This is a genomic window from Brevibacterium moorei, assembly GCF_024580735.1.
GTDB lineage: Bacteria > Actinomycetota > Actinomycetes > Actinomycetales > Brevibacteriaceae > Brevibacterium > Brevibacterium moorei.
Genome location: NZ_JANIJX010000014.1, coordinates 1 through 55,939 on the forward strand (window position 1 = coordinate 1; position 55,939 = coordinate 55,939).

The 55,939-nt window shown below is 66.2% G+C and carries 57 protein-coding genes (1 of these 57 cut by a window edge); 18 read left to right on the plus strand and 39 right to left on the minus strand.

Annotation, left to right across the window (positions count from 1 at the left end; translation table 11 throughout):
- Positions 1 to 121: 121 nt before the first annotated feature.
- From NQ034_RS10000 to NQ034_RS10020, 6 genes are all read right to left on the minus strand, one after another.
- The gene (locus NQ034_RS10000) at positions 122 to 628 is read right to left on the minus strand and encodes a GNAT family N-acetyltransferase (RefSeq protein ID WP_257048635.1); all 507 of its coding nucleotides are present in this window, start codon (positions 626 to 628) and stop codon (positions 122 to 124) included.
- Between the two features lie 86 nt (positions 629 to 714).
- Positions 715 to 1,677: a hypothetical protein gene (locus NQ034_RS10005; protein WP_257048636.1), complete on the minus strand. Its 963-nt coding sequence runs from the start codon at positions 1,675 to 1,677 to the stop codon at positions 715 to 717.
- A 262-nt stretch (positions 1,678 to 1,939) separates the two neighbouring features.
- The gene (locus NQ034_RS16440; RefSeq protein ID WP_373566600.1) at positions 1,940 to 2,149 is read right to left on the minus strand and encodes a putative quinol monooxygenase; all 210 of its coding nucleotides are present in this window, start codon (positions 2,147 to 2,149) and stop codon (positions 1,940 to 1,942) included.
- Entirely contained in the window at positions 2,146 to 2,445 is a 300-nt protein-coding gene (locus NQ034_RS10010; protein WP_257048752.1) for a HigA family addiction module antitoxin, read from the minus strand. The genes NQ034_RS16440 and NQ034_RS10010 overlap by 4 nt, the downstream gene beginning before the upstream one ends.
- A 9-nt stretch (positions 2,446 to 2,454) precedes the next feature.
- Positions 2,455 to 2,736: a type II toxin-antitoxin system RelE/ParE family toxin gene (locus tag NQ034_RS10015; protein ID WP_257048637.1), complete on the minus strand. Its 282-nt coding sequence runs from the start codon at positions 2,734 to 2,736 to the stop codon at positions 2,455 to 2,457.
- A gap of 433 nt (positions 2,737 to 3,169) precedes the next feature.
- Positions 3,170 to 3,733, minus strand: a complete 564-nt coding sequence (locus NQ034_RS10020) for a TetR/AcrR family transcriptional regulator (RefSeq protein ID WP_257048754.1) — start codon at positions 3,731 to 3,733, stop codon at positions 3,170 to 3,172.
- On the opposite strand from NQ034_RS10020, the gene NQ034_RS10025 reads away from it, so the two are divergent.
- Together NQ034_RS10025 and NQ034_RS10030 are read left to right on the plus strand one after the other, a co-directional pair.
- Complete coding sequence (locus NQ034_RS10025) at positions 3,654 to 3,863, plus strand: hypothetical protein (protein WP_257048758.1); 210 nt, start codon at positions 3,654 to 3,656, stop codon at positions 3,861 to 3,863. The two genes, NQ034_RS10020 and NQ034_RS10025, sit on opposite strands and share 80 nt — an antisense overlap.
- Positions 3,864 to 3,957: 94 nt before the next feature.
- On the plus strand, positions 3,958 to 5,715 hold the full coding sequence (locus tag NQ034_RS10030) for an oleate hydratase (RefSeq protein ID WP_257048638.1): 1,758 nt from the start codon (positions 3,958 to 3,960) through the stop codon (positions 5,713 to 5,715).
- A gap of 46 nt (positions 5,716 to 5,761) precedes the next feature.
- Here the strand turns inward: NQ034_RS10030 and NQ034_RS10035 are convergent, their stop codons facing one another.
- The 7 genes from NQ034_RS10035 to NQ034_RS10065 all read right to left on the minus strand — a co-directional run bounded on the left by NQ034_RS10035 (position 5,762) and on the right by NQ034_RS10065 (position 10,211).
- Positions 5,762 to 5,983: a DUF2254 domain-containing protein gene (locus tag NQ034_RS10035; RefSeq protein WP_257048639.1), complete on the minus strand. Its 222-nt coding sequence runs from the start codon at positions 5,981 to 5,983 to the stop codon at positions 5,762 to 5,764.
- 331 nt (positions 5,984 to 6,314) lie between these two features.
- Positions 6,315 to 7,175 carry a 3-hydroxyacyl-CoA dehydrogenase gene (locus tag NQ034_RS10040; RefSeq protein WP_257048641.1) on the minus strand — a complete coding sequence of 287 codons (861 nt, stop codon included), beginning with the start codon at positions 7,173 to 7,175 and terminating at the stop codon, positions 6,315 to 6,317.
- A gap of 67 nt (positions 7,176 to 7,242) precedes the next feature.
- Positions 7,243 to 7,569 carry a hypothetical protein gene (locus NQ034_RS10045; protein WP_257048643.1) on the minus strand — a complete coding sequence of 109 codons (327 nt, stop codon included), beginning with the start codon at positions 7,567 to 7,569 and terminating at the stop codon, positions 7,243 to 7,245.
- A gap of 270 nt (positions 7,570 to 7,839) precedes the next feature.
- Positions 7,840 to 8,163: a hypothetical protein gene (locus NQ034_RS10050; protein ID WP_257048645.1), complete on the minus strand. Its 324-nt coding sequence runs from the start codon at positions 8,161 to 8,163 to the stop codon at positions 7,840 to 7,842.
- Positions 8,164 to 8,212: 49 nt separating this feature from the next.
- Entirely contained in the window at positions 8,213 to 8,998 is a 786-nt protein-coding gene (locus NQ034_RS10055) for a low temperature requirement protein A (RefSeq protein WP_257048647.1), read from the minus strand.
- 83 nt (positions 8,999 to 9,081) lie between these two features.
- Positions 9,082 to 9,411 (minus strand): nuclear transport factor 2 family protein, encoded by a 330-nt coding sequence (locus NQ034_RS10060; protein ID WP_257048648.1) that lies wholly within the window; start codon positions 9,409 to 9,411, stop codon positions 9,082 to 9,084.
- Positions 9,412 to 9,455: 44 nt separating this feature from the next.
- Positions 9,456 to 10,211 (minus strand): SDR family oxidoreductase, encoded by a 756-nt coding sequence (locus tag NQ034_RS10065; RefSeq protein ID WP_257048649.1) that lies wholly within the window; start codon positions 10,209 to 10,211, stop codon positions 9,456 to 9,458.
- A 63-nt stretch (positions 10,212 to 10,274) separates the two neighbouring features.
- Here NQ034_RS10065 and NQ034_RS10070 point away from each other — a divergent pair, with 63 nt between their 5' ends.
- Entirely contained in the window at positions 10,275 to 10,958 is a 684-nt protein-coding gene (locus NQ034_RS10070; protein WP_257048650.1) for a TetR/AcrR family transcriptional regulator, read from the plus strand.
- 176 nt (positions 10,959 to 11,134) lie between these two features.
- Here NQ034_RS10070 and NQ034_RS10075 read toward each other — a convergent pair whose 3' ends face one another.
- The 6 genes from NQ034_RS10075 to NQ034_RS10100 all read right to left on the minus strand — a co-directional run bounded on the left by NQ034_RS10075 (position 11,135) and on the right by NQ034_RS10100 (position 17,464).
- The gene (locus tag NQ034_RS10075) at positions 11,135 to 11,545 is read right to left on the minus strand and encodes a hypothetical protein (protein WP_257048651.1); all 411 of its coding nucleotides are present in this window, start codon (positions 11,543 to 11,545) and stop codon (positions 11,135 to 11,137) included.
- An 89-nt stretch (positions 11,546 to 11,634) separates the two neighbouring features.
- The gene (gene ychF, locus NQ034_RS10080; RefSeq protein WP_257048652.1) at positions 11,635 to 12,720 is read right to left on the minus strand and encodes a redox-regulated ATPase YchF; all 1,086 of its coding nucleotides are present in this window, start codon (positions 12,718 to 12,720) and stop codon (positions 11,635 to 11,637) included.
- Between the two features lie 46 nt (positions 12,721 to 12,766).
- On the minus strand, positions 12,767 to 13,306 hold the full coding sequence (locus tag NQ034_RS10085) for a hypothetical protein (protein WP_257048654.1): 540 nt from the start codon (positions 13,304 to 13,306) through the stop codon (positions 12,767 to 12,769).
- A gap of 141 nt (positions 13,307 to 13,447) precedes the next feature.
- Entirely contained in the window at positions 13,448 to 14,476 is a 1,029-nt protein-coding gene (locus tag NQ034_RS10090; RefSeq protein ID WP_257048656.1) for an LLM class flavin-dependent oxidoreductase, read from the minus strand.
- A gap of 119 nt (positions 14,477 to 14,595) precedes the next feature.
- Positions 14,596 to 16,302, minus strand: a complete 1,707-nt coding sequence (locus tag NQ034_RS10095) for an APC family permease (protein ID WP_257048657.1) — start codon at positions 16,300 to 16,302, stop codon at positions 14,596 to 14,598.
- An 82-nt stretch (positions 16,303 to 16,384) separates the two neighbouring features.
- Positions 16,385 to 17,464 (minus strand): 4-hydroxy-3-methylbut-2-enyl diphosphate reductase, encoded by a 1,080-nt coding sequence (locus NQ034_RS10100; protein WP_257048658.1) that lies wholly within the window; start codon positions 17,462 to 17,464, stop codon positions 16,385 to 16,387.
- A 94-nt stretch (positions 17,465 to 17,558) separates the two neighbouring features.
- Between NQ034_RS10100 and xseA the strand changes: the two genes are divergently transcribed.
- Together xseA and NQ034_RS10110 are read left to right on the plus strand one after the other, a co-directional pair.
- Positions 17,559 to 18,866: an exodeoxyribonuclease VII large subunit gene (gene xseA, locus NQ034_RS10105; RefSeq protein ID WP_257048659.1), complete on the plus strand. Its 1,308-nt coding sequence runs from the start codon at positions 17,559 to 17,561 to the stop codon at positions 18,864 to 18,866.
- A 31-nt stretch (positions 18,867 to 18,897) separates the two neighbouring features.
- Positions 18,898 to 19,164, plus strand: coding sequence for an exodeoxyribonuclease VII small subunit (locus NQ034_RS10110; RefSeq protein WP_257048660.1), 267 nt, complete (start codon positions 18,898 to 18,900; stop codon positions 19,162 to 19,164).
- 26 nt (positions 19,165 to 19,190) lie between these two features.
- On the opposite strand, the gene NQ034_RS10115 is transcribed toward NQ034_RS10110, so the two are convergent.
- On the minus strand, positions 19,191 to 19,763 hold the full coding sequence (locus NQ034_RS10115; protein ID WP_257048661.1) for a DUF4245 domain-containing protein: 573 nt from the start codon (positions 19,761 to 19,763) through the stop codon (positions 19,191 to 19,193).
- Positions 19,764 to 19,866: 103 nt separating this feature from the next.
- Between NQ034_RS10115 and glpX the strand changes: the two genes are divergently transcribed.
- From glpX to NQ034_RS10130, 3 genes are read left to right on the plus strand one after another with little or no spacing between them, the layout of a single operon-like run.
- The gene (gene glpX / locus NQ034_RS10120) at positions 19,867 to 20,994 is read left to right on the plus strand and encodes a class II fructose-bisphosphatase (RefSeq protein ID WP_257048662.1); all 1,128 of its coding nucleotides are present in this window, start codon (positions 19,867 to 19,869) and stop codon (positions 20,992 to 20,994) included.
- A 10-nt stretch (positions 20,995 to 21,004) separates the two neighbouring features.
- Positions 21,005 to 21,652, plus strand: coding sequence for a carbonic anhydrase (locus tag NQ034_RS10125; protein WP_257048663.1), 648 nt, complete (start codon positions 21,005 to 21,007; stop codon positions 21,650 to 21,652).
- A 55-nt stretch (positions 21,653 to 21,707) separates the two neighbouring features.
- Positions 21,708 to 23,114 carry a class II fumarate hydratase gene (locus NQ034_RS10130; RefSeq protein ID WP_257048664.1) on the plus strand — a complete coding sequence of 469 codons (1,407 nt, stop codon included), beginning with the start codon at positions 21,708 to 21,710 and terminating at the stop codon, positions 23,112 to 23,114.
- Positions 23,115 to 23,207: 93 nt separating this feature from the next.
- Here the strand turns inward: NQ034_RS10130 and NQ034_RS10135 are convergent, their stop codons facing one another.
- Positions 23,208 to 23,978, minus strand: coding sequence for an isoprenyl transferase (locus NQ034_RS10135; protein WP_257048665.1), 771 nt, complete (start codon positions 23,976 to 23,978; stop codon positions 23,208 to 23,210).
- 128 nt (positions 23,979 to 24,106) lie between these two features.
- Between NQ034_RS10135 and trhA the strand changes: the two genes are divergently transcribed.
- Positions 24,107 to 24,883, plus strand: a complete 777-nt coding sequence (gene trhA / locus NQ034_RS10140) for a PAQR family membrane homeostasis protein TrhA (RefSeq protein ID WP_257048666.1) — start codon at positions 24,107 to 24,109, stop codon at positions 24,881 to 24,883.
- Positions 24,884 to 24,892: 9 nt separating this feature from the next.
- Here trhA and NQ034_RS10145 read toward each other — a convergent pair whose 3' ends face one another.
- Both NQ034_RS10145 and mca read right to left on the minus strand, forming a co-directional pair.
- Entirely contained in the window at positions 24,893 to 25,231 is a 339-nt protein-coding gene (locus tag NQ034_RS10145) for a hypothetical protein (protein ID WP_257048667.1), read from the minus strand.
- Positions 25,228 to 26,217, minus strand: coding sequence for a mycothiol conjugate amidase Mca (gene mca / locus NQ034_RS10150; protein ID WP_373456764.1), 990 nt, complete (start codon positions 26,215 to 26,217; stop codon positions 25,228 to 25,230). Before mca ends, NQ034_RS10145 begins: the two co-directional genes overlap by 4 nt.
- Before the next feature lie 213 nt (positions 26,218 to 26,430).
- Here mca and NQ034_RS10155 point away from each other — a divergent pair, with 213 nt between their 5' ends.
- Positions 26,431 to 26,778, plus strand: coding sequence for a DUF4307 domain-containing protein (locus tag NQ034_RS10155; protein WP_257048668.1), 348 nt, complete (start codon positions 26,431 to 26,433; stop codon positions 26,776 to 26,778).
- 105 nt (positions 26,779 to 26,883) lie between these two features.
- Positions 26,884 to 27,372 (plus strand): transcription elongation factor GreA, encoded by a 489-nt coding sequence (greA, locus tag NQ034_RS10160; protein WP_257048670.1) that lies wholly within the window; start codon positions 26,884 to 26,886, stop codon positions 27,370 to 27,372.
- A gap of 78 nt (positions 27,373 to 27,450) precedes the next feature.
- On the opposite strand, the gene NQ034_RS10165 is transcribed toward greA, so the two are convergent.
- Positions 27,451 to 28,638 (minus strand): AI-2E family transporter, encoded by a 1,188-nt coding sequence (locus NQ034_RS10165; RefSeq protein WP_257048672.1) that lies wholly within the window; start codon positions 28,636 to 28,638, stop codon positions 27,451 to 27,453.
- Between the two features lie 69 nt (positions 28,639 to 28,707).
- Here NQ034_RS10165 and NQ034_RS10170 point away from each other — a divergent pair, with 69 nt between their 5' ends.
- From NQ034_RS10170 to NQ034_RS10180, 3 genes are all read left to right on the plus strand, one after another.
- Positions 28,708 to 29,562 (plus strand): SGNH/GDSL hydrolase family protein, encoded by an 855-nt coding sequence (locus NQ034_RS10170; RefSeq protein WP_257048673.1) that lies wholly within the window; start codon positions 28,708 to 28,710, stop codon positions 29,560 to 29,562.
- On the plus strand, positions 29,559 to 30,227 hold the full coding sequence (locus tag NQ034_RS10175; protein ID WP_257048674.1) for a Maf family protein: 669 nt from the start codon (positions 29,559 to 29,561) through the stop codon (positions 30,225 to 30,227). The genes NQ034_RS10170 and NQ034_RS10175 overlap by 4 nt, the downstream gene beginning before the upstream one ends.
- 105 nt (positions 30,228 to 30,332) lie before the next feature.
- Positions 30,333 to 32,132 (plus strand): acetyl/propionyl/methylcrotonyl-CoA carboxylase subunit alpha, encoded by a 1,800-nt coding sequence (locus NQ034_RS10180; protein WP_257048675.1) that lies wholly within the window; start codon positions 30,333 to 30,335, stop codon positions 32,130 to 32,132.
- Positions 32,133 to 32,213: 81 nt separating this feature from the next.
- Here NQ034_RS10180 and NQ034_RS10185 read toward each other — a convergent pair whose 3' ends face one another.
- Complete coding sequence (locus NQ034_RS10185; protein ID WP_257048676.1) at positions 32,214 to 33,647, minus strand: NAD(P)H-quinone dehydrogenase; 1,434 nt, start codon at positions 33,645 to 33,647, stop codon at positions 32,214 to 32,216.
- Positions 33,648 to 33,684: 37 nt separating this feature from the next.
- Positions 33,685 to 34,254 carry a gamma carbonic anhydrase family protein gene (locus NQ034_RS10190; protein WP_257048677.1) on the minus strand — a complete coding sequence of 190 codons (570 nt, stop codon included), beginning with the start codon at positions 34,252 to 34,254 and terminating at the stop codon, positions 33,685 to 33,687.
- A gap of 203 nt (positions 34,255 to 34,457) precedes the next feature.
- Between NQ034_RS10190 and NQ034_RS10195 the strand changes: the two genes are divergently transcribed.
- On the plus strand, positions 34,458 to 34,706 hold the full coding sequence (locus NQ034_RS10195) for a WhiB family transcriptional regulator (RefSeq protein ID WP_257048678.1): 249 nt from the start codon (positions 34,458 to 34,460) through the stop codon (positions 34,704 to 34,706).
- A 110-nt stretch (positions 34,707 to 34,816) separates the two neighbouring features.
- Here the strand turns inward: NQ034_RS10195 and NQ034_RS10200 are convergent, their stop codons facing one another.
- Genes NQ034_RS10200 through NQ034_RS10220 form a run of 5 tightly spaced genes read right to left on the minus strand, consistent with a single transcriptional unit; the run spans position 34,817 to position 43,571 of the window.
- The gene (locus NQ034_RS10200) at positions 34,817 to 36,307 is read right to left on the minus strand and encodes a sensor histidine kinase (RefSeq protein WP_257048679.1); all 1,491 of its coding nucleotides are present in this window, start codon (positions 36,305 to 36,307) and stop codon (positions 34,817 to 34,819) included.
- The gene (locus NQ034_RS10205; protein WP_257048680.1) at positions 36,304 to 41,190 is read right to left on the minus strand and encodes an NAD-glutamate dehydrogenase; all 4,887 of its coding nucleotides are present in this window, start codon (positions 41,188 to 41,190) and stop codon (positions 36,304 to 36,306) included. Before NQ034_RS10205 ends, NQ034_RS10200 begins: the two co-directional genes overlap by 4 nt.
- 46 nt (positions 41,191 to 41,236) lie before the next feature.
- The gene (locus tag NQ034_RS10210; RefSeq protein ID WP_257048681.1) at positions 41,237 to 41,731 is read right to left on the minus strand and encodes a DUF6912 family protein; all 495 of its coding nucleotides are present in this window, start codon (positions 41,729 to 41,731) and stop codon (positions 41,237 to 41,239) included.
- 23 nt (positions 41,732 to 41,754) lie between these two features.
- On the minus strand, positions 41,755 to 42,990 hold the full coding sequence (locus NQ034_RS10215; protein ID WP_257048682.1) for a CpaE/TadZ family protein: 1,236 nt from the start codon (positions 42,988 to 42,990) through the stop codon (positions 41,755 to 41,757).
- A complete protein-coding gene (locus NQ034_RS10220; protein WP_257048684.1) occupies positions 42,987 to 43,571 on the minus strand; it encodes an SAF domain-containing protein in 585 nt (194 codons plus the stop codon). The genes NQ034_RS10215 and NQ034_RS10220 overlap by 4 nt, the downstream gene beginning before the upstream one ends.
- A gap of 180 nt (positions 43,572 to 43,751) precedes the next feature.
- Between NQ034_RS10220 and NQ034_RS10225 the strand changes: the two genes are divergently transcribed.
- The gene (locus NQ034_RS10225; RefSeq protein WP_257048685.1) at positions 43,752 to 43,973 is read left to right on the plus strand and encodes a helix-turn-helix domain-containing protein; all 222 of its coding nucleotides are present in this window, start codon (positions 43,752 to 43,754) and stop codon (positions 43,971 to 43,973) included.
- A gap of 2 nt (positions 43,974 to 43,975) precedes the next feature.
- On the opposite strand, the gene NQ034_RS10230 is transcribed toward NQ034_RS10225, so the two are convergent.
- Positions 43,976 to 44,491: a hypothetical protein gene (locus NQ034_RS10230; protein WP_257048686.1), complete on the minus strand. Its 516-nt coding sequence runs from the start codon at positions 44,489 to 44,491 to the stop codon at positions 43,976 to 43,978.
- Positions 44,492 to 44,613: 122 nt separating this feature from the next.
- Between NQ034_RS10230 and NQ034_RS10235 the strand changes: the two genes are divergently transcribed.
- Both NQ034_RS10235 and NQ034_RS10240 read left to right on the plus strand, forming a co-directional pair.
- Positions 44,614 to 45,402, plus strand: coding sequence for a LysM peptidoglycan-binding domain-containing protein (locus tag NQ034_RS10235; protein WP_257048687.1), 789 nt, complete (start codon positions 44,614 to 44,616; stop codon positions 45,400 to 45,402).
- Entirely contained in the window at positions 45,399 to 45,857 is a 459-nt protein-coding gene (locus tag NQ034_RS10240; protein ID WP_257048688.1) for an Rv3235 family protein, read from the plus strand. Before NQ034_RS10235 ends, NQ034_RS10240 begins: the two co-directional genes overlap by 4 nt.
- A 13-nt stretch (positions 45,858 to 45,870) precedes the next feature.
- On the opposite strand, the gene secA is transcribed toward NQ034_RS10240, so the two are convergent.
- From secA to NQ034_RS10275, 7 genes are all read right to left on the minus strand, one after another.
- Positions 45,871 to 48,561, minus strand: a complete 2,691-nt coding sequence (gene secA, locus NQ034_RS10245; protein WP_257048689.1) for a preprotein translocase subunit SecA — start codon at positions 48,559 to 48,561, stop codon at positions 45,871 to 45,873.
- Positions 48,562 to 48,749: 188 nt separating this feature from the next.
- The gene (hpf, locus tag NQ034_RS10250) at positions 48,750 to 49,400 is read right to left on the minus strand and encodes a ribosome hibernation-promoting factor, HPF/YfiA family (protein ID WP_257048690.1); all 651 of its coding nucleotides are present in this window, start codon (positions 49,398 to 49,400) and stop codon (positions 48,750 to 48,752) included.
- 91 nt (positions 49,401 to 49,491) lie between these two features.
- Entirely contained in the window at positions 49,492 to 50,190 is a 699-nt protein-coding gene (locus tag NQ034_RS10255; protein ID WP_257048691.1) for a ComF family protein, read from the minus strand.
- Between the two features lie 123 nt (positions 50,191 to 50,313).
- Entirely contained in the window at positions 50,314 to 52,029 is a 1,716-nt protein-coding gene (locus tag NQ034_RS10260; protein ID WP_257048692.1) for an LpqB family beta-propeller domain-containing protein, read from the minus strand.
- Entirely contained in the window at positions 52,026 to 53,780 is a 1,755-nt protein-coding gene (gene mtrB, locus NQ034_RS10265; RefSeq protein WP_257048693.1) for an MtrAB system histidine kinase MtrB, read from the minus strand. Before mtrB ends, NQ034_RS10260 begins: the two co-directional genes overlap by 4 nt.
- Complete coding sequence (gene mtrA / locus NQ034_RS10270) at positions 53,777 to 54,457, minus strand: MtrAB system response regulator MtrA (protein ID WP_257048695.1); 681 nt, start codon at positions 54,455 to 54,457, stop codon at positions 53,777 to 53,779. Before mtrA ends, mtrB begins: the two co-directional genes overlap by 4 nt.
- Before the next feature lie 73 nt (positions 54,458 to 54,530).
- On the minus strand, positions 54,531 to 55,939 hold the 3' portion of the coding sequence (locus NQ034_RS10275; RefSeq protein ID WP_257048696.1) for a phosphohexomutase domain-containing protein. 19 nt of this gene lie beyond the right edge of the window; only the last 1,409 of its 1,428 coding nucleotides appear in the window; its start codon lies off the right edge, out of view; its stop codon occupies positions 54,531 to 54,533.

The window sequence follows — 55,939 nt, forward strand, 5'->3', positions numbered from 1 at the left end:
CACTCGCGCTACGTCGCTGATGGACATGATGCAGTCCGCCGACGTGGACCCCGTGATTCTATAAGGGCTCATTGCAGATAGGACGAATGTCAGCCGCCGAGGAGCGCTTCGAAACTCAGTGTCAGACGTGGAAACGGAACCCCACCACATCACCGGTTACTTCTCCTCCCGACAACGCCATGTGCAGTAACGGATACGGAAGACCCTGCTGGTCCGCCTCGCTTCGACCAACGACCACGAACCCGTGCCGACGGTAGAACTCGGAGGCCTGCGTGTTCTGCTCGTTGACGTCAACGGTTGTCACACCGTTTCTGGCGACGACGGCCTCCAACAATGCAGAACCGATCCCGCTGGCTCGCTGACAGGCGTCAACAAAGAGCATCTCCAGTCGGCGCTCTCCGACACCTGCGAACCCCGAGACCACACCGCCACGCTCTGCCACGTACACGTCGACTTCTGGCAGGTAGTCCGACTCAAGTTGCGACTGAATCTGGTCACGATGCACCGGAGCCAAGAAGTCGTGCGTCGCATCTACAGCGCTCCGCCAGATCTCGACAAGCCTGGGATACTCCCTCGCGCCGTTCACCGGCCGAATACAGACTGCAGAATCACGGCTGCGCAAACTCACTTCTTTCCTCCTCCAGAGGGGTATTCCGCTATACGTTAAACCGGAACTCCACCGAGTTCCGACACGGAGCAACCTCTACAACGCGATTAATGCTCCCTACCATCAAGGGGATCAGTTTCTAACTCTCCCGCTTCGAACCCAATACTCCAAGGTAAATACGGACCCATACCAAAAAATGTCCATCCGACTCCATTGCGCCACACCAACGTCAGAACCGTCGCACCCCGCGCCCCACAGCGCGTATCTCGATCATCGAGGAGACGAACGTATGCTATGCGAGGCGTCGGATACCAGACGTGCAGCGCTAGGTTAGCAGTTCTAAGTATTTTTCGAATTTCTAACAACTCGTCTTCGGGTGTCTCGTTCCACCCAACTGCTTGGTCAACCAAATACTCGTGAAATTGTTGATCAGCAATACTCTCATCGTTCGCAACTGTAGTAAACGCAAAGACAATTGCAAGTGGATTATATGGATTCTCGACAGGACCGGCCTGAGCCAGAGAAAATTCATCCTCGGCCTCTACCATCGCTGCTGCGATTGGCCCTTTCACTTTTTCTAGCTTTCCATCGAATTCCCGTCTCCACCGACCACCTTCGTGATCGCTGAAAACCACCTCCGCTACGAGCCCTCGGAAAGCATCGTGAGCAAATTCACCAAAACCCAGCATCCCCATAGTCACGTCGTAGACAAATTCTCGCTTCGGTGGAAGGACCGGAATCACTCTCGGTGCGGATAGTGGTCCGAGTCGAATCACACCGTCACCAGTCTCGATCCCGCAAGTAACTTCAGCTTTAAAAACTGGCTCATCAGATTCATTTGCGAGATGCAGATAGACTGATCGCTGATAGTAATCTCCATCAGCACTTGGACTATAGCTGTGTTCAAGCCAAGCAGATACCAAGGAGGCGACTTTCCTCCGTGCAAAAATACGCCGGCGTACAGAAATAACAATGGCGACCGTCGCTTGGCAGAGAGCAACGACCAGAGCCACGACAACAGCGCCAACCGTCCCGATCGTAGTCCAATAGTCATAATTGACTTGGTCCATTGTCCCTCTTCACTGCTTCTCAGCGACGAACCCACGAACCCAGGTCGTCAGTGGCGTAGCTGTCATACAAGTATGCGGCCTCGGCTACTCGAAGACACCATACATCTCACTTCGCTCAGCGAGAAGTTACACATTGAACCTAAACTCCACCACATTCCGACACAAATCAATCTCTGGCACTGTCGAGCTATTTGGCACTCGTCCCGAAGGCGTAGTCCCGCCTGATTCCAGCAGTTGCATGTCCCCAGCCGCTCGTCCGCACTCACGCCTGATGAGCGTCAAACCCTGACTCATCAGCTAATCTCTCGGCAACCGACCAAATAAGCGGATCCCCCGTTTGCACAACCTCAAAGAGAAGACAGCCGGCCTCTGCCCGAGTGAGTTCAATATGTCGGGGCTGGTAACGGCAGACGGTCTCCACCTCTGCGTCGTCCGCACACCGGAGGAGACCCGCCAACTCGTTCACGCTCACGCAACCTTCAGTGGGGTAATCTCTGCGATCTGGCCGGCGGCTCGGTCCTCGGCAATTTCCAGATCATAACGAGTCTGCAGATTCAGCCAGAACTGGGGGTCCGTACCAAAGTAGCGCCCCAGCCGAAGTGCAGTGTCAGCGGTTATTGCACGCTTGCCGTGGACGATCTCATTGATTCGACGGGGAGGTACTCCAATGGACACGGCCAGCTTGTGCTGTGTGATCCCGAATCCTCCGATGAAGTCCTCCATCAAGACCTCACCAGGATGGATCGGTGGGTAGAGCTTCTCGGACATCATGCCTCCTCAGTGGTAATCCTCGATCTTCACGTCTTCTGGCCCAGCATCCGTCCAACGGAAGCAGATCCTCCACTGGTCATTGACCCGGACGCTGTACTGTCCCCGCCGGTCGCCCTTCAACGCCTCAAGGCGGTTGCCGGGCGGGACACGCAGAACTTGTAACGTCGTTGCCGCATCCAGAAGATGCAGCTTCCTGTTCTCGGCTTTGTGGATTCGCGGATCAAGTCGCTTGACAGGTTTACGGAACCACACGCGCTCCGTATCCCGGTCGGCGAACGATCTGATCATGACGAAATGCCGCCACACCTAACGCGACACGTCAATAACGCTATACGTTAAACCGGAACTCGACCACGTTCCGTAGCCGAATAACCTTTGACGTAGATTGACTCCATGAGTGCTGAGCCTCGGCGGGTCGCCGTCTACCTGCGGATCTCTCAGTATCGCGAGAACCGTCGCCTGGGCATGGACCGCCACAGGGAGGACGCCGAGGCGCTCATCAAGGCTAGAGGATGGACTCCAGCAGGGGTCTACGAGGACAACGACATCTCCGGCAATGGAGTTCTCCGATGCCGCCATCGCCCCCGCCCTGCTGGGCGAGGACCTGACGGTGGGCCCCACACGACCCCGGCGGGCACGCGCCTGCCGGCCACGCGGTGGGCAATCGCGGCGGCGCCGGCCGGTGCCAGCGGCGGCTCGAACGGCCCGGACGGCTTCCGGGTCACCGGGCGGCGCCCGCCCCCGCCACCACGAGGTCGATGAGCCGGCGGAGCACCACATCGACGTCCTCGCCGTCGATCCGTCTCTGCCGGGAGCGGTTGAGCTCGGCCAGCACCCCGGCGACGATGAGGCGGGCGCCGGCCGCCGCAGCCGCACCGGGCTCGTCGCCAGCAGTGCCTGTCGCACCGTCCCGCGCCGCTCCGATCGCACCGGAAGCGTCGGCCCGGCCGTCCTGCAGGCGCGCGGCGATCTGCTCTTCGAGGCGATCGACGTGGTCGAGGACCCGCCGGCGATGCGGCATATCCGCACCGAAGAGGATCTCGCGGGCGACCCACGTCGTGGGCTCGGGCCAGCGGCGCATCGCGGCGACGAACGGCGAGATCAGCTCCGCGATCTGGGCCGCGGTCTCCCCCGCCGCCGGCGCGGAGCGCGGCGGGGCCGTGTTCGCCTGCTCGTGGGCGCCCCAGAGCGGCTCAGCGACCATCATGAGCAGCTCCGCCTTCGTGGCCGCGTACTGGAAGACGGTCCCCTGCGCCACATCCGCGACGCGCGCGACCTCGCTCATCGACGTGCGCTCGAACCCGCGCTCCTCGAACAGCGCCAGCGCCGCGGCGAGGATGCGGGCGCGCTTGTCCGCCTTCGCCCGCTCGCGCCTGCCCGGCGCCGCCGCTTGCCCGTGCCGCATGGAATCCTGAGTCCTCACACCGCGATTGTAGTCGACTCATTATTGAGTACACTCAATTACGAGGCCGGACGACCGCCGTCCGGCCTCGTCGGGAAGGACGGACCATGGAACACACGGCAGGCAACTACGAGGCATTCGCGCGCCCCCGCCCCGCGCGGCACGCCCAGGAGACGAAGGCGTACATCGTCGGCAGCGGGCTGGCCGGGCTCGCGGCGGCCGTCTTCCTCATCCGCGACGCCGGGGTCCCCGGCGCCAACGTCACGATCCTCGAGAAGGGCGAGACCTCCGGCGGTGCCCTCGACGGCCTCGACGTCCCAGAGAAGGGCTTCGTCATCCGCGGCGGCCGGGAGCTGGAGAACCACATGGAGTGCCTGTGGGACATGATGCGCTCCATCCCCTCCCTGGAGCTCGAGGACGCCTCCGTGCTCGACGAGTTCTACTGGCTCAACAAGGACGACCCCAACTACTCGCTGCGTCGCGCCACCGTGCGCCAGGGCGAGGACGCCGGCCACGAGGGCCGCTTCGACCTGCCGAAGCGGGCGCAGAAGGACCTGTTGAAGATCTTCCTCGCCGAGCGCTCCGAGATGGAGGGCAAGCGCATCGACGAGGTGATGGGCCGCGAGTTCCTCGACTCGCCGTTCTGGATGTACTGGCGGACGATGTTCGCCTTCGAGGAGTGGCACTCCGCGCTCGAGTTCAAGCTCTACCTCCACCGCTTCATCCACCACATCGGCGGGCTGCCCGACTTCACTGCGCTGAAGTTCACGAAGTACAACCAGTACGAGTCCTTCGTCCTGCCGCTCATGCACTACCTCACCGAGCACGGCGTCGTCTTCCGCTCCGGCACCGAGGTCCTCGATGTGGACTTCGCCCACCGCAACGGCGAGATCCGCGCCACCGCGATCCGCTGCCGCCGCGACGGCGCCGAGGAGACCATCGAGCTCGGCGAGCACGACCTCGCGCTCATGACGATCGGCTCGCTCGTGGACAACTCCGATGACGGCGACCACCACACGCCCGCAGCCCTCAACGAGGGCCCGGCCCCGGCCTGGGACCTGTGGAAGCGCATCGCGAGAAAGAACCCGGCGTTCGGGCGCCCGGAGGTCTTCTGCTCCTCGATCGAGGAGACGAAGTGGGAATCGGCCACCGTCACGACGCTCGATGAGCGCATCCCCGCCTACATCGAGCGCATCGCCCAGCGCGATCCGTTCAGCGGCCGCGTGGTCACCGGCGGCATCGTCACCGCCGAGGACTCCTCCTGGCTGCTGAGCTGGACGGTCAATCGCCAGCCGCACTTCAAAAAGCAGCCGAAGGATCAGATCGTCGTCTGGGTCTACGGTCTGTTCGTCGACGTCGACGGCGACTACGTGAAGAAGCCCCTGGCGCAGTGCACCGGCGAGGAGATCACCCAGGAGTGGCTCTACCACCTGGGCGTGCCCGTCGAGGAGATCCCCGAGCTCGCGGCGACCGGCGCCCGGTGCGTGCCGGTCATGATGCCCTACGTGACGAGCTTCTTCATGCCCCGCCGCGCGGGTGACCGGCCGCAGGTCGTGCCGGAGGGGGCGGCGAACTTCGCGTTCCTCGGGCAGTTCGCGGAGACCGGCCGCGACACGATCTTCACGACCGAGTACTCGGTGCGCACCGGCATGGAGGCCGTTTACGAACTCCTCGACGTGGAGCGCGGCGTGCCGGAGACCTGGGGTTCCACGTACGATGTGCGCGACCTGCTCGAGGCCTCGGCGCGCATGCGCGACGGCAAGAAGGTGGAGATGCCCGGCCCGGCCGCGCTGCGCGGCTACCTGCGCGGCAGGCTCGAGCACGGGGAGATCGGCCAGCTCCTCGAGGAGCACGGGCTCATCTGAGCCCCGCCCACCGCGGGTGCGCCTCGGGCCCGGTCCCGAGGCGCGCCTAGGCTGGTCCCATGTCGCCCACCGCTCCCCTCGGCTCCGAATCCCGCCTGCCCGCCGCCTGGCGGCCCTGGCGCCGGCCCTCGCGATCGGCCTGGAAGACCGGCGATATGCGCACGGACAGGGCGGTGACGCCCCGGCTCATGGCGGGCGTCAGCGCGCTGAAGACGAGGCCGGCCAAGGTGACCATGGCCCCGGAGATGATGCCCAGCAGCGAGCCCACGGCCCCCCGCGTCGAGCTGCGGGTAGTGCAGCGGCGGCGCGAGCGCGCGGTCGAGGGCAGGCAGCACGGCGCCGATGGCGAGCAGGAAGAGGCGCAGGGGGATGCCCCACATCGTGGGCACGCGGACGTGGCGGCACATGGCGGCCCATTCGCGGCGGTCGGCGGCTGTCTCCCGGCGGGCCGGGCCCGCCTCGGAATCGCCGTCCCTCAGCGCTGCACCCACACGGACCTCCTCGCGACCGGGCCGCCCGGCGGCGCGCCCGCCGCACCCGTGGCGCGGCAGGTCGAGCCTACCGAGCGCGGCCCACCTCCACCACAGAGCGGGCGGGACTCAGCCCTGCGGGTCGTCGTAGAAGCCGCCGCCCGCGCCGGCGCCCATGCGTCCGCGGTCGATGTAGTGCTCCTTGAGCCAGGCGGCGAGGCGCTGGCTGTGCTCATCGCCGCTCGACAGGATGTTGTAGGCGGTGCCAAGGCCCACGACGTCGTAGATCTGGAACGGTCCCATGGGCGCGCCCGTGGCGATCCGCCAGACGTTGTCGACGTCCTCTGGCTGTGCGTAGCCGCCCGCCGCCAGGTCGAGGGCCGCATTGAGGAAGGGCACGAGCAGCGAGTTGAGCACGTAGCCGGGGCGCTCCTTGAGCACGGGGATGGGCACCATGCCGATGGCGCGGGCGAACTCCACGACCGTGTCGAAGACCGCGGGGCTCGTCTCCGCTGTGCCCATGACCTCGGCGGTGTTGAACTTCCAGATCTGGTTGGCGAAGTGCAGGGCGAGGAAGCGGTCGGGACGCCCCGTGAAGTCCTTCATGTCGCTGGGCAGCAGGGTCGAGGAGTTCGTCGCGAAGATCGTGTGCTCGGGGGCGAGCGCCGCGAGCTTCTCGTAGGTCTCGCGCTTTATGTCGAGGCGCTCCGGGACGGCCTCGATGATGAGATCGGCATTCCCCGCGGCCTGCGCGAGGTCCGTCGTCATCGCCAGGCGCTCGAGCGCTGCCTGCGTGCTGGCCTCGGTGGAGCCCTCGACCTCGGCCCGGTAGGCGGTGACGAGCGCGTCCAGGCGCTTGCGGCCGGCGCTCAGGGCCTCGTCGCCGATGTCGTAGACGGTGACGTCGAAGCCGGAGTAGGCGGTCTGGTAGGCGATCTGGGCGCCGAGCACTCCGGCACCCAGCACGGTGACGCGGGCGATGTCGCTCATGGTGTTCCTCCTCGATGGGCCGCCGGGGCGGCAGCCGCGCAACCTGCGCGCCTATTTTTGAGCTTACTCATTTTTCCGCGCACGGCAAGGGCGCGGCCCGGCGCCCGCTCCCCTGGAACTCGCGCAGGAAGATCTGCGCCCCGGCGGGCCCAATGCCGGGAAAGGCGCGCAGCAGGCGGCTCAGGGCCGCGGGCTCCCCGTGCCCCGTTGCACGCAGCCGACGCAGGTCACCGCCGTAGTCCGCGAGCAGGTGCGCGGGCATGCGGCCCAGGCGGGTCGCAGTGCTCTCGTCGTAGCGGCGGTAGCCGGCGCGGCCCAGCGCGGCGACGCGCTGGCGGTGCGTCGAGGCGCGCATGTGCGCCGGGGGTGGTGAGGCCGGCGTCCCACAGCTCACGCGCGGCGGCCACCGCGATGTCCGCCCCATCGTGGTCCCTTCGCAGTGGAGCAGGTCCATCGGAATCTTAGCTATGGCCACCGACAACGAGAGATGTGTTCGGGCCGCAGAAGGCATCTATGGACCTATCGCCAGACGTTGGATCGGAACACTCAGACCCCTTGCCCGCAGGGCCCAAGCAACACAGCCCCTGGTCAGGCCGGCTCCCTACACATTGAAGCGGAACTCCACCACATTCCGGCACTAAGAACCATCTCGGGCTCTAGCAGATCATTTGTGTGGTGTGCTGGTCTGCCTGAGATGAGCTGTACGCGCGGCAAGTATGGCGGTCACGGCGAGTACCGAGACGCTGAGCAGGATCACCGGCAGCTGATGGTCGAGAAGCACTGCGCCCAGACCAATGAGGGCGAGTACGCCTACAGCGATAAAGCGGGACCGCGCCAATCGACCGAACCTGGAGCGCAGGAACAGGACGTTTCCGATGAGGTAGACGATCGGTCCTGCGACCGTGACGAGGACGATCGCGGGCGTGAGGTGCTCGTGTGAGAGACGCAGCTCAATGGATACCGCGACGAGGATCGCCCCCAGCACCATGAGTGCGTGCGCGTAGGCATATGCGGACCGCAGCGCACCTGTGGAGGAGTCACCCCCCCGCGGTCTCCGGCCCGGCGAGGGCGAAGTAGTTCCACCAGAGGACGAACAGGGAGGCGAAGCCCACCAGCACGCTCACCGCCAGAGCGACTGTGAGTTGTCCGTGGGTGACGATTGTGCCGCCCATGAGCAGCACAGACTCGCCGAGGGCGATGATGAAGACGAGGCGGTTGCGTTCGGCGAGGTGTTCAGCGTCGGTGTCCCACGCGCTCATGGGCGCAGCACCGATCCCCGGGATCCTGTAGTCGGCCAGTGGCGCGGCGTAGTCGATGAGGACGGCGATCAACCAGGCCAGCAGCCGCCATTCGGCGGGCAGTGCAGCCCCCATGACCCAGAAGATGCCTGCGAGCAGGGTCCACAGCAGCAGCATCCGGTAGTTCGACGCGAGCTGCTGTCCGCGGTGTGCGATCATCATGAACACCGGCCGTAGGATCCCCATGAACAGGTAGCAGCCGACGAACAGCCATGCGCCGTCGCCGAACGCGCTGGGGATGGCGATGGCCATGCCGAGTGCGGCGAGCATGAGGACCCCGGAGAGCAGTTGCACGGCCGTGCGGGACGGGTCGAGCCAGTTCATCGCCCACGCGGTGTAGTTCCACCCCCACCACACTGCGGCGAAGACGACCATGGTCTGCGCTGCCCCCGTCCACGACAGGTGCTCGATGAGCAGATGTGAGAGCTGGATGATGGCGAAGACGTAGACCAGGTCGAAGAAGAGCTCGACCGGCCCGACTTCGGATCGACGGTTCCCGGGGCGTGCTAGCGGAACGATGGTCATGCGGTGGGTCCTCACAACGTGGCTCGGCACGGCAACAGCGGCAGGCGGGCGTCGACCGGATCGACGTCCGCCTGTCGCGGTCTTCAGCCTTCGCGGATGGTCATCTTGGTGAGCTTGTCGCCATCGATCTCGAAGACAAACGTCGAACGGCCGTTGGCATGGTTGGAACGCCAGTCACCGATGACGGTGACAGTGCTGCCCGTGGTTCCAACCTCTTCGACAGTCAAGGTGCCGCGGGAGCCGATGAACTCTCTATCGCTCCATGCCTTGATCTGCTCCCGGCCGGTGAACGTGCGCCCCCAATCGTCAACAGCCCCGGCGGAGGTGAAGGCGTCGAGGAATGCCTCGTCGTCGTGGGCGTTCACGCGCTCCAGGAATGACGCGACCGGCTCAGGAATCTGTTGCGTGGTCATGATGGAATTCTCCATGGTCTCGTTGTCGGTGCGGAAATGTCGGCTCAGCGGGTGGTGTATCCGCCGTTGGCCAGGATGGTCTGGCCGGTGATCCACCAGCCCTCGGTGGCGAGAAAGCGCACGATCGGGGCGATGTCCTCGATCTTGGTGAGCTGGTTGCCCATCCCCTGGGACTTATGGAACTCGACTCGCTCCGGGGTCTCCTGTCCGTAGAAGAACGGCGTGTCCATCGGGCCCGGCGCGATGGCCGTGACAGAGATCCAGCGGCCCGCGAACTCCTTGGCCGCGGCGCGGGTGAAGTGCTCGACGGGAGACTTGCCGCCGGCGTAGGTCGAGTAACCGTCGGTGAACGCTGCCAGCAGCGAGGTGACGATCGTGATGATCTTTCCACCGTCGGCCAGGTGCTTGCCCGCCTCCTGGATGAAGAAGTAGGCGGCCTTGGAGTTGATGTCGAACATCGAGTCGTACTCGTCCTCGGTGGTCTCGACGATCGGCTTTCGCAGCACCTTGCCCGCGGTGTTCACCGCCACGTCGATCGTGCCGATCGCCGCCTCCGCGTCCGCAAACAGGCGGGCGACGTTAGCCGGCACCGTCAGGTCAGCCTGGATGATCGCACCCTTGACGCCCGATGCCTCGACAGCCGCTAGCGTCTGCTCGGCATCGACCCGACTGGCTTCGGAGTTGAAGTGAATCGCGACATTTGCGCCGACCTGCGCAGCCTGGCGGGCGACGAGGCCGCCGAGGTTCTTCGCCCCGCCTGCGATCAGAACGTTCTTGCCGGAGAGTGTATGGTCCGTCATGTCAGCCCTTCGTATCATTGATATGTAACAGTATGCCACTGCTACATCAGGTACTGTATCAGCATGACAGGTGCAGTCGGAAGCGATACACGAGGACGGCTGATCGCCGCTGCGGCAGACCTGATCGCCGCCGCCCCAGGGGAGGACTTCTCCCTGCGGGCCGTGTGCGACGCCGTCGGCGTGAAAATGCCGACGCTGTATCACTTCTTCGGATCGAAGCAGGGCCTCATCGATGCTGTCGTCGAGCACGGCTTCGACCTGTACCTCGGACAGAAGGCGTCGATGGAGTCCTCCGGCGACCCCATCCAGGACATCCGAGCCGGCTGGGACGCACACGTCTCCTTCGGCCTGGCCAACCCGGGCTTCTACACGCTCATGTACGGGAAGGTGCGCCCCGGCCACTCCCCCGCTGCGCAGTCTCGGCCCAGCGAGATCCTGCGCGGCCTCGCGGCCCGCGCTGCCGCCCAGGGCCGCCTTGTCGTGCCCCCGGATCAGGCCGCTGCGCATGTGCTCGTCACCAACATCGGTGTCACGCTGCGCCAGATCATCCTTGCCCAGCCCGACCCGACGCTCTCAACCGCCGTCCGTGAGGGCACGATCGCGGCGATCACCGGCACGGACGCGCGAGCCGCGACTCCCCTGGCGACCACCATCGAGATTGCTGCCTCCCAGCCCGAGGTGCTCGGGCAGACTCAGACGCAGCTGCTCATCGAGTGGCTCACACGCCTCACCGATCAGAAGCCCTGACGCCATCCCCAGGCGATTCCCGGACAATGAGTCGACGGGGTCGAGCGAAGAGCTCGCTCCAGGATCGGCAGAGACCGCAGTCAGGGTTCCGCGAAGCGCTCCGGCTAGTCGAGCTGCACCGCTTACCGCGGCCCAGAGATCGAGCACGCCGAGCTCGGCAACGACCGTGCAGCGGTTCAGCGCTCGCGAGGGGCGAGAGCCGCGATAGCCTCATCATGAGGAAGCAGCAGATGCGCGACACGAGACCGCTCACCCTCGTCCTCTTCGTCTTCCCAGAGGTCGGTGAGCAGTTCCCGCACAAGCTCTGCGAACGTCGCGAAGACCGCATCCGGCTCATCGCTCTCGGGCCCCCAGATGAGATAACGACCTTGCCCCGCGAACGCGTGCTGCGTGCCGCACGACCACAACGGAACCAGGTCCTCAGCCGTTCCGCGCTGGATCTCCTCTGCAGGCTCGCGAAATACGGCATCGGCACGATAGAACAGTGCCGGACTGACAGACTCGCCGCCCTCAGTCGCAATGCGCGCAACTGCTTCCGGGAGACCGAGCTTGCGGATCCGTGCGGCGAGGTCAGCACTCGATGTCATACCGCCATCTTCCTCGCTCGACGGCGCACGCGTCCATCGCGGAAAGGGCTCGTCGATCGCGGTACTGCGTCACCGTCGAACCACGGAGCTCACACGTTGAAGCGGAACTCCACCACATCCCCATCGACCATGACGTAGTCCTTGCCCTCCATGCGGACCTTGCCGTGGGCCTTCGCCTCGGCCATCGACCCCAGTTCGTCCAGGTCCTCAAACGACACGATCTCGGCCTTGATGAAGCCGCGTTCGAAGTCCGTGTGGATGACGCCGGCGGCCTGCGGGGCGGTGTCGCCCTGGTGGATCGTCCAGGCGCGCGATTCCTTGGGACCGGCGGTCAGGTAGGTCTGCAGACCCAGGGTGGCAAATCCCACCCGGGCCAGCTGGTCCAGGCCGGGCTCGTCCTGCTCGGACAGCTCCAGCATCTCCAGGGCCTCGTCATCGTCGAGCTCCGCCAGTTCGGACTCGAACTTGGCGTCGAGGAAGATCGCCTCGACCGGCGCCACCAGGGCGCGCAGTTCGTCCTTCTTCGCAGGATCGCCCAAGATGTCATCGTCGACGTTGAAGACGTAGAGGAACGGCTTGGCCGTCATCAGCTGCAGTTCGCGGATCGGTTCGGCGTCGAACTTGCCCTGCTGCATCTGCGAGTACAGCGTATGACCGTCCTCCAGGATCGCCTGGGCCTTCTTCATCGCATCCAGGACCTCGGGTTCGGCCTGCTTGCGCTTGACTTCCTTTTCGATCCTGGGGAGCGCCTTCTCCAGGGTCTGCAGATCGGCGATGATCAACTCGGTGTTGATCGTATCCAGGTCGGAGGCAGGACTGACGGCGCCGTCGACGTGGACCACGTCCGGATCGGAGAACCCGCGGACCACTTGGCAGATCGCGTCGGCCTCGCGGATATTGGCCAGGAACTGATTGCCCAGGCCCTCACCCTCCGAGGCACCGCGCACTATGCCGGCGATGTCGACGAAGCTGACGGTGGCCGGCAGGATCTTCTCGGAACCGAAGATCTCGGCCAGGCGGTTCAGGCGCTTGTCCGGGAGTTCGACGACGCCCACGTTCGGCTCGATCGTCGCGAAGGGGTAGTTCGCCGCGAGTACCTGGTTCTTGGTCAGTGCATTAAACATGGTCGACTTGCCGACATTGGGCAGTCCCACGATTCCGATTGTCAAAGCCACGGTCACCAAGTCTACCGGGCCGCAGGCCACACGGCGCCGGGGCCCACTATCGCTTGGGACACGTCACCGCGGGCTCCACGCCCACCGGACATGCACCTCGCTCAATCCCCTGCCTGACGGCGTATCGCCCGTCCTGCGAATTCCAGATCCGGTCGTACTGCCGCAGGTCTCCGATTGCATAGTCATACGTGTCGGCATCAAACCCCTGCAGTGGCACACCCGCCGGATAATACTGCCCGAACGGGGCACCGTCCTGGTCGAACTGGAACACTCCCCCGCCCAGGTCCTTGGGCGAACCGTATCGGTCGATCCGGTAGGAGCTGCCGCTGTCGAATACGACCTTGGGCAGTTTCACTTCGAAGCAGGCGTCCGCACTATCGTCCAGATAGACATCGCACCAGTGGCCGTTGATCGCCGCGGCCCCTTCGGACTTCGTCGGGACGGCCGTCTCCCGCCCACCGGTCCTCGGCGCCGAGGACGCAGTCGGGGTGGGGACGGCATCATTGGATTTCGGTGTGGAGGAACAGGCCGAGGTGGTCATCACCACGAGGGCGACCAACGCTGGGAGGACACGGTGGGCCGACATGGCGGCCTTTCGTTTTTCACCTCACCCTAGCAAGCTCGAACCCACCACGATCCGGCCCGCAACAGCCCTGGACACAACGGAGCCGTCGAGGCGCACTCGGGCGAGTGTGCCTCGACGGCTCGGTGCCACATCCGCGACCGGCTAGGAGTTCGCGGGCTCCCAGCCCAGCTCGGGGGCGATGTACTTGGCGAAGGACTCCAGCAGGCGGGCGTTGAAGTCCACGCCCAATTGGCTGGGAATGGTCAGCATGAGCGTATCGGAGTTCATCACGGCCTTGTCCTGGCGCAATTGCTCGACCAGCTGATCGGGTTCGCCCACATAGGACTTGCCGAAGGTGGTCTGCAGCCCGTCGATGATGCCGATCTGATCCTCGGAATCACCGCCCATGGCCGAATACATGAGCCGGTCCTCCTCGGTGACGATGGGGAAGACCGAACGGCTCACGGAGATGCGCGGAGTCCAGTCGTGTCCGGCCTGTGCCCAGGCCTCCTTGTAGACCTCGATCTGGTCGTTCTGCAGATCGCCCAGCGACTGACCGGTGGCCTCTTCCACCAGGGTCGAGCTCATCAGGTTCACTCCCTGCTGCGCGGCCCATTTGGCGGTCTGGAAGCTGCCGGCGCCCCACCAGATGCGGCGGTCCAGGCCCGGCGACTGCGGTTCGACCCGCAACAGCCCGGTGCGTCCGAACTGTGCGGGATCGGCCGGGCCGACCCCGCGGCCGCGGATCGCGTCCATGAACAGTCCGAAGTGGGCTCGGGCGATATCAGTCCCCCGCACGTCCTCGGACCCGGTGTAGCCGAAGGCCTCATAACCGCGCAGGGCGGGTTCTGGTGACCCCCGGCTGACGCCGAGTGCCACTCGGTTATCGGCGATCAGGTCCAGCTGCGCTGCTTCCTCCGCCATGTACAGCGGGTTCTCGTAGCGCATGTCGATCACACCGGTGCCGACCTCGATGCGCTTCGTCGTGGCGGCGATCGCCGCCAGCAGCGGCATGGGCGATGCCGACTGCTTCTGCCAGTGGTGGACGCGGAAATACGCGCCATTGACACCCAGGTCGTCTGCCGCCTGGGCTATGCCGATGGCCTCGTGCAGGGACTGGCGGGCATCGGGGTTGCCCAACCCGCCTCCGGTCCCGTAATGGCCGAAGCTCAAGAATCCGAATTTCTTCATGTCCAGATCAACTTACTTCAACCTTTAACTATTCCGCAAGGGAAGAGATCTCGGACACCATAGAGCGCTCCGCCCGGCGGGCCTTTCCGCAACCCGGCCGAACGGAGCGCTCCTGTCGCTCACTCCTCCACGGAGGAATTCGCCTCGTGTTCGAACTCGGCCACCCGCTGTGCGACATCGTCATGGGGCAGCACCGACTTCTGCGCCCAGAAGAAGATGACGAGGCTGTAGACCAGCAGCACGGGAATCGCCCACCAGAACACCGCCGGGGTCGCATCCGAACCCTCCGGAGTATTGCGCGCGGGGTCCATCAGGAAGCTGATCAGGGCCAGGCCCGCCAGCCACACGATGGCCCAGACGCCGTTGCGCCAGTGCAGTTTGGCGATATGGTCAGCGTTCTTGCCGAAGAGGTACATGCAGGCCAGCACGATCAGGCCCAGGATGATCGCGATGAACAGCTTCTCGTTGGTCTCCCAGCCCGTCCAGTAGACGATGAGGTTGGCGAACCAGAAGGCGACCATGGCGATGAACTGCCCACCGGGAAGTTTGAATGGCCGCGGGTGCTCGGGCAGCCGTTTGCGCAGTGCGGACAGGACCAGGGGGCCGGCGGCGAAGGAGATCACCGAACCGGAGGTGATGAACCCGACCATCTCCTGCCAGGAGGGGAAGGGCATGAGCAGCACACAGCCCACGATGAAGGTGAAGATCAGGCTGCCGGCGGGAACACCGTGCTTGGAGATCTTCCCCAGGAACTTAGGCGCGTTCCCGTTGCGGGAGATCGCATAGGACACCCGTGCAGCCACGCCGACAAAGATGAGGCCGGTGTCGGCCGGCGAGACGATCGCATCGATGTAGAGCAGGGCCGTGAGCACACCCAGGCCGGCCAGCGTCGACAGAGCGGCCAGCGGGCCGAAGTCATCGTCGAAGCTCAGGCCGGTCCACGATCCCGCGCGGTCCAGGATCTCCGCGGGCACGCCCACGGTGAAGGCCAACTGCAGCAGCGCGTAGATGATCGCGCACACACCCACCGACAGCAGAATCGCCAGGGGAATGTTCCGTTTCGGGTTCTTGGTCTCGCCGGCCAATTCGATCGGCTGCCGGAAGCCCGTATAGGAGAACACGATTCCCGCGGTCGCCACGGAGGTCAGGACAGCGGCGAAGCCGTGCGGGGCGAAGCCGTGGGAGGTGAAATTCGAGGGCCCGCCCATCTTCATCGTGAAGAAGCCACAGATCAGGAAGACCGCGACCACCAGGACGATCATAAACAGCTTCCACCAGACCATGACGTCGTTGATCCGGGCGAAGAGCCGGATTCCGAAGTAGTTCAGTCCGGTGAACACCGCCATCAGCACGATGCCCACGACGATCCCCATGGGGGTGAGCACATGCGAGGTGGTGCCGCTGCTGCCGACGACCGCAGTGGTGAAGGGCGCGAATTTAGTCCCGTACGTCAAGACGGCCATGACCTCGATCGCCGGTGTGGCCGCCGCGGCGACCCACATGACGAAACCAAGGGCATACGATCCCAGGGACCCCCAGACCAGGTGCGGATAGCGCACCACACCGCCGGAGACGGGGAACATCGGGCCGATTTCGGCGAAGCAGAAGGCGATCGCCAGGATCATCACCCCGCCTATCAGCCAGGAGAACACGGCCGCGGGACCCGCGATCATTGCGGCGTTATAGGCGCCGAACAGCCAGCCGGAGCCGATGATGGATCCGATGCCCATGAAACTCAGGGAAATCAAACCAAGGCGTCTCTTCATCGACGGTTGGCCTTCGAAACCGGTCGTGGGGCCGGGGCTTGCAGTGGTGCTATCAGTCACGGGGGACCTCCTTCTCACTTGAGCGTGAGCCAGATTACCCCGATATATAAAGTGGTTCAAATCACTACATGTGATGGAGTCATCAGCGCAGGTCGTGACGCCGATCCGCCCCGCCCGGCTTGTTCGAAGACGCGATGCCCGCGGCCTTGAGATCCCGGCGCAGTTCCTTGGGCAGGGCGAACATGAGGTCCTCGGTGGTGGTCTCGACCTCCTCGACTTCGTCGAATCCGTACTCGGCCAACAGTCCCAGCACATCACGCACCAGGGCCTCGGGGACGCTGGCCCCGCTCGTCACCCCCACGGTGGCGACATCGTTGAACCACCCCTCATCGATCTCGCCCGCGTTGTCCACGCGTTTGGCAACCCGCGCACCGGAGAGCCGTGCGACCTCGGCCAGGCGCACGGAATTCGAGGAGTTCGCGCTGCCGACCACGATGAGCAGATCCGCCCGCTGCGCGATCGACTTGACTGCGGCCTGGCGGTTGGTCGTGGCATAGCAGATGTCATCGCTGGGCGGATCGACCAGCTCGGGGAACCGACCTCTGAGCACGGCGACGGTCTCCAGCGTCTCGTCCACGCTCAGGGTCGTCTGTGAGATCCACACCAGGGGCACCCCTGCCGGCAGTTCGACACTGCGGGCCTCAGCCGGATTCTGTACCAGGGTGATCAGCCCTGGGGCCTCTCCCATCGTGCCCTCGACCTCCTCGTGCCCGGCGTGGCCGATCATCACCATGTGATAGCCCTGCCTGGCGAACCGCACCGCCTCCCGATGCACCTTCGTGACCAGGGGGCACGTCGCATCGATCGCGTCCAGCTCCTGTTCCCTGGCCTGATCCAACACCGCAGGCGACACCCCATGGGCGGAGAAGACGAGCCTGGCCCCGGTGGGCACTTCGTCCAATTCGTCGACGAACACCGCACCGCGGGCCGCCAGGGTCTCGACCACGTGCCGGTTGTGCACGATCTCCTTGCGCACATAGACGGGTGCGCCGTAGTGTTCCAGCGCGCGTTCGACGGTGATCACGGCGCGGTCGACACCCGCGCAGTAGCCGCGCGGGGCGGCCAACAGGACGCGCTTGCGAATGCCCTGCGGGCTGCGGATCGCCGAGGCGGGGGCCCGGTGTCGCGGCACCGCCGGGGTGGGCAGGAGTACAGTGCTCATCCGGCCATTGTAAAAGGCGTGACAGTGCCTCGGGTTAGTGTTGTCTGGGACAAGCACGGGCCGCGCACCCAGCGGCCGGGATGGAGGAATAACCATGGTCGAACGGATATCGGGCACACCCGGGACCGTCGGTGCACCGCAGACTCCCGCCCTGGCGCCCACCGCAGCCCAGACTTCGCCGGACAATCCCTGGCCCCTGGCCCTGCTGAGCTCCAATATGAAGCGCTACATCGACAAGATGTCAGCGGTGTGGATCGAGGGACAGGTCATCGAGTTCAATCGGCGCGGCAAGGTCTCGTATCTGACCCTGCGCGATTTGAACGATGAGATGTCTCTGCCCGTCCAGGTCTTCAACAACGTCCTCGACAGGATGCCGACGCAGCCGCAGGAAGGCGCCCATGTCATCGTCAACGTCAAGGCGGACTTCTGGCTGCGTGCCGGACGCCTGTCGATGCGGGCCAATGACATCCGCGCCGTGGGATTGGGCGACCTGCTCGCACGCCTGGAACGCCTACGGGGACAACTGCGCAACGAGGGCCTGTTCGCGCCCGAGCACAAGCGCCGCCTTCCCTTCCTCCCCTCCCGCATCGGACTGATCACCGGACGGGATTCCGACGCCCAGAAAGACGTCGTGCGCAATGCCACGCTGCGCTGGCCGGCCGTGGAATTCGAGATCCGCAACGTGGCGGTACAGGGCAATGGCGCGGTGCCCCAGGTGATTGCGGCCATGCAGGAACTCGACGCCGACGAGGCGGTGGACGTCATCGTCATCGCCCGTGGCGGTGGCAGTTTGGAGGACCTGCTGCCCTTCTCCAATGAGGCGATGATCCGTGCGGTGTACCAGGCCACCACGCCGGTGGTATCGGCTATCGGGCACGAGGCGGACAACCCGATCCTCGACGAGGTCGCCGATCTGCGCGCCTCGACGCCCACGGACGCCGCCAAGCGGATCGTGCCGGACTACAACGAGGAACAGCTGGGCATCCTGCAGATGCGGGCGAACCTCGACGGTGCACTGGCCAGGCTGCTCGACCGCGAGGCACAGGGACTCGCATCGGTGCTGAGCCGTCCAGTGTTCGCCCAGCCCTCCAGGTTGATCGACGACCGTGCCGCTGACATGCTCACCTGGCGCGACCGGTCCACGCGCGCCATGTCGGGCCTGGTGGACGGCGCCCGGCTGACGATCGACGGCCTGCGCACCCAGGTCCGATCCCTCTCCCCACTCAACACCCTGGCACGCGGCTATGCCGTGGTCCTGGACCCCAGCGGTGGCGCGGTGCGCGACGCGGCGCACGTCTCCCCGGGTGACGCCCTGTCGATCACCGTGGCCAGGGGCAAGATCTCCGCGGACGTCACGGCGACCAGCCTGCCGGACCCCACCGAACCACCCACCGCCCACTGACATCGTCGAACCAACGCGAAAGGCACTCATCATGAGCGAACCCTCACAGCAGACCACCCCGCAGCCCGTACCGCCCGTGGAAGACGTGGCTTCGTTGAGCTACGAACAGGCGCGCGAACAGCTGGTCAACACCGCTCAGCGATTGGAGGCAGGCAATCTGACCCTGGAGGAATCACTGTCCCTGTGGGAGCGGGGGGAGGCATTGGCCGACCGCTGCCAGGCATGGCTTGACGGCGCCAGGGACCGGCTGGAGAGCGCCCAGGCCGCTCGCCGCTCATCCATGGATTCGCCCGAATAACACCGGGACCGCAGCCGGCCCGGCGGCTACTTCTTCGTCTGTTCCACGGCCTGCTGGGCGAAATCGGTGAAGCTCGTCCAATCGGCGGTACCGAGGAACACCAGGGTGGACTTGGCGACGGTACCCGTGAGGATCTGCTTCTGATCCGGGGTCTCGTACCGGGTGAAGGTCACACCGCCGATCCTGTCCTCGCCGATGGGTGCCATGTTCTCCGCCTGTGACTTCACCCAGCGCTCATCGCCCTTCGCCTGCCTGATCGACACCCACTGGTCATCGGGGCCCAGCATCGAGACGTACCAGGTATCCAGGGTGGGCGAACCCATCTGGCTGACCCCGGCATCATTGGCATGCCAGCCACTCGGAAGTTCGGGGACGAACAGCTTGAAGGGCAGTCCGCTGGACTGCTGCGCCGCCTGCCCGACGTCGACGGTGCGCTCACTGGCGGTGTCCGGTTTGGGCGCCATCATGACCGCGAACAGCACAACGATCATGCACGCTGCCAAGGCGATGACCATGTTCACCCAGTTGTAGGTCCGGCGGATCTCCCGCATTTCGGCCCTGGAACCGGGCTTGGGCTTCTTCTGCTGCTGTGTCGACACCCCTCTATTGTGCCAAGTTCCGCTGGGAACCTACAGCCGACGGCCGGTCATATGTGCCACTCCGGCGGGAAATGAATCATATGGAGGTGGCACAATTGGAATCATGAGCGAATCTCACGCACAGCACACCCCCACGGAGAAGGCCCACCACAACGGAGGTCGTGCAACGGAGGAACCCGTTGCCGTGACCGACGAATGGACCCAGCGTCTGCAGGTGTCCGAAGGCCAACCCGACCGCAACCTGGCACTCGAACTCGTCCGAGTGACCGAAGCCGCCGCCATCGCCGCTTCCCCCTGGGTGGGCCGTGGCAACAAGCTGGCCGCCGATGGCGCCGCCGTCGCCGCGATGCGCAACGTCATCTCCACCGTCCACATGAATGGCACTGTGGTCATCGGAGAGGGCGAAAAGGACGAGGCCCCCATGTTGTTCAACGGCGAGACCGTGGGCGACGGACAGGGTGCCAACTGCGACGTCGCAGTCGACCCGATCGACGGAACCACCCTGACCGCCAAGGGCATGCCCAACGCGGTGTCCGTTATGGCGGTCTCCGACGGCGGATCGATGTACGATCCGTCCGCCGTGTTCTACATGGACAAGCTGGTCGCAGGGCCCCAGGCGCGCGACTACGTCGACCTGCGCCTGCCGGTGGCCGAGAACATCCGGCGTGTCGCCAAGGCCAAGGGATCACCCGACGACATGTCCTCGGTCACCGTCGTGGTGCTGGACCGCCCGCGTCACGACACTCTGATCGAAAAGATCCGCGCCGCCGGGGCCCGGATCAAGCTCATCTCCGACGGCGATGTCGCCGGCGCCATCGCCGCCTGCCGCCCCAATACCGGTATCGACCTGCTGATGGGCACCGGCGGCACCCCCGAGGGCATCATCACCGCCTGTGCCGTCAAAGCCCTCGGCGGTGTGATCCAGGGACGTCTGCACCCCCAGTCCAAGGAGGAGCGCCAGGCCGCCATCGACGCCGGACTCGACGTCGACGCGGTCCTGACCACAGACGACCTGGTGACCGGCGACAACACCTACTTCGTCGCCACCGGCATCACAGACGGCGACCTGCTCGACGGCCTGCGCTACGAAGACGGCCGGGTGCTCACGCACTCGCTGGTGATGCGCTCGAAGTCGGGGACCGTGCGCAGCGTCTACGCCGAACACCGCCTGGACAAGACCCATTCCTACGTCGAAGCGGCCAGGGAAGCGGCACGCCGCGGCCTGGTCTGAGGAAACAGCCGTGTCGACCATCCCCCCTATCAAGTCCGACCACAATACGCCGCGCAAGGTCCTGGAGCGCCTGCTCCAGGGCAATGAGCGCTTCGTCAACAACACCCCGGAGCACCCCAATCAGGACGCCGCCCGCAAGCATGCCCTGACCGGGGGGCAGCACCCCTTCGCGACCCTGTTCGGCTGTGCCGATTCACGGGTCGCGGCGGAGATGATCTTCGACGTGGGCCTGGGCGATATGTTCGTTGTGCGAACCGCCGGCCAGGTCACAGACGCGGTCACCCTGGGCAGCCTGGAATACGGCGCGGTCAGCGTGGGGACCCCGCTGTTGATCGTGCTCGGTCATGACTCCTGTGGAGCCGTGACCGCGGCGATCGAATCTTACGATTCGGGTACCACGCCCGAGGGCTTCGTCGCAGACATCGTCGCCCGGCTCCTGCCCACCGTCGTCGAATCCCGCAAGGCCGGCCACCAGGACGTCAACTCGACCGTGGCGTTGAACACGATCAACACCGCCCGGATGCTCTACAGCCGGTCCCCCGTCCTGGCCCGCCAGGTCGACGCCGGCAAGCTCATCATCCTGGGCATGACGTACAGTCTCGACGACGGCCACGTGCACATCGTCGAACGCATCGGCGCCACGGCCCCCACGGACTGAACCCAGACCACCCTCGATCAGTAGTTTCCACCGACCACATCAAAAGGAGTAACACGTGAGCGAAGAGTACCGCATCGAACACGACACCATGGGTGAAGTGAAGGTCCCGATCAATGCCCTGTACCGTGCGCAGACCCAGCGCGCGGTGGAGAACTTCCCGATCTCCGGCAAGACCCTGGAGCGCCAGCACATCGCGGCGCTGGGCCAGGTCAAGAAGGCCGCCGCCCGTGCCAACGAAGAACTGGGCGTGCTCGACGCACAGCGGTCCAAGGCGATCCAGGACGCCGCCGACGTCGTCATCGCAGGTGATGTCGACGGTGACTTCCCCATCGACGTGTTCCAGACCGGTTCCGGCACCAGCTCGAATATGAACACCAACGAGGTCATCGCGACCCTGGCCAGCCGGGCCCTGGAATCCGCCGGCGTCGAGGTCCACCCGAACGACCACGTCAACGCCTCCCAGTCCTCCAACGACGTCTTCCCCACCTCCGTGCACGTGGCAGTCACCGGCGCCTTGGTGGGCGACCTGGTCCCCGCCTTCGAACACCTGGCGACCTCGCTGGAGGCCAAGGCCGTGGAGTTCAAGGACATCGTCAAGTCCGGCCGCACGCACCTGATGGACGCCACCCCCGTCACCCTGGGCCAGGAATTCTCCGGTTATGCAGCGCAGGTCCGCTACGGCATCGAGCGCGTCCATGCCAGCCTGCCGCGCGTCGCCGAGGTCCCCCTGGGCGGCACCGCCACCGGCACCGGCATCAACACGCCCGCCGGTTTCTCGGCCCGCGTCATCGAGCTGCTGGGCGAACAGACCGGCCTGCCGATCACCGAGGCCCGCAACCACTTCGAAGCACAGGCCAACCGCGACGGTCTGGTCGAGGCCTCCGGCCAGCTGCGCAACATCGCCTACAGCCTGATGAAGATCTGCAACGACATCCGCTGGATGGGATCGGGCCCCAACACGGGCCTGGGCGAGCTGCACATTCCCGATCTGCAGCCCGGTTCCTCGATCATGCCCGGCAAGGTCAACCCGGTCATCTGCGAGGCCACGATCCAGGTCGCTGCACAGGTCATCGGCAACGACACCACTGTGGCATTGTCGAGCACGAACGGCGCCTTCGAACTCAACGTGGGCATCCCCGTGATGGCAGCGAACCTGCTCGAGTCGATCCGCCTGCTGGCCAACGCCGCGAGCGTGATGGCGGACAAGATGGTCGACGGGCTGATCGCCAACGAGGAGCGCGCCCGCTTCCTGGCAGAGGCCTCGCCGTCGATCGTGACGCCATTGAACAAGGTCATCGGCTACGAGGCCGCGGCCAAGATCGCCAAGCACGCCGTGGCCAACAAGCTCACGGTCAAGGAGGCGACGATCGATCTGGGCTATGTCGCCAATGGGACCGTCACCGAGGCGCAGCTGGATCAGGCGCTGGACGTGATGACGATGGTCGGCGACTACAACCGCTGATCGCCAGCCGGCTCATCCGCTGACGCGACACGGCCGCCGAGGTTCTTAGAACCTCGGCGGCCGTGTCGCGTCAGTATGCTCCCGGCAGCCGGGCTACTTCCCGTAGCGCCTGCCCCGGGAGGAGAAGTCGCGCACCGCGCGCAGGAAATCGGTCCGGCGGAAATCCGGCCAGTAGACCTCGCAGAAATAGAACTCGGAATACGCGCTCTGCCACATCATGAATCCCGACAGGCGCTGTTCCCCCGACGTCCTGATGATGAGGTCGGGATCCGGCTGGCCCTTGGTGTAGAGGTGTTCGGAAATCCTCTCGGGGGTCAGATCGTCGATCATCTGCTGCATGCTCAGGCCCGCCGCCTGCGATGAGCGCATCCAGGACTTCACCGCGTCGACGATCTCCTCACGCCCTCCGTAGCCCACTGCCACGTTCACGGTCAGCCGGGCCCTGCCGGTCGCAGGAGTGCGCTGCTGGGCGGCGGCCAGTTCGCGACGCAGGTCGTCGGGCAGCAGTCGCAGGTCACCGACCAGTTTGACGGCATAGGACTCCGTGTCGGCGATCTGATCGACCAGATTGGAGATGATCCGCTTGAGCGGACCCAGTTCCGACTCGTCCCTGGTCAGGTTCTCCTTGCTGAGCACATAGAGTGTGACGACGGAGATCCCCAGTTCCGAACACCATCCGAGGAACTCGATGATCTTATTGGCGCCCGCCTGATGTCCGTGCGCCGTCGTCGTGCCGAATTCCCGGGCCCAGCGGCGATTGCCGTCGGTGATCACCCCGACATGGTGAGGGATGGCATCGGTGCGGGCCAGCTGCCGAAGCACCTTGCGTTCGTACATCCGATACAGCCACGCGGGCCGGTACATATGAGTCCTCTCCATGCCGACCACACGGCCGACGATCCTGCACAAGCCTACCGAATGTCCCGCGGTACCCGTGACGGTACCGTGCTTTCGGATCGGGTATTCCCAGACTCCGCTCCTACGCTTGGTTCATGACAGGAATCCCCCAGGCACCGGCTCCCACCCCCGATCGGCACACGGGGCACGACCGACTCGCCGAACCAGTCCCCGCCGCCGGACGCCGCCATCGCGCCCTCATGCACGAGGTGCGCAAGCTCATGGGTCAGGCCAAGCCCAGTTGGCGCGGATGGATCCATGCAGGGGCCTTTCCCGTGTCGGTGCTCGGCGGCCTGGCCCTGGTCATCCTCTCGCCCACGATCGCCTCCCGGCTGGCCGCCGCGGTGTTCGCGCTGACCGGCATGATGCTCTTCGGCACCTCGGCGGCCTACCACCGAGGGAAGTGGCGGATGCGCATCCGGCTGCTGCTGCGCCGGATGGACCATGCGAACATCTTCCTCATCATCGCCGGGACCTACACCCCGTTGGCCGTCCTGCTGTTGCCCCTGAAGAGCTGCATCATCCTGCTGTCCATCATGTGGGCGGGCGCGATCGCCGGGGTGGTCTTCCGACTCGTCTGGACGGCGGCCCCGCGCTGGCTGTTCGTGCCGGTCTACGTGGGCATCGGAGTCGCGGGCGTCGGCTATGTGCCCGCCATGTGGGCCGCACACACCGCGGTGGGCATCCTCATCGTCACAGGCGGCGCCCTCTACATCGCAGGCGCCGTGGTCTACGGGGTCAAGCACCCCGACCCCGTGCCCACGGTCTTCGGCTTCCACGAGGTCTTCCACACGTGCACGGTGCTGGGCTATGGCTGCCATCTGGCAGCGGTGCTGGTCGCGGCCGTGGCCGCCGACCTCCAGCTGCTCTAGCCGGCCGTTCTAGCCCCGGTTCCCGTCCTCCGGGTCCTCGGCCCCGGCTGCACCCTCGATCTCGTCGCCGACCGTCCGTTCGTCGGCCGGCGGCAGATCGCTGCGGTTGGGCACGGCGTGCGGGCTGCGCAACGGGATCGAGTACTCGGTCTCCGCATCGTCGCGTGCCCGCACCCGGCGGACCCGGCGCATCGCATCGCGCATCAGGAAGATCGCGGCGATGACGATCAGGATCGTCACGACGAACCCGATGGTCCCCGGGGTGACTTTCGCCGCATCGGGATAGGACACGCCGCCCGTCGTGGGAGTCGGAGTGGCGGCGGCCAGCGCCAGATACAGATCGCTCACTGCAGACCCTCCGGTTCACGCCAGCCATTGGCGTCGACGATCGCATCGAGCCGGTCCTCGGGGACCCGGTGTCCCGCATCGTCGGTGACGCCGGCGAACAGATCCGATTCCACATAGTCCCGGTGTTCCAAGGGACCGCGGCCCGTCATGTCCACGACGAGTTCGAAGTCCTCGGTGGGCAGCACGCGCTTGGCGGCCCGTCTGGTCGCGGAGAAGAACCCGCCCTGCGGGTCGATCTGGGTCCGGTGCGCCAGCAGTGCCTGTTCGGCGGTGTCGACGAAGGGCCCGCAGGTGATGACCGTGGACAGCCAGGAATCCCGCTCCAGCCGGCCGGCCCAGTGTTCGAGGATCTCGGCGAAGGGCGATTCCAGACCGCGAGCGCGCACGGTCTCGTCCAGCAGGCGCCACTTCTTCGGTGACAGGTCCTGGTTGTAGTACACCTTCTGGACCTGCCAGGCCGCGCCGAGCTCCGGATGGTAGTCCGGCTGTGCCGCCGCCTCGACCGCCGCCATCGTCACAATGTGTGCCTTGATGTGATCGGGGTGCGGGTAGCCGCCCTGTTCGTCGTAGGTCGTCACAACCTGCGGCCGGAACTGCCGGATCAGGCCGACCAGGGGTCGGGCGGCCACATCGGTGGGCACTTTGTAGAAGCAACCATGCGGGGTCTGGGTTTCGAAGTCGCCTTCGGGCAGCCCCGAGTCGACGAAACCGATCCAGCGCTGCTCGGCGCCCAGGATCGCGGCCGCATTGGCCATTTCCTCGCGCCGCAGTCCGGCGATGTCCCGGATGGCCGCCGGTGACTGCGCTACAGCTGGGTTGAGGATGTCGCCGGCCTCGCCGCCGGTGAAGGTGGCGATGAGCACCTGAGCGCCCAAGGAGGAGTACAGGGCGGTGGTACCGGCTCCCTTGGAGGATTCATCATCGGGATGGGCGTGCGCCGCCAGCAGGCGCAGTCCCTCATACGGCCGTTCGTCCAATCGGTTCACACTCACATCCAGGTCCGTGCAGGGGCGTAAAAGTTCCTCCCCTAGACTAGTACGCGAGTGCCGCGCGGGATACAGTAGCGTACCCTTTGCAGCTCTAGACATCGGTCCCAGCATTCGGAGAATACGACGAATTCCTCACTCGAGGCCAGGTACGGCCGCACCACGCACGCACAGGCGGCACCCACCGCGGCCACCGCCACCCGACGCCGCCGCATGGTCGTCATCACGGCCGTGCTGCTGGTGCTGTTGACCGCCGCGGTCGCCTGGCTCTCCTTCCGTCCCAAGGGCAGCCCCCAGACGGCGACGAACGTCGGGTACTCGGTCCCCGACGACTCCCGCACCGAGGTGACCATCGCCCTGGTCCCCGATGCGCATAGGACCACCAGATGCGGAGTACAGGCCAAGAGCGTCCAGGAAGCGGTGGTCGGTTACCGGGAGGTTGACATCGCGCCCGACCCACAGGCGGACAAAGCGAATCCCGTGCATGTCACCGCCCATCTGCGCACGACGCAGAAGGCCGTGCAGGGCATGTTGGATCGCTGCTGGTACGTGGTAGAATAAAAGTTCAATGTTTATCCCGGGTGACCCTGTTCACCCGGGATAAACCATTGCTAGGGGCCTGCACATTCGATCGGGCCCGACACTGTCCATCTACAAGGAGCGATCATGACCGAGCAGTCCGCTGAGACCACATGGCTGAGCCAGGCGGCATACGACCGTCTGTCCAAGGAGCTCGAAGAGTTGTCCGGCCCCGGTCGCCAGGCTGTCGCGGAACGCATTGAGGCCGCCCGCGACGAAGGCGACCTGAAGGAGAACGGCGGTTATCACGCAGCGCGTGACGAGCAGGGCCAGCTGGAGGCCCGCATCCGCCAGCTGGAGGTGCTGCTGCGCAACGCCGAAGTCGGCGAGGCCGATTCGGACACCAGCATCGTCACCCCGGGCAAGGTCGTCGTCGTGACCCTGGGCAAGAAGGACCGCCGGTTCGTTCTGGGCTCGCGTGAGCTGGCTGGCGGGGGCGAGGACGTCGAGGTCTTCTCCGAGAAGTCTCCGCTGGGCGCAGCCGTCAACGGTGCCAAGGTCGGTTCTACGGTGTCTTATGAGGCACCCAATGGACGCACGATCGAGGTCACCATCAAGTCGGCCGAGGCCTTCTGAGCACAGAACGCCGAAGAGACGGGGCGGGCCCGGACACAAGTCCCGGCCCGCCCCGTCTCTTCTGTGCAGTCTGCCCGCCTAACCGTGCGCCGCCCGCTTGGCTTCCTTCTTCCGCCGCTTCTCCTCCTTGGCGGCAGCGGCTTTCGCCTGGTTCTCCGCGATCGGATCACGACCGGCCAGCGACTGCACCACCGTGTTCCCGCACGCCACCAGGGGCACCGCGAACAGGGCACCCAGAATTCCGAACATGAAGCCGCCGGCCGAGACCGCCAGGACGACGGCCAGCGGGTGCACGGAAACGGCCTTGCCCATCACGAAGGGCTGCAGGACATGGCCCTCGATCTGCTGCACCGCCAGGACGACGATGAGCATGATGACGGCCGAGACGATCCCCTTGGACACCAGGGCGACGACGACGGCGACGAAGCCGGTGACCACGGCACCGACGATCGGGATGAACGATCCCAGGAACACCAGCACCATGAGTGGGATGACCAATGGGATCTGCAGGCAGATCGCACCGATCCCGATACCCACGGAATCCACCGCCGCGACCAGGATCTGCACCCGCACGTACTGCACCAACGACCACCAGCCGGTCACTCCGGCCTTGTCCACGCGGTCCCTGGCCCGTGCGGGCAGCAGGCCGACCAGCCAGGGGAAGATCTTGTGTCCGTCATAGACGAAGAAGAACGTGGTGAACAGGGTCAATACCAGGCCCGTCATGAAGGTGCCGACGCTGCTGGCAGCGCCCAGGGCCCCACTGGCGATCTCCCCGCTCTGTGATTCGAGTACGCTCGTGACCTTCTCCAGGCCCATGTTGACGTATTCGGACAGGCGACCCGAATCCAAGCCCCAGGGATTCGAGCCCAGCCAGGTGGAAATCGCCTCGACGCCCTCTTTGACCTGATCCCACAGGCTGGAGAACCCCGCATAGATCTGCTGGCCCACCAGGGTCAACAGGCCCAGCACCACGACGATCATGCCGACGAACACAGTAGCGGCGGCCAGGCCGCGCGGCCACCCGTGGCGCCCCAGGAAGGCCGCCATGGGCGTGAGCAGGGCCGACAACAGCAGGGCGATGAGCACCGGCATGACGATGATGTCGACCTTGGACAGCAGATATAGGGCGACGAAGGCCGCCGCCACGATGACCAGGCCCCGCCACGACCAGGCAGCGGCCAGGCGGACTCCGGAGGATACATAGGGACCCTCGCCCTTTGGCGAGGTCGACTCCGAGGAGAACTCAGTGTGCTGTTCACTCATGGACCCAGCATACGGAGATCGGCCTATCCGCGCACGCTAGACTTGAGATCCCGGTAAGGAGGAGCCCGAATGAAACGCAGCGCGCGCACGGCACTGGCGGTGGCCGCGGCCGGACCCATCGTCCTGGGTGCCGTCAGCGGACTGTTCTACCGGCAGTCCCAGCGACTGCGCCGGGCCCTGGCCGTCGATTCCGAACGCCTGGTGCCCGTCCTGCATGAACTCCACAGCGCGCACGGCCCCGCGCGCCCGATCACCGACGACGACGGCGACACACCTGCCCTCGCACTCCTCGGCGACACCTGGCTGGCCGGAAACGAAGCGGTCCGCCCCGGCCGACTCATCGCCAGTGGCCTGAGCCGGATGTTCGAATCACCTGTGCGCCTGTCCGATCAGGCCTCCCCCTCCGCCCGGGCCGAGGACGTGGCCGCACAGGTCGCGGATCTGCTGCGCCATCACGGTATGCGACGCTCCAAGACGGGTCCGTCGGCTCCCCGCTACGCCGTCGTGTCCATGGGTATGAACGATGTCATCCACCCGGTAACGGGATCACTGAGTCTGCCGGTGCTCACCAGCGCGATCTCCCGGTTGCAGCGCGAGGGCGGCTACCGCATCATCGTCCTGACCTGCCCGGATCTGGGCGGACTACCGCAGGTCAAACGGCCCCTGCAGGGCGTGCTGCGCCGGTCCTCCCGCGTGCTCTCGGGTTCCCAATGGGTCACCACCGCGGCCGCCGGGGGCCTACCGGTGTCCATCCACCAAAGCCTCGCCGGCACCACCAGGGTCGGCCTGCTCAGCCATTCCGGCTTGGCCCCCAGCACCCTGGGCTTCCAGCAGATCGCGGCGACCGTGCTCAGCCGGATCGCCCACGACCGGGGTCTGGTCGTCGTCTCGACCCCGCCACAGTCCTGTGAAGGAGAAGAATGAACCGCGTCGTCCTCGCATCCTCGTCCCCGACCAGGCAGGCCATTCTGCGCGCCGCCGGCATCGCCCCTCTCATCCTCGTCCCGGATGTGGACGAGGACGCGGTGACTGCGGCCGAGTCCCCCGGCTCGGTCGCCGAACAAGTTCAGATCCTGGCCGATGCGAAGTCGGCGGCGGTCCTCGAGCGGCTCACTGCGGACCCCCGCCCCGTTTCCACCGCCCCCGGTGACGTCCTGGCCGTCATCGCGGCGGACTCCCTGCTCGAACTCGACGGGCGGCCGATCGGCAAGCCACACACCGCCCAACGTGCCAGAGAGGTGTGGCATGCCATGGCCGGCCGGACCGCCCACCTGCACACCGGCCATGTGCTCACCCGGCTCGAATCCGGGCCCATGGGTCTGCAGCGGATCGGCACACAGCGGGCGACCAGCACGACCACCGTGCACATCGGCCGGATCACCGATGCCGAGCTGGAGGCCTATATCGCCACCGGCGAGCCCCTGGAAGTCGCAGGGGCGCTGACGATCGACGGCTATGGCGGTGCGTTCGTCGACTCCCTCGAGGGTGATCACCTGGGTGTCCTCGGCTTGAGCCTGCCCACCCTGCGACGCATGTCGGCGGCTCTCGGCCTGGCCTGGACCAGCCTCTGGGACACGCCCGGGAGCTGAGTTCGGCGGGAAAGTTTTACGACCGACCTTTTGTCGGGTGGCGACAAGGCCTTGGACCGAGGAACTACATTGTGGTCGTTCCCACTCATCGGTTCAGGAGTTTTGATGGTCGACTTACAGGACTACTCGACGGACGTCATCCGACGCCCCTTCACCAGGGTGCTCATCGCCAACCGCGGCGAGATCGCACTGCGCGTGATTCGCGCCTGCCACGATCTGGGCCTCAAGGCGATCGCCCTCTACACCTCCGCCGACGCCGCCGCCGATTACGTCGAGCTGGCCGATGATGCCTGGTTGCTGCCCGGCACCACAGCCGCCGAAACCTACCTCGACATCCCCACCCTGGTCGATCTGGCCCAGCGCGCGGGCGCCGAGGCCGTCCATCCCGGCTACGGCTATCTCTCCGAAAGCCCCGACTTCGCCCAGGCCGTCATCGACGCCGACCTCGTGTGGGTCGGTCCGCCGCCGGCTGCCATCGCCCGCCTCGGCGACAAGTCCGGCGCCAGGGCCGTGGCCCAGCGGGTGGGAGCGCCCATCACACGGGGCTCCGACGGTCCCGTCGCATCGGCCGCCGAAGCGCTCTCCATCGCCGAGCGGATCGGTTATCCGGTCGCGGTCAAAGCCGTCTACGGCGGAGGTGGCAGAGGTTTCCGCACGGCGGCCTCGGCCGCCGAACTGCCCGAGGCGCTGGCCAGCGCAGCCCGCGAGGCCAAATCCGCCTTCGGGCGCTCCGAATGCCTCATCGAGCAGCAAATCGTCAAGCCCCGCCACGTCGAAACCCAGTGCATGGCCGATGGGACCGGCCGGGTGCTCGTCGCCTCGACCCGTGACTGCACCCTGCAGCGACGCAACCAGAAGGTGCTCGAGGAGGCCCCGGCCCCGCACCTGAGTTCCGAACAGCTGGACACGATCACGCGGGCCTCTCAGAGGATCCTCGCGGAGGTCGGATATGCGGGCGCCGCCACCTGCGAATTCCTCTTGGGCTCCGACGGCCGCCTGACCTTCATGGAGGCCAACGCCCGGATCCAGGTCGAGCACACCGTAACCGAGGAGGTCACCGGCGTCGACCTCGTGACCTGGCAGCTGCGAATCGCCGCCGGCCAGACCCTGCCGGAAACCTTCCCAACGCCCCGCGGACACGCGATCCAATTCCGCATCAACGCCGAGAACCCCGCCCAGAACTTCTTCCCGGCCACCGGCACCATCTCCCGCCTGCGCGAGCCTGCCGGGCCCGGGGTACGGATGGATTCCGGGGTGCGCCAGGGCACCGTCGTCGGCACCGACTTCGATCCCATGCTCGCCAAGCTCATCGTCACCGGGCCCGACCGGGCGACCGCCCTGGCCAGGGCCCGCCGGGCCCTGGCCGAGTACGCACTCGACGGGGTGGCCACGCTCCTGCCCCTGCACCGGGCTCTGCTCGAGGCGCCGGCCTTCACCACCGACTTCACGGTTGACACGAAATGGCTGGAGACCGACTTCATGCCCGGCTTCACCGCCGACAAGGTCGCACCGGGCACCGCGGCGCCGGCCGACGAGACTACCGACGTGGTCGTCGAGGTCGACGGGCACCGGCTGACCGTCAAGGTCCCCAGTGCTCTGCTGACATCTGTGTCCGGCACTACGGTTCCCGCCCGCCCCACCGGACTGGGTGGCTCCCGGCTGCGCCGACGCGGCTCGAACCGGACCGACGATGCGAGCGCCCTCACCGCTCCGATGCAGGGCACGATCGTCTCCGTCAACGTCACCGACGGCGATACCGTGTCCGCGGGAGACACCCTGGCGGTGATCGAGGCCATGAAGATGGAACAGCCGCTGAAGGCCACGCACGACGCCGTCGTGGCCAGCGTCGGAGTCTCCTCCGGAGACACCGTGAAAGCAGGCACCCCCATCGTCACCTTCGCCTGAGCAGAACACACAAAGCGGCCGGGGCCGGGGATGATCGTTCATCCCCCGCCCCGGCCGCGTTCTACGCCTTTGTTCTCCTGCTCAGCCGCGGTGGTGCAGTTTGCGCGCGGCCTCGGTCAGGGAACCCGACAGCGAGGGGTACACGGCGAACGAGGAGGCCAGCCGGTCGACGTTGATCCGGTTCTCCACCGCCAGGGTCAGGGGCATGATGAGCTCACTGGCCTTGGGACCCACCACGACGCCGCCGACGATCGTGCCTGATCCACGGTTCGCGTAGATCTTGACGAAGCCCTCGTCGATTCCCTGCATCTTCGCCCTGGCGTTCGTGGCAAGCGGCTGCATGACCACCTCGACCGAGTGCCCGTTGTCGCGCAGATCCGCCTGGGTGAACCCGACGGTCGCGATCTCCGGGGCGGTGAACACATTCGAGGTGACATTGCGCAGTTTCAACGGGGCCACGGCATCACCGAGCGCGTGCCACATCGCAATGCGCCCCTGCATCGCGGCCACCGATGCCAGGGGGAATACCGGCGTACAGTCGCCGGCGGCGTAGATCCCCTGCCGCGAGGTCCGGGAAACCCCGTCGACGACCACATGGCCGGAGGGTTCGACACTCACGCCTGCGCGCTCCAGACCCAGGTCCGCGGTATTGGGGATCGAACCGACCGCCATCAGGCAGTGAGAACCGCGCACCTTGCGCCCATCGGCCAATTCGACCAGTACCCCATCGCCGTCGCGCACGACGGACTGGGCCCGCGAGCGGGAGAGCACGTGCATGCCGCGCCGGCGGAAGGCCTGTTCCAGGACCTCGGCCGCGTCCTCGTCCGTGCCGGGCAGCACCCTGTCACGGCTGGACACCAGTGTGACCTCGGCGCCCAGGGCGTTGTAGGCGGAGGCGAATTCCGCACCCGTGACGCCGGAGCCGACCACGATGAGGTGTTCGGGCAGTTCGTCGAGGTCGTACAGCTGCTTCCACGTCAGGATCCGTTCGCCATCTGGCTTCGCGGAGTCCAGTTCGCGGGGGCTGGCCCCCACCGCCAACAGGATGGTGTCGGCCCGCAGGGTGTATTCCGTGCCGGTGTCCTCGACGACGCCCACCTCGTCACGACCGGTCAGGGTACCGGTGCCGTGGATGATCTTGACGCCCGCATTGATCAGCCCCTCCTGGATGTCGGCGGCCTGCGCGGCGGCCAGGTGTTTGATCCTGGCATTCACCACGGCGATGTCCGGGCGCACGTTCATGCTAGGACTGACCGGGGCGTCCGCCACGGTGGGGCCGGAGGAGGTCAGGCCCAGGGTCGCGGATTCGCTGATCTCCACCATGCGCTCGGCGGTGGCGATGAGCGACTTCGAGGGAACCACATCCGTGAGCACCGCCGCACCGCCGGTCTGTCGCCGTTCGACGAGCATGACGTCGGCACCCAGCTGAGCGGCGACGAGAGCGGCCTCATAACCACCGGGTCCGCCACCGATGATGACAACACGATTCTGCGAAGGATCAAGAACGTTATTCACGAATCCATTGTCCTACAGGCGTGCGCATCGGCGCAGTTCAGGTGGTGATAATCTCGCCGTGCTCGCGATGCAGGACGCGGATCTTCTCGTAGTTCTTCGCATTGCCCAGAACCCTGGCGATGTCCTTCTCCCCCATGGCACGGCGGACCTTGGCTGGGACCCCTGCGACCAGCGACTCCGGCGGGATCACCGCGTCCTCGAGCACCACCGCGCCGGCTGCGATGAGGGATCGGGAACCGATGTGTGCCCTATTGAGCACCGTCGCGCTCATCCCGATCAGGACGTCGTCGTCGACCGTGCACCCGTGGACCAGGGCGCGGTGACCGATCGATACCCTGGCCCCGACCGTCACCGGCTTTCCGGGGTCCGAGTGCATGACCGTGTTGTCCTGGACATTCGAGCCCTCGCCGATACTGATCGTCGACCCTTCGGCCCGCAGCACGCACCCATAGTAGACAGCTGCTCCCGCCGCCAACCGGACGTCTCCGATCAGGGTGACTCCGGGAGCCACGAAGGCTTCGGGGTGAATCGTCGGGGCCACGCCGTCGATCGCTATCAGGGTCACATCGGCCAAGTCGCCCGGCCGTCTTTTCGCTCCATTGCTCATAGGGGATACATAAGCAGGGAATGACGTGGAGCACAAGCTTCGAAGTGGATGCGGAGTTTGTCAGAAAGTTCACACAGCCCACCTCTTGTGTGCGTCCGCGCACATGTGTGAACCTTAGGGGGTACGAGATCTGCGGATCATCCCGCAGGTCTCCTGTTTTTGTGGGCGCTAGGGCGCACACAGTCGTTTGATGAAAGGACACCATGGACTGGCGTCATCGTGCCGAATGCCTGAACGAGGACCCCGAACTGTTCTTCCCCATCGGGAACACGGGGCCGGCGCTTCTGCAGATCGAAGAGGCCAAGAGTGTCTGCCGCCGCTGCGAGGTCGCCGAGACCTGCCTGCAGTGGGCTCTGGAGACCGGCCAGGACGCCGGCGTCTGGGGTGGCCTGTCCGAGGACGAGCGCCGCGCCCTCAAGCGCCGCGCTGCACGCGCCCGCCGCGCGGGCTGAGCGCACTCGGCTGGCTACCCGGCGTCTGAGCGCCGAATATATGACTGGGCCCCGTCCATCCGGACGGGGCCCAGTCATATATTCGGCAGGACCGCTGCCGGCCCGCACGCTCAGACGCCGTCGCGCAGCGGCACCTCGATGACCGCCTCGGTCCCCCCGCCGGGGCCCGGCCGCCAGGTGATGTCCCCGGACAGATCGGTCTTGATCAGTGTCTTGACAATCTGCGTGCCCAGGCCGTTGCCGGGCCCCCCACCGGGAGGCAGCCCCACCCCGTCGTCGGAGACCGTGACGGTCAGCTGCTCACCGTGGCGCACCGGCCTGACCACGACCTCGCCGGTGATCGTGTCATCGGGTCCCAGCCCGTCCACCGGAAAGCCGTGTTCGACGGCATTGGCCACCAGTTCGTTGAGCGCCAGAGCCAGAGAGGTGGCATCGGCCGAGGAGATCGAACCGAACGATCCCTCCCTGCGCACGTGCACGCTCGCCTGTGCCGTAGCCAGTTCGGGAGCCATCTGCATGCCCTTGTCGATGATCTCGTCGAAGTCCACGGATGATTCGATGCCCTTGCTCAGCACATCGTGCACCGTGGCGATCATCTGCACCCGGCGCATCGCCTCACCCACCGCGGCCTTGGCCTCGGGGGACTTCAGGCGCCGTTCCTGCAAACGGAGCAGCGCGGAGACGGTCTGCAGGTTGTTCTTCACCCGATGGTGCATCTCGCGGATCATCGCATCGCGACTGAGCAGTTCGCGTTCCCGGCGCCTGACTTCGGAGACGTCGCGGACGAGCAGGATCGCCCCGGTGCGCACTCCGCCGCGTTTGAGTGGAATGGACCGCAGGGACACACTGATCCGGCCCTCTTCGATCTCCGCGCGCCACGGCGCCCGGCCCGTGAGCACCATCGGCAATGCCTCATCGACCTGGCGAACCTGGTCGATCAGCGAATCCACGACCTCGTTGAGGTAGCGCCCCTCGATTTCACCGTCGTGGCCCAGCCGGTGCAGCACCGACATCCCGTTCGGCGAGGCATAGCGAACCCTGCCCTCGCGGTTGAGTACGAGCAGCCCATCGCCCACCCGGGGCTCCCCGCGACGCACCCCCGACGGCACATTCTGCTGGGGGAACTCGCCCTCGGCGATCATCGACAACAGCATCATCGCCGAGGACCGGTAGTTGCGTTCCAACCGTGAGGCGCCGATCCGGCGCCCCTCCTCTGTATGTCGGGTCAGCAGGGCGATCACCTGCCCTGCCCGCACCACCGGGATCGCCTCGGCACCGGCCAGGGCCGGTACCGTGTCGCCCGCAGCGACTATCGCCTTGGCGTCGACCGCCCGCTGCAGGAATCCACGTTCCTCCTCATTGGCCAGCGTGCCGACCTCGTCGTGCGGGTAGACCGTCGAGCCGGTGGTCGGCCGGCAGTGGGCCACCACCCGGAACGCCCCGGCTCGATCGCCTTCCAACAGGGTGGGAACCCACAGCACCAAATCGGCGAATGAGAGATCGGCGATCAGCTGCCAGTCCCCCACCAGGAGGTGGAGCCATTCGACGTCCTCGGGGTCCGTCACCCCCTCCGCTGCCAGTTGATCGGTCAACAGGCTCATTCGCCGGCTCCACTGTTGAACCGGGTCGAGCGGACCAGCGAGCGCATCATCCGCAGCAGGACGGACAGCGGTGCCTGTCCGGCCTGTTCGAGGCCGAGCACTTCATCGGTGGTCGAGCGCACCGCGTCCAGGGCCGTCTGATTCTCCACCTGCCACTGGGCGATCCGCTCATCCGCCCGCTCCTCCGGGGTCGGGTTGGCCGATGTGGTGGTGCCCAGCACCACCAGGGCGATGGAGTGAACGGCCTGGTAGAAGTCATCGCGCAGCGCGCCGCGGGCCAGTGCCGACCAGCGGCTGGACCGGTCCAGCGCGCCGATGCTCACCAGCAGGTCCTGCCCGCGCAACAGGTCCGTCACACCGTAGTAGACCTCGGCCACGTCCCGCGCCTCCAGTCCCGTGCGCTCGGCGACGGTGGCGACATCCAGGAGGGCGAACTCGTCGAGCAGCGAGCCAGTGCGCCAGGCCAGGTCGGCTGGCACACCCGCGGCGATATAGGCCGCCGCCTGCTCTTCGACCGCCGCCCGGTCCGCACCGCGCAGCATCCCCTGCAGCTGGGGCCGCAGGCTGCGGACCACCGGCTGGAGACGCGCGATCTGGGCCGGCACGTCAATGGCCTCCGGAGAGAGGTTGAGCAACCAACGCGAGGCCCGGTCGAGCAGGCGCACGTATTCGTGCACGAGCTTGATCTGCACCTGGCTGGGAACGATATTGTCCAGGGCCGAGATCGTATCAAAGTGTTCGTCGAGGTCGAAGATCTCACTGACCGCTGCGAAGGTCCGCGCGATCTGCGGGATCTTGGCCCCCGTCTCCTCGATGATCCGGAAGATGTAGGTCAGGCCCGAGCGGTCGACCATCCGATTGACCAGGTGGGCCGTGGCGATCTCGCGGCGCAGCGGGTGTCCTGCCAGATCGGCCGCGTCGACGTCGAGGCCACTGGGGAAGTACGCTGCCAGGTCACCGGCCATGAACGACTCATCGGGCACCGTCGATTCCAGCAGGCTGGAGGCCGCGTGCATCTTCACATATGCCAGCAGTACCGCAAGCTCCGGCGAGACGTAACCGCCGCCGGATTCCCTGCGCCGGCTCATCGTCTTGGCGTCGGGGAGGAACTCCACTGCCGAGTCCAGGCCGGCGTGTTCCTCCAGGAACCGCTGCAATCGGATCAGCGCCCCGGTCATCGTGCGAGCCTCGTCGCGCCCTTCGCCCAACACCGCGTTCTGACTGTAGTTGTTCGCCAGCACCAGATCGGCGACTTCTCCGGTCTGGTCCAGCAACAGGGCCTCGCGCTGCTCCGGCCGGTACTTCCCGGCCCTGATCAGCCCGTCGATGAGCAGCTTGATGTTGACCTCGTGGTCGGAGGTATCGACACCCGCCGAGTTGTCCACGGCGTCGGTGTTGATCCGCACGCCGTGCAGTGCGGCCTCGATCCGGCCCAACTGGGTCGCCCCGAGATTGCCTCCCTCGCCCACCACGCGGGCCCGCAGCTGCGCTCCGGTGACCCGGATGTCCTCATTCGCCTTATCGCCGACCGCAGCATCGGATTCCCCCGTGGCCTTGATATAGGTCCCGATGCCACCGTTGTACAGCAGATCGACCGGCGCCTTGAGGATCCCGGAGATCAATTCCCCTGGGGTATAGCGGCCGGGGGCCAGGCCCAGGGCCGCGGCCGCCTCCGTACTCAACAGCACCGACTTGGCCGTGCGGGAGTAGACGCCACCGCCGGCCGACAGCAGGGACTTGTCGTAGTCCTGCCAGCTGGAGCGCGGCAGTTCGAACAACCGTTTGCGCTCGTCGAAGGCCGCCAGGGGCTCCGGGTCCGGATCGATGAAGATATCGCGATGGTCGAAGGCCGCGATCAGCCTGGTGTGCCGACTGCGCAGCATGCCGTTGCCGAACACATCGCCGCTCATATCGCCTATGCCCACCGCGGTGAAGTCCTCGCGGGATGTGTCCACGCCCAATTCGCGGAAGTGCCGCTCCACCGACTTCCACGCGCCGCGCGAGGTGATTCCCATGGCCTTGTGGTCGTAGCCGACCGAACCGCCCGAGGCGAAGGCGTCGCCCAGCCAGAAGCCGCGGGAGATCGCCAGTCCGTTGGCGATATCGCTGAAGCGCGCAGTGCCCTTGTCAGCGGCCACCACCAGATAGGTGTCGTCACCGTCATAGCGCACAACCGAGTCCGGGTGCTCCACGGTCTGCCCCGCCGGCCCCTGCACCAGGTTGTCAGTCAGGTCCAGCAGCGCCCCGATGAATTTCTCATAGGCGTGCTGCCCGGCCGCCGCCCAGGCGCTGCGGTCCACCGTCGGGTCCGGCAGGTATTTGGGCACGAAACCGCCCTTGGCACCGGTGGGCACGATCAGGGCGTTCTTGACCATCTGCGCCTTGACCAGGCCCAAGATCTCCGTGCGGAAATCGTCTGGCCGGTCCGACCAGCGCAGGCCGCCGCGTGCTACCTTGCCGAAGCGCAGATGCACGCCCTCGACCTCCGGCGAGTACACCCAGACCTCGATCGCCGGACGCGGCTTCGGCGCGAACGACAGCTCGGTCGGATGAAGTTTGAAGGCCAGTGTCTGTGGCAGGGTGTCGGGCCCGGCTGTGAAGGCATTGGTCCTGACCAGGGCGCGGATGAGCATGCGCATGGCCCTGACCAGGCGATCTGCGTCGAGCGTGGCGACCTGTGCCAGGCTCGCCTCGATGCGCTCTTCGGCCTCCGCCACCAGGCGCTCGCGCTCGGCGGAGTCGATCGCGGGATCGAACCGGCGGGTGAACAACGTGACGAGCAGGCCGGCCAGTTCCGGATGGGCGGTGAAAATGCCGGCCATGGTGCGTTCGCGCAGGGCCAGCCCGGCCTGGCGTAGATAGGCGCCCAGCGCCTGCAGTACCGTCAGTTCCGTCCAGCTCAGGCCCGCGATGATGAGGCTGTCGAGTGAACTCGTCTCCCGCAGCCCCCTCCACCCTGCGGCGAAGGCGCTCTCGATCCGAGCGAAGTCCTCGCGATCGACCGGTCGTGAGAACTCCAGGCCGAAGTCGTAGATGTAACGCTGAGTGCCGTCGGCCAGATCGATCCGATACGGCCTCTCGTCGAGGATCTGCGCGCCCAGATTCGACAGGTGCGGCACGATTGCCGACAGGCCGGCCGGGGCCAGACGGTACAGGGCAAGGCGCAGATGGTGCTCATCGGTACCCGGTTCCCGGTGCAGCATCACCCGCGGGGCCAGGTCCGTCACCAGGGTGTCGAACCGATCCACATCGGCCAGGGCCTGTTCCGGCGTCTGGTGCTCCCGGTAATCCGCAGGGAAGGCGTGTGCCCACAGCCTGGCACGCTCCGAGGCCGCTTGGGACAGCTTCTCGTCCGATGGCGCCAGCAGTTCCTCCAGGTCCTCGGACCAGGATCTCACGGCCGATTTGATGCGTTCGGCCACCACCTCCGGCGAGATGTCCGGCAGCATCTCATCGCGGCCGACCCGGGCGACGAAGTGCAGACGCGCCAGAATCGAGTCCGACAGCAGCACGTCGAAGTCGACGCTGTCCGCCCGGTACAGATCGCGCAGGACCGCCTCGACCCGCAGGCGCGAGGCCGTGTCATAGAGGTCGCGGGGGACGTAGACCAGGACGGAGACATAGCGTTCATAGGTATCGCGGCGAATGAAGACCGAGGACTCGCGCTTCTCCTGCAAGTCGATGACGGTCAAGACGATGTCGAGCACGTCCTGCGGTTCGGCTTGGAGCATATCGTCACGGGGGAACGATTCGAGGGCGCCCAGCAGTTCGGTCCCGGAATGGGAATCGCGCAGCAGCCCCGAGTGCTGCATGATCCAGGAGACCTTGGCGCGCAGCACCGGTACGTCCAGCACCGAGGCGTTGTACATGGGCGCGGTGTACAGGCCGACGAAACGACGCTCCCCGACGATCTCCCCTGCTTCGTCGAAGACCTTCACGCCCAGGTAGTCCATGAACCCGCGGCGAATGATCTGCGAACGGGAATTCGCCTTCGTCAGGACCAGCACGTGTGGGTCCCTGGCATGGGAGGAGACCGACTTCGACAGAGGCGAGACGGTGGTGTCGCGCAGGGCGCTGATGCCCAGTGCAGTGCCCTCGACGGGCTCCAGCCGGGTACTGCCCCCGGCTTCGACCAGGCGGTACTCGCGGTAGCCCATGAAGGCGAAGCGGCCGTCGATCCAGTCGAGGAAGTCGGCGGATTCGATGGCCTCGGCCGCCAGCTCGGGACGCGGGGCGCGCTCGCGCAGGTCAGCGGCCTGGGTATGGGCGCGCTCCGCCATCGCGGCCTCATCGGCCGCCGCTGCGCGGATCACCGCGATGATGTGCTCGAGCGCGCCGGCCAGCCCGTCGAAGGATTCCGGTGCGATTCTGTCGATGTCGATCAGCAGCCATGACTCGCGCCGCGGGATGCGGGCCTCTGGACTGTCCACCTCGGCCAGGGTCGGCAGGGCCTGCGTATCGGTGTGCAACAGACCCTTGCGGGCGACCGTGAATTGCTCGGGCGAAGCGGAGTCGCGCAGGGTGATGAGGGTGGGATGGTGCACCCGGCGGATCACATATCCGGTGGAGCTCAGCGCCGCGGTGACTGACGAGACGAGGTAGCGCACATCGGTGACCACGATCGCGATCCTGGTGTGGTTTCCCGTGTAGTCCGCATCGCCCGGTTCCGGATTGTGCAGTGACACAACCGGTGCGGTGCCGGTGAAACGCCGGGCCGTGCGCAGGTGATCCCAGGCGCAGCCGGCCATGGCCTTGGCGCCCAGGGCCTCGAATTCGTACCTGTCGATGCGGGGATAGTATTCGCGCAGGAAATCCTCCGGGGGTTCCTCCCCTGTGATCTCCTGCCATGCGGTCGCGAGCTGGGCCTGGTAGACCTCTGCCACTTCTTCTCCTCTATGGATCGGATTGTTCATCGTCGTTGATGTCCTCTCACTCTATCCCCGCGCAGGCCGCGGCGGGCCCCTGGGACGATGAGTCGATGAGCAGGGGGATCTCCGCGGCGTCATACCACAGCAGATCCGCGGACAACAACGTCTGAGCCGCCGTTTGAGCGTCCTGGCCGGCCACCGCGTCGATGGTCGCGGCCTCGTCCATATGGGCCGAGACGATCCGCGCGGATTCGATTCCGGGCAGGGCGTACGTCACGACGCCGGGATAGACACCCAGGGGCCGGTCCGCCGGCCGCACGCCCGCGTCCAGGGCGAGGATCACCCGCGGCTCTCCGGTGGTCAGTGCCGGATCCACGGCCTGGGCCGCCGCGACCTCGAAGGCGGTCCATTCCGCCTCCTCCCGCGCCTCGCCGCGCAGGCCGGTGTCCGCCGGCGCGAAGACCGTCACGGATGTGGTGGGCAGGGTTTCCCAGGCGGCTGCGAGGGCGCCGAGCGTGGTGGGAAGATAGCAGCGAATCGCTTCGGTCACGGGCATGCCCCCATTGTGTCAGAGGGATGTCACAAACGTGCTACGCGGCGCCGTCGGCCCCTGCCCTTTCGCACACCCCGCAGGCTGCGCCGCCGGGTGGCCGGGCGCGGCAGGCCGGGCATTTCGGTCAGCAGCGCGTCGATCGCCTCGACGAATGCGCTGTGCGGCGCCGCTTCGCCGATGCTGCGCCCGGCCAGCAGCGCCCGGTCCAGGTCCTCCCCCGCGGCAGGGAGGAAGCAGTATTGTCGAACACCGACGAACCGACTCAGGGTTGCGGATACGACGGACTGCGGATCGGGGCCGACGGCGGACTCCCTGACCTTGTTGACCACGATGGTCGCCCTGTCCGTCAGCTGTGCGAAGTCATCGGAGGTGACGAGATTGACCAGCCGGAGCAGCCCCAGCGGGTCGGCATTGCCGAGCACGAGGACGTGGTCGGCCGCGGCCAACACCGCCCGGGTGGCACCGTGGCGGTCGGAGTGCGGGTCGAACTCCTCCCCGTCGAGCCGGTCGGAGACGTCCACGACGGTCACCGCGGCGTGCGCGCGCAGTTCCTCGAGTACTTCTCCCAGCACGCCCGGTCCGACCTCCTGCCATCTGTCCGCCCGGCTCATCCCGGTGATCAGGCGCAGCCCGGGGGCCACACTGCTCAGCTGGGCGGAGACGGCCTCGGGAGCTGGTCGCCCGGAGCGCATCAACCGGCACAGTGCCGCGATCTGCGGAGCCTCGTCGAGCACCCCGAACAGGACCGCCTGGCTGGCCGCCACCGTGTCCGCATCGCACAGCACTGTCTCCCCGACCAAGGACAGGCGCTGCGCCAGAGCGGCGGCCACGGTCGACCGCCCCGGCGCCCCGGCAGTACCCCAGACCGCGATGATCGTACCCGTGCGCCGCGCCTCGGCCGGCTTTTGCGCCGGCCGCGGCGGAGCCACCACGCTGGCGGCGCTCGAACGGATCCGCGCCGCCAGGTCTGCGACGGGCAGGTCGAGCCCGGCCACCGGCAGGTCCCACCCCCGGAAATCGGCCTCCTGACCCATGGCCAGGATGTGCACCCCCGTGTGTTTGAGCCCGCGCACGACATCGGCGTCGAGACCGGGGAAATAACGTCCCAACAGCACGACTTGGCCCTCGCCGGCCGCTGCCAGGGCCAGGAGCTCGGCCTCATCTGCGGGACGAGCGATGACGGTCAGATCGGGCACCTCGCCCAGGCGTGCGACGACCCCCGCCTCGAACTCGGCATCGAGGGCGACGATGAGCCCGATCATGGCATCGCCTCTGTGGTGGCGGCCGGCACCGAGACCGCAGAGATCCGGTGGCCGGACGCCTGGGCGGCCAGGATCTGGGATAGTTTGTCCGTGGGCACGAAAACCTCCAGCCTGGCACCGGAGGCCTGCGCGAAGCCACCGGCCGAATGGTCTGCGTTGACCACGTCGATGCCGGAGAGAATCTCCTTCGGCTCGACCGTCTCCGCATCGGAATCGGCTGCCCAGATGTCCACTCTGCTGCCGGCCGTCACCGCCTGCGGCAGACTTTCGGACAGGTCGAGGCTCAACAGCCGGCCCTGCAACTGCTCCTGTGAGCCGAGCTGGCCCGCGGGAACCAGCTCGCCCGCTCCCACCGATCTCAGGACCGTGGAGCCGATGGGTGCGGCATCGTGCGCCGACAGATAGGCCCCGGCGTTGCCCGGCAGGCTGACCTCTGTAGCGGTCAGATCGCCTTCGGCGAGCACAGCGCCGGGGACCAGAACGTGTGCGGCGGCCCAGACCCGCGTCGTCTGCGCCGCCTGTCTGACGATGAACCAGGTGCCCAGCACGCTGGCCAGGACCAGGACCACGCCAATCAGCACACGGGGATCGCGGAGTCGGGGTCGAGAAAAACGGGGAGTTCCATGGGAAGCCACGATCTTTCCTTTCATCTTACTGTGGATAGTGGTTAAATGTAACAAACAGCGTTATTCGATAATGTCAGTCGGCAAAGGAACTTTCATTGCGAGTTGCGCGTATCCTAGTGAATGGAGGGGTCCCCCATGGTGGTTGAAACACGCTTCCTGCCGCTGACCGATGTCGCGGAGGTACTCAACGTCTCCGCCGCCCAGGCCAGGGCACTGGTCCGATCCGGAGAACTGCGGGCCATCAAAGTCGGCGGCCGCGGACAGTGGCGGGTGGAGAAGACGGAGCTCGAGGACTACATCCAGCGGATGTACCGGGAGACCCGCTCCGCAATCGAATCGGGGGCAGCGGACCTGTAGGCTCACAGCAGTTCCTGGACGAAATCAACTGCGGGCAGCGGGATCACCTGATGGTGATCCGCTGCCCGCAGTTGCATATAGTCCCCGCCCACCGCAGCGATCCTCCCCTCGACCACCAGTCCGCCGACCAGGGCGATGCGCACCGGAACACGGCGTCGGCTCAATTCCCGCAACGGTGAGGCAAGGGACAACGCACTCAACAGATCCGCCGGTACCCGACCCCGGACCGGCACCCGCAACAGCTGCACCGCGCGCAGCGCGACGAGCAGGCGTGCGGGCGTCTCCAGCGCCAGCCACCCCTCCCCCTGATCGACGAGTGAGCCTGTGAACACATGGCCCTGCACGGTGACTTCGATCCGGGTGCCCAGCAGTCCGGCCACTCGCTCGACCAGACCATGATCCGCATACGACTCGTGCATCAGGTCCGGCACCTGGGCCAGACGGTCGGAACGCTCTTCAGCGTCGATACGGGCCTCGAGATCCGCGAAAACGCGCTCGAAGCGGTTCAACTCGTCCATGTGTTCATCTTGCTATACCGAACGTGTGATGACAAGCACATGACTTCCAAAAAATCTATTGACACTGTTTGATGCTGTTTGCAATAGTTATGGCAATTGAAAACCCCTTGCTAGGAGTAGCCATGCGACGACTGCTGACATGCTCGATCGTTCTGCTTCCGCTCGTTCCACAGGCGATTCTGTTTAACCTTGCGCCCGGGCTGATAGACGAGTTGCGGTCCGGCGATATCGCCGCAGGCCTCGTGCTCGTCCTCTCCGGCCTGGGCTGCCTCTACGTCCTCACCATCCAGCTGGCCCTGTGCCTAGCCGGCCTGGCCCGGCTGACCGACGTCCTGCACCTGCCCGGTGCGCCGACGCTGCGCAGGGCCGCCTGCACCCTGAGTCCCAGAATCGCCCGCGTCGCCCTCGCCGGCGCGCTGGGGACGGGACTCGGTGCGGCAGCCCTGCCGGCTCAGGCCGCGATGCAGACGGAACCCGACTCGCCCGTGCCCAGTGCCGGCTCGCCCGGCTGGCCCACCTCCCGGACCGATCCGGGCTGGCCAACCACGGCGGCGCCACAACGGCCGGAGAACACCGCCACCGGCTCGTCGTCACCGCCGCGCGCAGAGTCGACTGCAGAGTCACCTATTCCGCCGCGGGACCGGCCGAAGAATGCTCAGGGCCCTCTCCCCGACGCGCCGCAGAGCTCCCCGGCCGCCCCGGAACGGACCTCCCAGCATGCAATCGTCACCGTCGTCCGCGGGGACAACCTCTGGTCGATAGCACGCGCGCAGCTGAGCGCCCAAGGAACCGAACACCCCACGACGGCTCGGCTAGCGAAGCAGGTCGATCACATCTACAGCCACAATAAGAGCCTTATCGGCTCCAACCCCAACCTCATCATGCCCGGTCTTCGATTGGAGATGCCATGACCATCCAGCTCGACGGAGTCCAGGACCTGCCCCGCCTGCGCGGCCCCCGGCCGGCACCGTCCCGCCGTCGCCCGGCTCCACCACCGGTGGCCCAGCCGGCGGAACCGCGTGCCCCGATCGACTCCGAACTCGTGGCCCGTACCGCCCGATCACTGGCGATCGCCGCCCTCGAGGTCTCCTGTGGACTACGCCGGCCTGCCACCATCGCCCGCTGGGTCGACCCCGAACTGTTCGCCCGACTGTGCCGGCAAGCGGCGCTGCGCGAACGCCTAGTGGGATCCGGTGGACCCGCCACCCGGGTCCTCGGAGCCGGAGTCCCCCGGATCTGTAGACTCTCACAGACCGTGGCCGAGGCCGCGCTGGTGGTCGCGACCTCCCGCCGTCATCGCGCACTCGCCCTACGGCTGGAGCTGATCGCCGACCGCTGGATCGCCACTGCCTTCTCCGGCCTGTGAGGACGCGGGTGCGCTACTTGCGCTTCTTGGCGGCCCGGCGTTCCGCCCTGTTCTGCGGAGCCTGCTGCGTCTCATCGTCTTCGGAGGACTCGACCGCATCACCATCGGGCCCCGAGAGCAGCAGCGGCTGCTGCTTGCGCTCGAGCTCGGCCGCACCCACCTCATAGGTGTCGTCACTGGGGTCGTCCAGATCCTCACCCGGGTCCACGGTCACCGTGACCTCCAGCTTGTTGGTCATCCGCACGACGTCCTCCTTGATGCCGTCCTGCATCGCGGTGAACATCTCGAAGCCCTCGCGCTGGTATTCGACCAGGGGGTCGCGCTGGGCCATGGCACGTAGACCGATGCCATTCTTCAGGTAGTCCATTTCGTAGAGGTGGTCCCGCCAGCGCTTGTCGATCACCGACAGCATGACACGGCGCTCCAGTTCGCGCATCGCTCCGTCGCCCAGGGCAGCCTCACGTTTGTCGTACGCCAGGTCGGCGTCCGACCCGATCTCCTTGACCAGCTTGTCCCGGCTCAGATTCGCCTTGGAACCGACATCGGCGATCAGGTCGTTTTCATCGATACTGGGATCGTAGAGATCCGACAGCGCGGTGAACAGTTCGTCGATCTGCCAGGACTCGGCCGGTCCGTGGGTCGCCGCGGTGATGTACGACTCGATGACCTCCGTACGGAAGGCCGCAACCTGGTCCTTCATATCCTCACCGTCGAGCACCTTGCGGCGTTCGGCGTAGATGAGTTCGCGCTGGCGGTTGAGCACGTCATCGTACTTCAGGACGTTCTTGCGCTGCTCGGCGTTGCGCTGTTCGATCTGGGACTGCGCTGAGAGGATGGCGCGGGAGACCATCTTCGATTCCAGGGGCACATCATCGGGAACATTGGCGGTCGCCAGGATGCGTTCGGCCGCGCCGGAACCGAACAGCCGCATCAGATCGTCGGTCAGCGACAGGTAGAACCGGGATTCGCCGGGGTCGCCCTGACGCCCGGAGCGGCCGCGCAGCTGATTGTCGATACGACGCGACTCATGGCGCTCGGTGCCCAGAACGTACAGGCCGCCCGCCGCACGGACGTCCTCGGCCTCGGTCTCGACGGTTGCCTCTGCAGCGGCCAGGACCTCCGGCCAGACCTCCTCGTAGCGCTCGGAATCCTCCTGCGGATCCAGGCCGCGCGACTGCATTTCGGCCACCGCGATGAATTCCGCGTTGCCTCCGAGCATGATGTCGGTACCACGGCCGGCCATGTTCGTCGCAACGGTCACCGCGCCCGCACGGCCGGCGAGTGCCACGATTGCGGCCTCGCGCGCATGGTTCTTCGCATTGAGAACCTCGTGCGCAATGCCCCGCTTGGCCAGCTGCTGGGATAGGTACTCGCTCTTCTCCACGCTGGTCGTACCCACCAGAACCGGCTGACCGGATTCGTGGCGTTCGGCGATGTCCTCGACGACCGCGTCGAATTTCGCCACTTCGTTCTTGTACACGAAATCCGCCTGGTCGATGCGCCGCATCGGCTTGTTCGTGGGGATCGGCACCACACCCAGCTTGTAGGTGGACATGAACTCGGCGGCCTCGGTCTCCGCCGTGCCGGTCATGCCGGAGAGCTTGCCGTAGAGGCGGAAGTAATTCTGCAGGGTAACGGTCGCCAGGGTCTGGTTCTCCGCCTGGACCTCGACGCCCTCCTTGGCCTCGATCGCCTGGTGCAGGCCCTCGTTGTACCGTCGGCCCTTGAGGATGCGGCCTGTGTGCTCATCGACGATGAGCACCTCTCCGTCGAGCACGACATAGTCCTTATCGCGCTTGAACAGCTCCTTGGCCCGGATCGCGTTGTTCAGGAAGCCGATCAGCGCGGTGTTCTCCGGATCGTACAGATTGGCGATGCCCAGGTAGTTCTCGACGCGTTCGATCCCCGGTTCCAGCACACCGACCGTGCGCTTCTTCTCGTCGACTTCGTAGTCGCGTTCGTCCTTGAGCCGCTTGACCACATTCGCGAACTCTCCGTACCAGCGGTTGGCATCGCCGTCTGCGGGACCCGAGATGATCAAGGGAGTCCTGGCCTCGTCGATGAGGATCGAGTCGACCTCGTCGACGATGGCGAAATTGTGCCCGCGCTGAACCATCTCCTCGGGCGACCAGGCCATATTGTCACGCAGGTAGTCGAAGCCGAATTCGTTGTTCGTGCCGTAGGTGATGTCCGCGGCGTACTGCTTGCGCCGCTGGTCCGGGCTCATCGAGGACAGGATGCAGCCGGTGGTCATGCCCAGGAAGCGGAAGACACGACCCATGATCTCCGACTGGTAGCCGGCCAGGAAGTCGTTGACCGTGACGATGTGCACGCCCTTGCCGGCCAGGGCGTTGAGATAGGCCGGGGCAGTGGCGACCAGGGTCTTGCCCTCACCGGTCTTCATCTCGGCGATATTGCCCAGGTGCAGGGCGGCCCCGCCCATCAGCTGAACGTCGAAGTGACGCATTCCAACAGTGCGCGCCGAGGCCTCGCGGACCGCGGCGAAGGCCTCCGGCAGCAACGAGTCCAGGGACTCCCCATCCGCGATCCTCTCGCGGAACCGATCGGTCTCCTCGCGCAGTTCCGCATCCGTCATGCCCTCGAATTCGTTTGACAGGGCGTTGATCGCATCGGCATAGTTGCGCAGCTTCTTCAGCGTGCGTCCTTCGCCCATGCGAAGCACCTTTTCGAGGATATTGGCCACGGTTCTCCTTGTTACATCACTCAGGTCTTCTGTCCATCCCGGCTCCGCCGGTTCTCCAAGGCACTACTCTAACGCGTCGCACCTGAGTGTTGCCTCACTCGCCCACCGCTTGGCCGCACACACGCAGGCGCCCCGCCTCCTGTTCAGGAGGCGGGGCGCCGTGGCGATTCCGATTTCCGGAACCCGGATCAGTCGGCTGCGACCAGCGATTCGTCGAGGGCGATCACACCATAACTCCAGCCGCGCCGCCGATAGACGACCGATGGCTTCTGCGTGTGCACGTCGATGAAGAGGTAGAAGTCGTGACCGACCATCTCCATTCGGTTGAGGGCCTCGTCGATCGCGATCGGGGCGGCGGGGAAGGTCTTCTCGCGCAGCACCACGGGCGATTGGCCCTCTGCCGGCACCCGGCCACCCGTCTGGTCGACGGTCGCCTCGTCGAGGCCGGTGTCGTCCCTCTGGTCGAGCAGGGGTTCTTTGACCTCCAGCCGGCTCAGTGCCTCCGCTGTGGATTCCGCCCTGTGCTTGCCCTGGCGCGAGACCTTCTGGCGGTCGCGGGCCCGGCGCAGGCGCTCGAGCAGTTTCGCCCAGGCCAGGTCGAGGGCTGCGTACTTATCGGAGGCGCAGGCCTCGGCGCGCAGCACCGGGCCCTTGGCAACGACGGTGATCTCGACACGTTCCGAGGTCTCCGGATGCTTCACATTGCCGTCGTGGGTGAGAACCACTTCGACCCGCAGAGCGCGCGGGGCGAGCTGTTCTACCTTGGATACCTTGTCCTCGACATGAGCCCGGAAACTGTCCGAGACGTTCAGGTGACGACCCTTGACCACGATGTCCATGCTGTTTCTCCTTTGATCCCTGAGGGATTGGCGACCCCGCCTTGGGCGGCATCGGGATGATCCGCGATCCGTTCCGTTCGGGGTGTCTCCATTACATACCAGCCGCGGTATCCCGGTGTGCGGCATCGCCGGTAATTGCCAAAACCGCAATGGAATCAACCTGGATTTGCACACGCCCGAGCGCGCGGGCCGCTTCGGCCAGGGTCGCTCCGGTCGTACAGATATCGTCGACGAGGACGACGACCGGCCGCAGCGCGACGAGCCGTCTGGCAGCGGCCGGATCGGCCACTGCGTGTGTGCCGCGGACATTCGCCCGCCGGCCCCTGCTGCCCTGGCCCACTTGATCGCGGTGGGCGCCTCTGACCCGCAGCAGCTCGCCCACCCGGGCGTCCAGCCCGTCCGCACCCAGCAGACGGCAGGCCGCCCCGGCCAAGGCCGCAACGTGGTTGCCCCCGCGTTCGCGCGCGCTCCTGGCACTTGCCGGGACCGGCACCAGCACCAGGCCGCGCGCCGGCTCGACGCCTGCTGACTCCGCCAGCGCCGCCACGATCGTGCGCGCCAGTACGAGGCCCAGCACGGGAAGGACATCGCGCCTGTCACGGGCCTTGTACGACACCAGGACCTCACGCAGCACTCCCGTGTATTCTCCCGCCCCACAGACACGCTGTGTCCCATAGCGGGGCAGGCTCCAGCGGGGCGGGCTATCCAGATGGCTCAGACACACCCCGCACAGGCTCACGGTCTCCGCCCCGCAGCCCGCACAGGTCGGCGGCAGGAGGAGTTCGGCCAATTCGCTCCACAGTCCCACCCGACCAGCATGATCGGCCCAGGACGCACCCACAAGCCCCTGGCCCGGCTGTGACCGGCGGTCACCCGGCTGTGGAGCGCCTGTGCAGCAGTCCCGCGGGCAGGCTCAGCCGGGGAACGCCGGCTCATAGGACTTGATGCCGACGAGCTTCTGCCAGGCGCCCCCCTGATAGCTGTACACGTCGCCGGCTCTGGTGCCGATGCGCATCGAGCGCAGGTCCGTGCCCGCACTGATCGAAGTGCCCTCGGACACCGAGCCACGTGCGGCGAACATTCCGGAGGACGACAGGGTGTAGGGCTGCAGATCCCCACCGGACTCCAGTGCGGCCAATGCCACAAGCGTGTCGGTACCGGCCCAGGACACATCGCGCAGGTCGGAGAACGACTCGCCCGCCGACAACGGCGCGTCCCCGGACAACTCCCGCGGAGCCTGATCCGAATCACGGACGATGCCGATATAGTCCAGGCGGCTGTCCGCCTTCGAGCCGGTCGATAGGACGACCAACCTGGACCCGTCCCGCGAGACCCGCACCGCCGTCACGGTCCGCTTGGACAGGAAACCGGCCTTGAGCGTCTTCATCTCCCCGTCGGGCCCGACCACCTTGAGCCGGCCCGTGTCCGACTCGGCCGTGTAGAGCCAACCGAATCGATCGAAGCTGGGGGCCGCCAGTGAGCTTCCCCTGACGACCACTGTGTCCTTCCGGCCCCCCACGGTCATCCGATGAAGTTCGCGCTCTCCCGCGGCCAGGTATGCGAAGACCCGGCCGGTGTAGTCCCTGGCCGGATTCCCAGCGCCCTTCTTCGGTGCGGGCAGAGGCAGAGACGAGGTCCGGTCCCCGCCCAGTTCCACCAACCGTCCGTCCTGCAGGACGACGGGCCTGCCGGGTACCTCGACCTCGGTGTTGGGCAGATTCGCGGTATCCACGTCCTCGGGCATCCCCGCACCCGTCACCGTCACATCGCGCACCGAGGGCATCGACTGCAATGACAGCGCCACGGTCTTGGCCAGGCGCTCGGCATCGCGCGCGCTCAACTGAGGGTCCCCGGACAGTTCGACCGCGGCGTCTCCGTCGGAGACGCTCAGGGATCCCACTCCCAGCTTGCCGCGCCCCGAGCCCACGGCGGGCACGACGGCGCCCTTGAGATAGTCGGCGGGACCCGCCAATAGATCGGCCACCAGTTCCCGGCCGGCCGAGCCACTGCGCAGGTACCAGCGGGTGTCGGGTACCGCATATTTGAAGTCGGGGGTGTAGTAATACAGGGAATGGGCCTGGAACATGCTGGAGAAGTTCGCCGGAGTCACCACGATGCCCGCCGGCATTTTGGAGATCCGCCATTCCCCATTGACCTGCCGCAGGGTGAACTTCACCGTGCGCTCCGAGTCGGCGGCGGCTTCCCGGTAGACCCGTGTCGAATCGATATGGGCCTGCACCGGCAGGGTCAGACTGACGGTCTGCGAATCGCTGGTCACCTCGGAGTTGATGGAGTCGAGGCTGTGGCCCGATTTGAGGACCCAGACGGACTCCAGGGGTTCCCAGGAAGCCGCCAGATCGTCGGTCAGGAAAGACCTGGCCACGGCGAAGTTCGAGGCCGAACCGGTGCCGGCGGCCAGGAATCCACGCACGATCTGGTCCTGGCTGGCCCCTGTCACGGGGCCGTCGGGATCGATTCTGACCTGACCCGGTTCGCTGGAATCAACGTCGATCTGCCCGATCGGACCCGAGCGCGGAATCGAAATACAACCCGTGAGCAGCAGGAGTAGGCACAGAGCGCCGGCAAGCGCTGCGGGCACCCGCGTGCGCCCTGCCCGGGTAGCACTCATGACCGGTCTCCTTCCGCCGCGGGCGGGGTGCCCGGGGCCTGATCGAGTTCGACGACGATGGGGATGCTGCCGGTCTGCACGCGCACCGACCCATCGCTGGTGGCAGGTCCCGCAACGAGTGCCGCACCGCTGATGAGGGCGTCGGCAGGGGGCAGCGGCAACGGCGAGGACACGATGTCCTCCCCCTGCCTACGGGGCACGGTCAACCGGAAGCAGGACCCCTCCCCGACTCTGCCCCAGGCCTGGAGCCAGCCGTTGTGCAGGTGCGCGTCCTCCAGTGAAATCGCCAGGCCCAGCCCGGAGCCGCCCAGGGTGCGTTTGCGCGATGGATCGGCGCGCCAGAACCGGTCGAACACGTGCTGGACCTGTTCGTCGTTGAGGCCCACGCCGTGGTCGCGGACGCTCACGGCCACCGCCTCCGCATTGGATCCGACATAGACCTCGATCGGATTGCCCTCCCCGTGTTCGATGGCGTTGACGACCAGGTTGCGCACGACCCGGGTGACACGGATCCGGTCGATCTGGGCCATCACCGGTTGGCTGGGCGCGCGCAGGCCCAGCTGCGAACCACTGCGCGCTGCCAGCACCCCTACCGATTCGACGACGCCGCGGACCACATCGGTCAGATCCGCCGAAGTCGTGTTCAGAGCGGCGGCGCCGGCATCGTAGCGCGAGATCTCCAACAGATCGGCCAGGAGGTCCTCGAAGCGGGCGACCTGGCTTTCGAGCAGCTCGGCCGAGCGTCGGGTCGCCTCGTCGAAGGTGTCGCGATCGTCGTAGATCATGTCCGCGGCGATCCGGATCGTGGTCAACGGGGTGCGCAGCTCATGAGAGACGTCGGAGACGAACTGCTGTTGCAGGGTCGTCAATTGTTCCATGCGCAGGATCTGGTCCTGCAGCGATTCGGCCATATCGTTGAAGCTCTGGGCCAGGGTAGAGATCTCATCATGGCCGATCACCGGCATACGCTGGTCGAGGTCGCCGTCGGCGATCCGGCGGGCCACATCCGCGCCCTGCCGTACCGGTGTGACGACCATCCGGGTGACGACCCAGGAGATGGCGCCGACCAGGACCACCAGGACCAGGGCCGCTACCAGCAGAGCGCGCTGGACGAACTCCAGGGTGTTCTGCTCGTCCTGCAGGTCGGCCACCACGTAGAGTTCGAACTGGCCGGCGGCGGGAATCATCACCTTCTGCGCGATGACCAGGCCGGGCGAGCGTTCGGCGCCTGGCAGCGCGATCGGCTGGTAGAGCTGCTGGCCGTCGGTCGAATCGTACACTCTGCTGCGGAAGTCCCCCGGCAGATCGGCCGTGCGCACCGGCTCCTCGCCATAGGGCGAGGTGGAGATCGATTCGACGCCGTCATCGCGCCTGCCCACGGGTTCCAGATTGATCGAGCGCAGTGCCATCGGCGAGCGCGAGACCATCGAGCGCAGCTGGGTGTTGAGACTGTCGAGCAACTGATCCGTATCGTCGATGCCCGACAGGGCCCCCAGTTCCTGACCGTAGCCGACGGTCTGCGCGGAGGCCGAGCTGAGCTTCGCCTCGTAGAGTCCGCGCGCGATCTGCTTGGACATGTACGTCCCAACGCCGAAGATCGCGATGATCGTCAACACGCTGGTCAACACGACGATGCGCAGCTGCAGGGATCTGGCGAACACCCCGGCGATGCGCTTATAGGAGCGGACCAGCCTTTGGCGCGTTTCGCGCAGACCACCCCGCCCGGCGCCACCGTCGTGGGCCCGGCTCACGCGGAATGACCGGCCTTGTAGCCCACACCGCGCACCGTGACGACGATATCCGGCTTCTCCGGATCACGTTCGATCTTGGCCCGCAGGCGCTGCACGTGGACGTTGACCAGGCGGGTGTCCGCCGCATGGCGGTAACCCCAAACCTCTTCGAGCAGTTGTTCACGGGAGAACACCTGCCAGGGCTTGCGCGCCAGGGCCACCAGCAGATCGAATTCCAGCGGGGTCAGCGAAACGGGCTTGCCCGCGCGCGTGACGTTGTGCCCCGGCACGTCGATCATCACGTCGGCGACGTGTAGGACCTCGGGCGCAGCCGGCTCGCTCATCCGCAGCCGGGCACGGACCCTGGCCACCAGTTCCTTGGGCTTGAAGGGTTTCGCGACGTAGTCGTCGGCGCCCGATTCGAGCCCTGCGACAACATCGACGGTATCCGATTTGGCAGTCAACATGATGATGGGGACACCGGATTCCGCCCTGATCTCCCGACACACCTCAAGCCCGTCCTTGCCCGGTAACATCAGGTCGAGCAGGATGAGGTCGGGCTGGTTCCTGTGAAAGGCATCGAGGGCGCCATCGCCCGAGGCCCAGAAAGAGGGTTCGAAACCCTCACTCTGCAACACGATGCCGATCATTTCCGCCAGGGCGGTGTCGTCGTCGATCACGAGAATCCGGTCATTCATACCCTTATTGTCCAACATCCCGCGCCCGCCGCGCACTCCGACCCGCCAGGGACCATGCGGGCCGGGGCCGCAATCAGGCCCGGATCAGCTCGAGGACCCGCTGTGTGAGGTCCTGTGTGCGTTCGACGCTGGGGGTCTCGCAGTTGAATCTGACCAGCGGCTCAGTGTTGGATTTGCGCACATTGATCCAGAAGTCCTCGCCCTGCAGCGTCACCCCGTCCATGCGGTCCAGGTCGCCGCGACCGAAGTCCCCGGCCGCGGCGGCCGCGGCGAAGTTGTCCAGAACGGCGTCGGGTTGTGCCACCCGGGAATTGTGCTCCCCGGAGAGTTCCGCCGGGGCGAATTCGGCGAGCAGTTCGCTCAGGGTCTTCTCCGTGCGTTCGAGCGCTGCGATGATGTGGGCGGCGGCCAACATCCCGGAGTCGGCACTGAAGAAGTCGCGGAAGTAGAAATGGGCCGAGTGTTCGCAGGCGAAGATGCCGTTCTCCCTGCGCATCGTCTGCTTGATGCCGGAGTGGCCCACCGGGGTACGGACCGCTCGACCGCCGGCGGCCTCGATGGCCCGCGCCACCGACCGGGAGGTCAGCAGATTGTGCAGCACCGCCGGGTGTTCCTCACCCAGGCCGCGGACGCGGGCGATCTCCCTGGTCGCCACCAGCGCTCCGATCGCCGAGGCCGAGGTCGCCCTGCCCGTCTCATCGATGAAGAAGCACCGATCGGCGTCCCCGTCGAAGGCCAGGCCGATGTCCGCTCGCCGTTCGACCACACCGCGCTGCGCCCAGGCCAGGTTCTCCGGTTCCAGCGGGTTGGCCGGATGGTTGGGGAAGGTGCCGTCGAGTTCCGTGAACAGCCCGATCACTTCGTGTTCGAGCTCGGGGAGCCCTGCTGCCGCGCCGAAGACCTCCGGCAGAAGTTTGCCGGCCATGCCGTTTCCACAGTCGGCCACGATCCGCAGCCGCCGGCCCGTGCCCAGACCCGTCAGGCCCCGGATCCGCTGCGCATAACCCGTGGCAAGGGCGGTGGCGGAGGAAGGATCGGGGTCCAGCGGACGTGGGTCCGCGGGGACCACTGCTGCGAATGCGGCGGCGGCGATTCGGTCGAGGCCCGAGGCCGCCGACATTCCGGCGGCGCCGGGTCCACAGAACTTCACCCCGTTGTAGTCCTGCGGATTGTGGCTGGCCGTCACCATCAGTCCGGGTACTTCCCAGGCCCCGGACGCGTAGTACAGCTGGTCGGTCGAACACATCCCGACGTATACCGGCCGGCTGCCGGCGGCCACGACACCGGCAGCCAGCAGACCGGCGTAGTTCGGGGAGTCGACTCGCATATCGCTGCCGATGACCACGGAGCCCGCCCCGTGCAGTTCGCGCATCACCTGCGCCGTGGCCATGCCCAGGGCCACCAGGAGATCCGCGTCGAGGTCGAGGCCGACCCGGCCGCGGATGTCATTGGCCTTCAGACTGCGCTCCAGACGCGCAGCGC

Coding starts and splice junctions, on each gene's coding strand:
- NQ034_RS10005 (WP_257048636.1), bottom strand. CDS start 1,677: ATGGACCAAGTCAATTATGACTATTGGACTACGATCGGGACGGTTGGC.
- NQ034_RS10010 (WP_257048752.1), bottom strand. CDS start 2,445: ATGTCCGAGAAGCTCTACCCACCGATCCATCCTGGTGAGGTCTTGATG.
- NQ034_RS10015 (WP_257048637.1), bottom strand. CDS start 2,736: ATGATCAGATCGTTCGCCGACCGGGATACGGAGCGCGTGTGGTTCCGT.
- NQ034_RS10025 (WP_257048758.1), top strand. CDS start 3,654: ATGAGCAGCTCCGCCTTCGTGGCCGCGTACTGGAAGACGGTCCCCTGC.
- NQ034_RS10020 (WP_257048754.1), bottom strand. CDS start 3,733: ATGAGCGAGGTCGCGCGCGTCGCGGATGTGGCGCAGGGGACCGTCTTC.
- NQ034_RS10030 (WP_257048638.1), top strand. CDS start 3,958: ATGGAACACACGGCAGGCAACTACGAGGCATTCGCGCGCCCCCGCCCC.
- NQ034_RS10040 (WP_257048641.1), bottom strand. CDS start 7,175: ATGAGCGACATCGCCCGCGTCACCGTGCTGGGTGCCGGAGTGCTCGGC.
- NQ034_RS10050 (WP_257048645.1), bottom strand. CDS start 8,163: ATGGTGCTGGGGGCGATCCTCGTCGCGGTATCCATTGAGCTGCGTCTC.
- NQ034_RS10055 (WP_257048647.1), bottom strand. CDS start 8,998: ATGACCATCGTTCCGCTAGCACGCCCCGGGAACCGTCGATCCGAAGTC.
- NQ034_RS10060 (WP_257048648.1), bottom strand. CDS start 9,411: ATGACCACGCAACAGATTCCTGAGCCGGTCGCGTCATTCCTGGAGCGC.
- NQ034_RS10065 (WP_257048649.1), bottom strand. CDS start 10,211: ATGACGGACCATACACTCTCCGGCAAGAACGTTCTGATCGCAGGCGGG.
- NQ034_RS10070 (WP_257048650.1), top strand. CDS start 10,275: ATGACAGGTGCAGTCGGAAGCGATACACGAGGACGGCTGATCGCCGCT.
- NQ034_RS10075 (WP_257048651.1), bottom strand. CDS start 11,545: ATGACATCGAGTGCTGACCTCGCCGCACGGATCCGCAAGCTCGGTCTC.
- NQ034_RS10085 (WP_257048654.1), bottom strand. CDS start 13,306: ATGTCGGCCCACCGTGTCCTCCCAGCGTTGGTCGCCCTCGTGGTGATG.
- NQ034_RS10090 (WP_257048656.1), bottom strand. CDS start 14,476: ATGAAGAAATTCGGATTCTTGAGCTTCGGCCATTACGGGACCGGAGGC.
- NQ034_RS10100 (WP_257048658.1), bottom strand. CDS start 17,464: ATGAGCACTGTACTCCTGCCCACCCCGGCGGTGCCGCGACACCGGGCC.
- xseA (WP_257048659.1), top strand. CDS start 17,559: ATGGTCGAACGGATATCGGGCACACCCGGGACCGTCGGTGCACCGCAG.
- NQ034_RS10110 (WP_257048660.1), top strand. CDS start 18,898: ATGAGCGAACCCTCACAGCAGACCACCCCGCAGCCCGTACCGCCCGTG.
- glpX (WP_257048662.1), top strand. CDS start 19,867: ATGAGCGAATCTCACGCACAGCACACCCCCACGGAGAAGGCCCACCAC.
- NQ034_RS10135 (WP_257048665.1), bottom strand. CDS start 23,978: ATGTACCGGCCCGCGTGGCTGTATCGGATGTACGAACGCAAGGTGCTT.
- trhA (WP_257048666.1), top strand. CDS start 24,107: ATGACAGGAATCCCCCAGGCACCGGCTCCCACCCCCGATCGGCACACG.
- NQ034_RS10155 (WP_257048668.1), top strand. CDS start 26,431: ATGGTCGTCATCACGGCCGTGCTGCTGGTGCTGTTGACCGCCGCGGTC.
- greA (WP_257048670.1), top strand. CDS start 26,884: ATGACCGAGCAGTCCGCTGAGACCACATGGCTGAGCCAGGCGGCATAC.
- NQ034_RS10165 (WP_257048672.1), bottom strand. CDS start 28,638: ATGAGTGAACAGCACACTGAGTTCTCCTCGGAGTCGACCTCGCCAAAG.
- NQ034_RS10170 (WP_257048673.1), top strand. CDS start 28,708: ATGAAACGCAGCGCGCGCACGGCACTGGCGGTGGCCGCGGCCGGACCC.
- NQ034_RS10175 (WP_257048674.1), top strand. CDS start 29,559: ATGAACCGCGTCGTCCTCGCATCCTCGTCCCCGACCAGGCAGGCCATT.
- NQ034_RS10180 (WP_257048675.1), top strand. CDS start 30,333: ATGGTCGACTTACAGGACTACTCGACGGACGTCATCCGACGCCCCTTC.
- NQ034_RS10190 (WP_257048677.1), bottom strand. CDS start 34,254: ATGAGCAATGGAGCGAAAAGACGGCCGGGCGACTTGGCCGATGTGACC.
- NQ034_RS10195 (WP_257048678.1), top strand. CDS start 34,458: ATGGACTGGCGTCATCGTGCCGAATGCCTGAACGAGGACCCCGAACTG.
- NQ034_RS10200 (WP_257048679.1), bottom strand. CDS start 36,307: ATGAGCCTGTTGACCGATCAACTGGCAGCGGAGGGGGTGACGGACCCC.
- NQ034_RS10210 (WP_257048681.1), bottom strand. CDS start 41,731: ATGCCCGTGACCGAAGCGATTCGCTGCTATCTTCCCACCACGCTCGGC.
- NQ034_RS10215 (WP_257048682.1), bottom strand. CDS start 42,990: ATGATCGGGCTCATCGTCGCCCTCGATGCCGAGTTCGAGGCGGGGGTC.
- NQ034_RS10225 (WP_257048685.1), top strand. CDS start 43,752: ATGGTGGTTGAAACACGCTTCCTGCCGCTGACCGATGTCGCGGAGGTA.
- NQ034_RS10230 (WP_257048686.1), bottom strand. CDS start 44,491: ATGGACGAGTTGAACCGCTTCGAGCGCGTTTTCGCGGATCTCGAGGCC.
- NQ034_RS10235 (WP_257048687.1), top strand. CDS start 44,614: ATGCGACGACTGCTGACATGCTCGATCGTTCTGCTTCCGCTCGTTCCA.
- NQ034_RS10240 (WP_257048688.1), top strand. CDS start 45,399: ATGACCATCCAGCTCGACGGAGTCCAGGACCTGCCCCGCCTGCGCGGC.
- hpf (WP_257048690.1), bottom strand. CDS start 49,400: ATGGACATCGTGGTCAAGGGTCGTCACCTGAACGTCTCGGACAGTTTC.
- NQ034_RS10260 (WP_257048692.1), bottom strand. CDS start 52,029: ATGAGTGCTACCCGGGCAGGGCGCACGCGGGTGCCCGCAGCGCTTGCC.
- mtrA (WP_257048695.1), bottom strand. CDS start 54,457: ATGAATGACCGGATTCTCGTGATCGACGACGACACCGCCCTGGCGGAA.